This window comes from Teichococcus aestuarii, from assembly GCF_042651065.1.
GTDB classification, from domain to species: Bacteria; Pseudomonadota; Alphaproteobacteria; order Acetobacterales; family Acetobacteraceae; genus Pseudoroseomonas; species Pseudoroseomonas aestuarii.
On record NZ_JBHSCH010000024.1, the window covers coordinates 1 to 52864 of the forward strand.

A 52864-nucleotide genomic window follows, 5' to 3' on the forward strand; every position below is an offset into this window, starting at 1 on the left:
TACTGGTCCCATCAGGCTCTCCGCCGTGCCAGCCTGATCCCGGCTACCCAACCCGCCGGAACCATCGCTCCTACACCACGCGATGGGACACGACCTATCCCCTTCGAGGCGACCCTTCGCGCCGCGGCGCTGCGGCAGCGCGCGGAACGCTTGCAGCATGACTGGCGCGCCCTGGCCGGCGGGCTGCTCTTCGAACTCGCCCAAGGCCCGTGACCCCGGCCGCCCCTCCCCTCCGCGCAGGAGCACCGCTTCGATGGAACTGATCAAGTTTGGCGCCGACGACCTCGACAACCTCGTTGCGCGCGACCCGACCCGCCTCGACCGCCTGCCCTTCGGCGCGGTGCTGCTCGACCGTGTGGGCAAGGTGATCAAGTACAATGCGGGCGAGGTGGCCATCAGCGGCCGCACCGCGGACCAGGTGATGGGCAAGAACTTCTTCAACGACATCGCCCCCTGCACCAAGGGCCACCAGTTCATGGGCCGCTTTCAGCAGGCGGTCGCGCAGGGCAGCGTCAACACGATGTTCGAGTATGCCTTCGACTACAAGATGAAGCCCTCCAAGGTCCGGGTGCACATGAAGTCGGTCTCGATCGACCAGGGCATCTGGGTCTTCATCAAGCGGCTCTGACCCGGCAGCCCGGCGGAACCGCTCCCATGGCCGCGCTGCGCATTGCCACGCTGCTCTGCCCGCCGCTCGTCCCGCTCCCCCCCCCTCCGGAGGAGCAGGTGGCGGTGCTGGCCCCGCGCCCGGGCGAGTTCAGCTGGACCCTGCTGCCCCGGAACGGCCAGCGGCCGCTCTACCTGCCCGCCCGCATGCTGCTGGAGGCCAGCAGCCAGGGGGGCGGGTGCGACATCTGGTCGGAGATTGCGGTGCTGGAGACGGAGGATGCGCGCTTCGTCGCGGTCGTCCGCCACCTGCTGGAAGCACGCGGCCTGACCGCCTTCCGCCATGCCGCGCTGTGCGATGGCCCGGAGGCCGTGCGGGACTTCTTCGAATCCCATGACCCCGTCGCGGTGATGCCGGTCGAGGCCCTGACGGGACCCCTGCCGGAGCGTGCCGTGGCCGAGGAGTTTCTCGCCGCCGCCGGCCGGGAGTCCGGTTTCCAACGCGCGCGCTGGCGCGCCCTGTTGGGCGCCGTCTTCGGCGCTCCCCGCCATGAGCCCCGCCCGTGGGCAGCTTCAGGAGGCCTGCAATGAACATCGTGACCAGCCTGGATACGCTGGAGAACCGCGCCGGCATGCCCGCGCCGGCCTCCGCCCTCTCGGTGCCGGCCATGCCGGAGCCGCGCATGATGGCGCGCGGCGGCGGCAGCATGATCACGCTGCGCAAGTCGGGGGCCCGCCCGGTCAGCTTTTCCGGCCGCCAGCTCGGCGCCCATAACGGCTACCGGCTCGGCACCGCGCTCTGGCACGAGCTGAACCTCTACCAGACCGATGACGGCCGCTTCGTGGCCGATATCCGGGTCTTCACCAAGGCCGAGGGCGCGAAGGACCAGTTCCATGTCTTCGTCGCCGACACGCTCGAGGACGCGATCAGCCACTTCGAGAGCTACGATCCGCGTGCCGACGTGGTGGCGGATTTCGATCTCGACGACCCCGAAATGACGCCCGCCGAACTGATGGTGCAGGCAGCCGCCCTGAAGTACCGCGTGGCCGATGCACAGAGCCAGTACCGGGCCCTGCTGGGCAGCTTCCTCAGCGAGCTGAACGGAGCCTGAGACGCCGCCGTTTCCGCGTCCCGGCCGCGACAGAGGGGCGCGCGGCCCGCGGGCCGGAACAGTCAGAAGGCTGCGTAAGCCTCTCGCCCCTTCCCTCTCTCCCGCGCCTCTCCAGAAAGGAAATGACCCATGACCATCAACAAGAGCCTGGCCTCCAGCAGCCTCGCCGAAGTCATCGACCGCATCCTCGACAAGGGCATCGTAGTCGACGCCTTCCTGCGCGTCGCGCTGGTGGGCATCGAGCTGCTGGCCGTCGAGATCCGTGTCGTCGTCGCTTCGGTCGAAACCTATCTGCGCTATGCTGAGGCGGTCGGCCTGACCACCGACCCGGCTGCCGTCGCCGCGGCCTGATCTCTTTCGGCCCGGGGCCGCCTGTCCCCCCTCCAGGGGTTTCCCAGGAGGTTCCGGGCCTTCTCCTGCAGGATCTGACGCATGACGGACAGCCAGAGCGGTCATTCCCGCCCCCGCAGCGCCGGCGGCGTCCAGACCGTGGCCGCCTTCCGGGCGCGCCGCCTCGCCGAGCGGGCGGCGCTGCGCCAGCGCCCGGCACAGCCTGGCCCGGCCAAGCCCAAGCCCACCGCGGCGCTCCAGGCCGAGCCGGTGGAAGCCCGGCCGCTGCCGGAGGCTCTTCCTCCCGCGGCCGTACCTCCCGATCCAGAGCCGCCCGTGCCGGATATGTCGACAGGCAGCGCCCCGCCTTCCTCGCCCGTTCCGGCTTCCTCCATGGAGATGGAGCCGTCTCCCTCCGTCTTTTCGGTCCTGCTCGACGAGGTGGAGGCCACGAAACTCCCGGCCTCTCCGCCAGAAACAGCGCTTGATATCCACCTCCCCTCCCGAGCTGAGCCTCAGCCTGATGAGCCGGTTCCCCTCCCCTCCCCTGCGCCGGAACTGGCGCCGGAGCCGGAGCCTCCACTGGCACCCGCGCCTGAACCTGCCGCCCCGGCCAAGGCGGAAACCCTCTCGCGCCCCGTGCTGGGTTTGGGGCCGGGGATGCGGATGCGCCTCCAGCAGCTTGGGTACAGCACGATCGACGACCTGGCCCATGCGGAGCCGGCGCATCTGCGCGAGGCGCTGGGCGAGATCAGCCAGTTGATCGACATCGACGCCTGGATCGCCAGCGCCCGCCGCATGCGGGGCTGAGCGGCGGCGGAACCGCAGAAGCGAGAAGCCCTGATCATGCCGCATGTCCTGTCACGTCCGGCCATCTTCCGGGCGCTCGTCTCGCTGGTGGTGGCCGAGCTGGCGAGCCTGTCGCGGCGCCAGATCGCGCCTGACGTGGCGGCCGCCTGGGGACCGGAACTGCCGATCGGTGAGGAGGGGTTGGGGCTGGACAGCCTGGAGCGCGTCGGCATCGCCAGCGCCGTCAGCCGGCTCTTCCAGGTGCATGAGGTGGGGGTGGAGGACATGCTGCTGGCCCTGCCCACCCTTGGCGAATGGGCCGAGCTGGTGGAGCGGGTGATGCAGGAGGGCACCACCGGCCTGACCTTCCTCACCTCCGGCAGCACGGGCGAGCCACGCCCCTGCCCCCATCCCTGGGCCGCGCTGGAGGATGAGACCGGCTTCTGGGCCTCGGAACTGGCGGACCGCCAGAGGATCGTGCAACTGGTCCCGGCCCATCACATCTATGGCTTCCTCTTCACCATCATGCTGCCGGACCGGCTGGGCCTGCCGGTGGTGGATGGCCGCGCCCTCTCGCCCGGACGGCTGCGGCTGGCGCTGGAGCCGGGCAGCCTGCTGGTGGGCTATCCGCTCGGCCTGCGGCGCCTGCTGGCGGAGCTGCCGGCGCTGCCGCCCGGGGTGGCGGTGCTCAGCTCCACCGCGCCCTTGCCTGATGCGGTGCATCGCGCCCTGCTGGCCCAGGGCGCGCAGAGTGTCCGGCAGATCTATGGCAGCTCCGAAACGGCTGGCTTGGCCACGCGCAGCAACCCTGACGCCCCCTTCACCCTGCTGCCGCGCTGGCGTCGTGGCGCCGGCGGCGACGCTGCCTCGGTGATCGAGGTGGCAACCGGCCGCGAATGGCCGCTGCCCGACCGTGCCGAATGGCCGGGCGAGGACAGTTTGCGCCTGCTCGGCCGCAAGGACACCGCCGTGCAGGTGGGCGGCATCAACGTCTTTCCCGAGCGTGTGGCGGAGCGGCTGGCCACCCATCCGGCGGTGGCCGCCTGCGCCGTGCGGCTGGATGCCAGCCTGCCGGAGCCGCGCCTGAAGGCCTTCGTCGTGCCAGCCGGAACTTCTGACGTCAGAACCCTGTCGGACGAGCTGGACCGCTGGTGCCGCGCCACCTTCGAGGCGCCGAGCCGCCCGGTGCATTTCCGATTTGGCACGGCGCTGCCGCGCAGCCCGCTTGGCAAGCTGGCGGACTGGGAGGCGGCGCCGGACTTCTGACGTCAGAAGTCCTGGCGCCCCCTCGGCGCCCCTTCCCTCGGGGAAGGTGCGAGGCCGCTCAGGCCGCCCGCTGGCCTGGCCCGTCGCTCGCCAGGGCCAGGGCCGTGGCCGCCGAGTTGAGCCGGCGGATGCTTTCCTCCACGGCCGAGAGCAGCTCCGGCGCGCGGACCACCAGGGCGGGCGGCAGCGCCGCCGTGCCGGCCATGGCCTGCCGCGCCAGCTTCTCCGCCTCCTCCAGCAGATCGGCGCTGCTGCTCTCGACGCTGCCCAGCCGCTCCAGGGTGATGCGGATGGTGGGTGGCAAGGCGCTGTCCTGCACGGCTTCCAGCAGGCGGCCGGCGGTGGAAGCCGCGGGCGGCGTGGTGAACCGCGCCGTCAGCAAGGTGCTGGCTGCTGCCAGCACAGCCTCCAACTGCTGCCGTGTCCCGTCCAGCGTGTCGCCCAGGCGGGAGGCTGCCGCCATGTGCTGCTCCAGCGCCGCGAGAGTGGCCCGCAGCGGCTCCATCTCGGCCGTATGCGTCTCGCGGTTGCCAGCGATGCTGATCATCGCCTGCAGCCGTACGGCCTGCATCTCGATCGACGCGGTGCCGGCGCTGAAGCGGTCGGTCGTCTCGGTGAGGTAGCGCGCGGCATCGCCCAGCGAAGCCTCGTTGTGCGCCACCCGCTCCACATGCACGGCCAGCCGCTGCACGATCTCATGCAGCCGTTCCGCCGTTCCCGCCTCCGGCGCCTCGCTCTGCGCCAGTCGGCGGGCGGCCTCGGAAAGCGCTGCCTCGCCACGCTCGGCCAGACGTGCCAGGCGCGCGGCCTGCAATTGCGTGCTGCCCGCGCGCTCAGCCATGGCCTTGCTGGTGGCGGCCAGATGCTCGGCGGTCTCGGGCAGGCGGTCCAGCGCGGCGCCGGCCGCTTCCAGGCGGTCTGCCATGTGGTTGAGGCGCGCCGCCCCGGCCGAGAGTTCCGCTCCGGCATGCGGCACCTCGGCCAGCGGGGCCAGAGTCCGCGTCAGGCCCTCCAGCCGTTCCACGTTGCCGGAGAAGGTGGCGGCCACTTCCGTCAGCGCCCGCGCCGCCTCCTGCGTCTGGCCGATGCGGCGCGCGGCGGCACCCATCTCGCCCGCACTCTGGCCCAGCCGCGTTGCCAGCACGGGCAGGGCGCCCAGCGCATCCTCCATGCTCTCCAGCGCCTGTGCGGCCTGCTGGATGCGGTCCACGCCCTGGCCCATCTGCGCCGCGGCGGCGGGCAGGGCGGCAAGCGTGGCGCCGGCGCCTTCCAGCTGCGCGGCGCAATGCTCAATGCGCGAGAGGGCGGCGGCCGGCACCGCGCTCTCCAGCCGCTTGACCACGCTCTCCAGCCGGGCGGGCAGCTCACCGCCGGCGCTGGGAAAGGCAGGGACGGAGGCGGTGCCCTGGGCGCTCTCGGCGCGCTCGGCCATGGTGGCCAGCCGTGCGGTCGCCGCGCCCAGTTCGGCATCCACCCAGGAGACCGTCTGCCGCAGCGAGGCGAGCAGCGACTGCCCGCCCTCGGCCGAGAGGGCGGCGGGCTGCTCCAGCGTGTCCTTCAGCTGCTTCTCCACCGCCCGTGCCAGGCCCGAGAGTTGCGCGCCGGTGGTGACGGCACGGCCCACGGCGGCGGTGGCCTCGGCCATCTGCCGCCGCTGCTCCTCCAGCATCTGCCGCAGGCTGTCGATCACCGCCTGGGCATCGCCGCTCTCCGCCGGGGCGGCGGGGGCGGTCAGCAGGCCGTGCAGCGTCCAGAGGCTGGCGCCCAGAGAGAGCAGCGCCGCCAGCCCGGCACAGGCCATCGCCGCCGGACCGGCCCAGGGGCCGCTGTCGATGGCCAGCAACCCGCTGGCGGGAAGGAACCAGAGGGCAGGGGCGGTGACCAGAAGCACCAGCGCCAGCTTCCATGGCCAGCCCAGCAGGCCGACCAGCTCCGCCATGCCAGGGTCTTCGGGAGAGGAGATCGCTTCTGCGGATGTCATGCCGGCCTCCTGCCGGGGTTGCTGCGGCCATGGCGGCCGCGGGTCGTCACAGCAGCCGCCCGAGCGGCCCGAGATCGAGGTTCAGCTCTTCCGCCCGCAGGCCGAGACGCTGGCAGAGCACCTGCACCGCCGCGCGTGCTGCCGAGAGCGTCAGGCCCAGCCGCTCGGCTTCGTCCTCGCTCAGGCTGCCGGCCTCGAGCCGGTGCAGGGCCTGCGCCTCCATGAGGCGGCGGAGAAATTCCACCAGGGTCAGCACAAGCCGGCCGAGATCCTGCTCCAGCCGTGCGGGGTCCAATTCCAGGCGGATCGGCGGGACGCTCGTGGAGGAAGTTTCCGGGGCGGAGAGGCTCATGGCGTGGGCGGCCCCATCATCATGCGCGAGGCAGCCTCCACCGAGGAGAGCAGGGCCCGCAGGCTGATCTGCACCAAATCCACCCCGGCCACCGAGAGGACCAACTGGCCGTCCAGCACCACCCCCGTCTCCAGCAGCCGGTCCAGCACTTCGACCAGGCTCTGCTGCTGGGGCAGGGCAGGGGGCCTTTCCAGGGTGGCGGAATGGCTCATGCCGGATGCTCCAGCGCCTTGCGCGCAAAGCTGTAGGCCGGCCAGGGACCGGACAGCTCCAGCGTCACGCCGGTGCCGGAGAGGCTGTCGCCCAGCGTTTCCAGCGCCGGGCGCGCCGCCTCGATGGCGGCCGTGTCGGCCAGCATGGTCAGCCGCTCGGGGCGCGGCTCGGGTTGGGGGGCGAGGCCGCACTGGTCGGCCACGGCGTGCATCTGCTCGCGCAGCGCCTCAAGGCGCGCTGCCCGCACTGCCGGCAGCAATTGCTCCAGCCGGCGTGCCAGCAGGAAGGCGGTTCCCGGCCCGGCCCCGCTCCGCTTGCGCGCCAGTTCCGAAAGAGTTGGTTCGGTGCGTTGCAGATAGGCTGCGTGCTGCGCCGCGTCCTCGCGCAGGATCAGGCTCCATTCGGCGCGCTGGCCGAGCAGGCGGAGCGCCTCGGCCAGCACCGACCGCCGCTCCTCCGCCCAGTCCAGCAGCGGGGCGAGGCCGCTGAACAGCGCGCCGAAGGCGAAGGGCAGGCAGGGCGCGGCGGCGGCCACCACGCCGTGATGCGCCTGTGCCCGCTCGGCGATCCAGGTGGGCTCGGCGGTGCGGTTGCCGGGCGCCTCGCGGTCGAACAGCGCGCGCGGCACGGGGCTGGCCAGCACCGCCACCTCGCCCGCCGGCAGCGCGGCCAGCGCCGCGCCGGGCAGAATGGGCGGCACTGCCGGCGCGGCATGGCCGGCCGCCGTCACGGCATAGGCGTACCAGGCCTCGGCGCTCATGCGGCCACCTCGCCGCAGGGCACCAGCCGGCGGCGGGCGCGGGGCAGCAGGGCGGTCAGGTCGGTGTCCTTCCCGGCGTCCAGCAAGGGCGCCAGCAGCCGGTAGGCGCCGCGCATCTCCGCCATGGCGCCGCCATCGCCCGGGGCAAGGGTGCGGTCGGGGTGCAGGTTGGCGGCGCGGTCGCGCCAGCGCAGGCGCAGAACCTCGGCATCCACCCGTTCCGGTAGACCGAGCAGCGCCCAGGCGGCGCGCAGGGCCGGCTCCTCTGCCTCCGCCACCTGCCAGGCGGCGAAGTTCACGGGCGGCATCGGCCCGCGCAACTCGGCGCTGCCGCCCGCGGAGAGATCGGCCGGCAGGGCCTGCAAGGCCTGCTCGATGATCTCCTCCCGCGCGCGGGGCACCAGCAGCACGAAGCTCAGCTCCGTCTCGGCGCCGGCGGGCAGGCGGGCCAGGCGCAGCACGGCGGGGGCCAGGGCCGCCTCCAGGCGCGCTGCGCGCTGCGCGGCCTCGTCCACCATGGCCTGGGCGATGGCGGCGGCCAGCGCGGTGCTGTCGCGCAATTCACCACTGGCCTGCGCGGCCATCAGCCGGGGGCGGTGCGAGGCTAGCCAGTGCTCCACCGGCCAGCGCAGCGTCACCTGCCACTGATGCGTGGCGCCGTCCCGCTCCAGCGCCGCGCCCAGCCCGTCGGCGGCGGCCTCCAGCAGCTCGGGCAGTTCGGCGGCGGGGCAGAGGGCGGCGGCCGGGTTGGCGGGCAGGAAGGGCGCCACGCGGCAGGCCGCCTCCAGCCGCTTCTGCACCACCAGAAGCCCCTGCAGGCGGGCGGCCTCGCCCAGGCCCCGGCGTGGGCCCGCCGGCTCCTGCTGAGCGAAAGCGACGAAGCCTGCCGCCTCGTGCTGCACCAGCCCATGGCCGCCGACCCGGCCGAGTGCCAGGCGGATCGCTGCTGCGCCTTCGGGGGTGCCGATCCCGAGCAGCCGTACCAGACCTTTCATCGTAGAGCCTCCTGACCCGGATTCATGCGGCGCCGGCCTTGGCCTGTTGCCTTGCGCGGATGAGGTGCAGTTCCTCCAGCAGCTCCGCCTCGGCGGCCTCGAAGGCGGCCTCGTCGATCTCGCCCGCCTCCAGCCGGCGCTCCAGCGCGAGCAGCGCCGCCTCGATCCGCTTGGGGTCGAAATTCTGCTCCTCGACCATCTGGGTGATCTGCCGCGCCACCCAGGCGATCCCGCCCAGGGGCCCGGCAACCGGCGCGGCAAGCAGACGGAACAGCATCGCCGTCACGCCCGGCCGAAGAGGTCGGCATGCAGCGTGACGAAGTTGTAGGGTGGCACCGGCCCGACATAGCGGAAGTCGATGCGCGCCGCGTGCTCCGCCGCCAGGGCCGACATGGCGGCATCAAATTCCGCTTCGTGGCTGCGCGGCACCAGGAAGGCGTGGTTGAGGATCATCGTCTCGTCGAGCTGCTTCAGCGCCGTCTCGCGCTCGGCCAGCGGCGCCAGCCGGGCCAGGATGGCGGCGCTGTCAGCTTGGCGGCGGGCGGCCAGGGCGGCTTCCACCTTGCGGCCCAGCTCGATCCGCTCGGCATAGGTCTCGGCGGCGGGGCGGCTGCGCAGCCGGTCGCGCAGGCGGCGCAGCCCGGCATCCTCCTCCAGCAGCTGGGCGAAGGCCACATCCTCCCGCCAGTTCGCCTTGACGCCCAGCTCCACCCGCCCGGCGATGCTGGAGAGCGCGGCGCTCAGGGTGGCGGCATTGCCGTTCAGGCATTGCCGCAGCGTCGCCGCGTCCGGCGCCACGGTGCCGAAGCGCACCGGCAGCATGGCGCGCTGCTGCTGCGCCCGCTCCAGCACCGCCGTGTGGGTCAGCATGCTGCGGCGCGTGGGGGTGATGTGCTCGGCTGGGGAGTCGCTGACCAGCGCGGCCAGCCCGCCCTCCGCCACCCACTCCAGCGCCGCGCCGGACAGGCCGGTACCCAGCGACGCGGCCTCCGGCCGCTCCTCGGCCCGGGCGAGGCCGTAGATGTAGAGGCTGCTCATGCCTCGTCCTCCCGGCCGCGGGGGGCGAGGCGCCCTTCCAGCAAGCCATGGGTGCAGTGCCAGCGCAGGCTGTGCGGGTCGGCGCCCGCGGGCAGGGCGAGGCGCGCCTCGTAGCGGAAGGGGCCGCTGGCATGGATCAGCAGCACCCCGTCGCGGATCGCCAGGGCCACCGCCTCGGGCGCCGTGCCGGGAAGCTCGGCCAGGATGCGCCAGCCGCCCGCCTCGCTCCGGATCTCGCTGCGGGGCTGGCGGGGCGGGGCCTCGCCCGGTGCATAGGCCGTGCAGCCAGCCTCCATGGCGGGGCCGGTCTGGCTGCCATCGGCCATTGCCCGGCCCAGCAGGTCGCGCAGCGCGGCGCGCATGCCTTCCACCGCTGCGGCGCCGGTGGGCGAGGGGGGGTGGCCGAGACCTTGGTGGGCGCGGGCGCGCTCGCTCAGCCGGCGGGAGAGGCCGGGCGTGGCGTGCGGCGACAGGATGCGGTGCGGTGCCATTCTGGCGACCTCCTGACAGGGTGAGGGATCAGCCGCGCGGCGCGGCCAGGCTTTGCTCCAGCCGTTGCAGCCTCTCGCTGAGCTGCAGGTTCTCGGCGCGCAGCCGCTCGGTCTCCTGCGCCAGGGCGCGGCCATTGCCCTGGTAGGCGGGCTCGCCCTCCCACCAGCGGATGCCCATCTCCAGCGCACGATCGACCGAGGCGACGACGAGGCGGACGCGCACCGTCAGCAGCTCCACGCCGACGAGGCTGATGGAGATGTCGCCGGCCACGACAATGCCCTTGTCGAGGATCCGCTCCAGGATGTCGGCCAGGCTGCTGCCGCCGACGGAGTGCTGCAGGGACATTCTGTCTCCTGGGGGTGAAGGGTGCGGCCCGCGCTCAGCTTTCTTCGAGAAGCTGGCCGCGCTGGGTGCGGGCGGTGCGGCGCCAGCGCAGCAGCGTGCCCGCCTCGTCCAGCACCACCTCGTAGCGCGCGATCAGGTCGTGGGTGCGGGGGATGGCGCTGTGCTCCAGCATGTCGATGTTCAGCAGCCAGCCCTCCGCATTCCGGTCGAAGCGGCTGATCGTGTCGGTGGACAGGCCGATCAGCGCCTCGAGCTGCTGCTTGGCGCGGCTGACGAGGGCGGTGGGTTCCATGCGGATCCTCCTCAGTATTCCAGCAGCATGCCGCGCCGCCGGGCGGCGGCGGGGGCGGGGCGGGGCTCGGCGGCGGCGGCCGGGAGGGTGAGCGGCCCGGCCTCCGGCGGTGCGGAGGGGGCCGGCCGAGCCTCCGGCGCCGGCGGCAGCATCTGGCGCGAGAGCGTGGCCATGCGCTGCTCCAGCGCCTGGAAGCCCGCATCGGCGCCGTGGCGCTGCCGCTCTAGCAGGTCGATCTGCCGCAGCAGCCGGGCGCGGCGCTGGGCCAGCATTGCGTATTCCGCCGCTGCCGATTCCAGGCGCTGCGGCCCGGCACCACGGGCGCTGAGCCGTGTGCCTGGCGGGCGCTGGCGGGGGGCTGCGGGGCGCATCAGGTGGCGGCCTCGGGTGTGCGGACCTCGGGTGTACAGGCGTCGGGCGCGCAGAAATGATCGATCAGCCGCGTCAGCATCTGCCGGTGCCGGGCATCGGGGATGCCGTCCGGGCCGGGCTTCAGGCGGCTGGCCAGGATGTCGGCGCAGAGCTGACGGAAGGCCGGGTCGGCCGCGTCCGCCTTCATTCCTTCGCGCGCCACCATGCGGGCGATCATCAGCGAGGCGCGCATGGTGGGGCGCTGGGCGTATTCGCCCGAGCGCCGGAAATCCCGCACCAGGTCGACGATGCGCGCCGCCTCCGCCGCCGGCAGCGCGGCACGGGCGGTGACGATGGCGATCTCCGTCTCGCGGTCGCAATTCTCGAGGTCGAGGGTGACGACGCGGTCGAGCAGCGCGTTCTGGGTGTGGTGTGTGCCCACATGATCAGCCGGGTTGGAGGTCAGCAGCAGCCGGAAATCGGGGTGCACGCGGCGGTAGCTCTCGCCCCGCCCGGCCTTGGGCAGGATCAGCAGCCGCTCCTCCAGCACCGTCAGCAGCACGTTGTTGGCCGCAGGCGGTGCGCGGTTGAACTCGTCGTAGACCAGCGTGGCGCCCTCGGTGCAGGCGATGGTCAGGGCGCGGTCGAGCCAGACGGAGCTGGTCTCGCTCTCCACCTTGGTGACGCTGCTGATGTAGCGGTCCACCACCCGGCGGGTGCGCTGGCCGCTCTCGCGCCCGATCAGCCGCTCCGTGTCGAAGCTGTCGTCGCCGACGAGCAGGATGACAGGGCGGGCCAGACGCTCGGCGAGATGAAGGGCGAGAGTGGTTTTACCGCTGCCGGCCGGGCCGCGGAAATGCACCGAATAGCCGGCGCCCAGATAGGTTTCCGCCCGTTGCGCCAAGGCCGCGAGAGAGCCGGTGCAGACGAAGTCCGGGCGGGGGCGGAGCTGCAGCAGGGCATCTCCGTCGGCGGCGGAATCGAGCTCCGGGCGTTCTGTGGCGCGGGATGCGCGAAGGGCCATGCGGTGCTCAGCCTTCTGCCAGCAATGCGAAATTCGTCGCGACCAGTCTATGCGAAAAAACTCTCTATTCAAGCGAAATATCGTAGAGACATATCAGGCACCCTTCGCTTCAGGCATTTTAAGTGGCTGTTGTGAAAGCCTCTCTTCTGCTCCCACTGCGTGGCAGCGCAGGTCATGCTCTCTGGCTTCCAAGGTGGCGGCAGACGGGCATGTCCGCCCGCCGCCACCTGGGGGCGCTTTTCCTGAACCGGGTACCGATGCTTCAGAACCCTCCCCCTTTGCCCACCGGCACGCCATCCTCGGAGCAAGGGAAGGCCGGGGCCTTGCTGCTCCTGGCAGCGGTTCTGGTACCGCTGGGGCTGGGAGGGCAGGCGCTGGCGTCCTGGCTGGGCTTCTGGCTTGGGGGCGTGGGACTTGGCCTGCTGCTGTTCGGCGGCGCGTTGCTGCTGGACAGCCGGCTGCACCGCCTGTCGCGCTGGATGGCCGAGCCGCTGCCGAATGGCGCTCCGCCTCCGCTGGGTTGGCTCGGCCGGGCTTGGCCCGGTCTGGCCGGGCTGGCGCAAGGAAGCGTGTCGCTGCGACGGCAGCTATCGGAATGCGAAATATTGTTGGAAAAGCAGGTCCTGGCGCAGGAGCAGGAAGAGGCGCAGCGCCTGGAGGCACTGAACGCCATGGCCCAACGCATCGAGCGCGAGGCGGGCCAGCTGATCGCCGAGATGGCCGAGGGTGCCAGTGACCTTGGCCAGCTGACGGATGAGGTGGAACTCTCGACCGGACGGGTGGAGCAGCAGGCGATGGCGGCCAGCACCGAGGCGGACAACTCCGCCCAGGCCGCCGACGCCGCCGCCGGCCGCACCGCGCAACTGGCCGATGCGGTGGGCCACATTGCGCAGCAGATCTCGCGCGCCGCCGAGGCCACGCGCAGCATCGCCGACCGCAGCCGCCACACGCGCGACATGTTCAACGAGCTGGAAGGCATCATTGAGAAGATCGGCGAGGTGTCGCGGCTGATCCACGAGATCGCTGGGCAGACCAACCTGCTGGCGCTGAACGCCACGATCGAGGCGGCGCGGGCGGGCGAGGCGGGCAAGGGCTTCGCCGTCGTCGCCTCCGAGGTGAAGACCCTGGCGGGCCGAACGGCTCACGCCACCACGGAGATTGCCGACCGGCTGGGCCTGATCCAGCGCCAGGCGGAGCAGGTGACCCACTCGATGGACAGCATCGGTGCCAGCATCACCGAGCTGGACGAGGTCGCCGCCACGGTCGCTGGAGCCATGTCCGAGCAGGCCATCGCGGTCAACGAAATCGCCCAGGCTGTCTCCGCCGCCGCCAATTCCGCGCGCCAGGCCCAGGAGCAGGTGGCTGGCGCCTCGCGGGAGATCGACGACAGCCGCATGTCGGTGGGCATGATGCACAGCGCCTCGGGGCAGGTCCTGGCGACGATGGACGGCTTACAGAACCGGCTGGAGAGTGTGGTGGAGGGTGCTGTCTCCGCGATCCGTCACCGCCCCTCCGCGCGCAGCGGGCTGGACCTGCCGGCCACCCTGCATGGCGTGGCGGCGGCGGCCGTGCCGGTGCGGGTGGTCAGCCTGGACCCGCTGGGCGCCTGCCTGCGGATGGAGCGGCCCCTGCCACGGGGCAGCCACGGCACGCTGGAGGTACCCGGCCTGCCACCCGTGCCGGTCCGCGTGGTGGGGCAGGGAGACATCACGCGGCTGGCCCTGCTGCAGGATAAGCAGGCCGGAGCCTGGCAGTCTTCCCTGATTGCTTATCTGGCGAAGCTGGAGAGCGAAGCGGCCTGAGGGTGTGCGGCAGTTCTTGAACGTCCCTTCGCGTCCATAGCAGGCGCCGTGCTCGCGCAGCACCTCGGACGCTGCCTTGAAGGTGCGCGGCACATCGGCATCCACCTTCTCCAGGGTAGGCGCTGCCGCATAGGGCCTCCAGGCAGCGCTAACGTTGGCAAGACAGGCAGCGAAGATCATCGTTGCCTGTGGCCTGCGACGGAAGCCTGAGCCCTGGCATGGGCGGAAAGCGGAAAGATGACGGCGCCAGGGATGTAGCGGTCCGATGTCCCTGGCGCCGTCCCCCTTACCCCATCATGGTTGCCGCCAATGAGGGGAGCTTACTGCCGGCTCTGCCCCCGAGCCTGGGAGGAGCCGGCAGATCTGTGCGCTGATCAGAACCCGCGGAAGAGGGTCTGGATCAGGGCCGACTGGTTCTGCGTGGTGATCGACAGAAGCTGCGTCGCCAGCTGCTGCTGCGTCTGCAGCGCGGTCAGGCGGGCTGCCGCCTCGTCCATGTCGGTGTCGATCAGATTTGAGATCGAGGCGCTGAGATTGTCGTTCAAGGTTGCGAGCAGGTCGCTCTGGGTATCGATGCGCTTGGAGGCAGTGCCGAAGTAAGTGGCGATGGGCTTGGAGAGGTCCAGCGCCGTGTCGATTGCAGCCAGGAGCGTTGTGTAGTCGGTGGCCGCTGTGGCATCGGTGGTGAGGTCCGTGGCCGCCGCATCCTGCAAATCCTTTTTGGTGACAGTGATGGTGTCGCCATCCTCGTTGATCATGACGGTCATGTCGGTCGAGGCTGTGGCCAGCAGGCTCTTGCCCTGGAATTCGGTCTTCGTGACGATATCGGTGACCTGCGTCACCATCTCGAGCACTGCTGCTTCGGCGCTGGCGTAGTTTGCGGTGCCGGTAGAGTCGTTCGCCTGATACTCTATCACGATTGCCTGCATCTTCTGCAGCAGGTCGACCACCGCCTCTGCGCCGGCCGAGGCTGCGGCAACAGTTGAGGAAGCAATGCTGAGACCCTTGGCCACTTCCTTGCCCATGGCCAGGTCGGTCTTGAGCGTGTTGGCGAGCGACCAGATGGCGGCATCGTCCTTGGCGGTGTTGACACGCTTGCCGGTCGCGATCTGGATCTGCACCGTGGAGACCTGCTTGTTCAGCGAGCGCAGGCTCTGCATGGTCATCAGGGCGCTGGAAGAGGAGGAGGAAACGGCGCTGAGCATTGTCGATGTGTCCTTTGGCGGCAAAAAGGGGTCTTTCGCGGCAGCTTTGTCTCAAATCTCGGAATTGAGACTGTGCTGTTGCGAGCATGGCTCTGGACAGTCGTCCTGGCCGATACTCTCCGGATTTTGCCGGGGCGATTTAGAGGATTACTTCGGGTATCAGGCAAATCCTCTTGTGCTCATCGGTTGGCACTAGAAGATCTCTGGAGCCTTCAACTCTTTTCTTCCTGATCTCCAATGTGCCGCCTGAGCTGCAGATCGACAACGAGAATAATCTTTTTCCAGAGCCTCAAGGAAGAAAAATGGGAATATTGGTGAATGGCTCGTTAATTACTTGAGGGGAAGGGAAAGCTTCGGAACAGTTAAATACTTGTGTCATTAGAATTTGCACGTAGCGCCTTATCCTTAACTGGGGAGTTGGGCCTTGACCGGCGCCGCAAGGGATTTTCTGCTTCAAGCCGAGAACCGCTTTCTGACAACCTCCTCTCCCACAGCAAATGAACACGATAATGAGATTTATCGTGCTCGATGCTTTGGATTCCCCTTGGTCTGAGCTGCCTCTCAGCCATGCCGGAGGGTGCTGCGTGGTGCGAAGGCGGCCTTTGCCTCCTGCAAAAGGTTTAGGCCTCGCAGGTTGGCCAAAGAGTGCAAAGCCCGAGAAGCCTTGGGAAAGAATGGCCTTGCTACTTTTCCTCCAGCATCGGCCGGAGGAAGCAATCCGTGGATAACACAAGGCTGAAACGGCGCCTGTTCTGCAGCATCGCCTTGGCCGGCTGCCCCATGATGGCTCAGGGCCGCGTTCCTGCTCCACTGGTAAAGACGGATATCCGGCTGCTGGTCGGATTTCCGCCTGGTGGCGCCACGGACATGGTGGCACGGCTTTATGCTGAGCAATGGCGCGCGCTCGGCCATGCATCGGTGGTGGTGGAGAACAAGCCTGGTGCTGGCGGCCGGTTGGCGGTGGAGGCGCTGTCCATCTCGCCGCCTGATGGCAGCACCTTGCTGCTGACACCGGCCAGCATGTTGACCATCGCGCCGCATACCTACCCGCGCAGCACGCGCTACAATGCCCTGCGTGATCTGGCGCCTGTCTCCCCGCTTTGCGCCTTTCCCTTCGCCCTGGCAGTTCCTGCTGCGCATCCGGCCAGAAGCTTGGATGAACTGCGGCTCTGGGCCTTGGCGCAAGGCGTGGTGCCTTTTGCATCACCGGCCGCCGGATCGATGCCTCACCTATTGGGCCTGAAGCTCGCTTCGGCTTGGGGGGCAAGCCTGGAGCATGTTTCCTATCGAGGTTCGGCGCCGGTGCTACAGGATCTCCAGGCGAGGAACCTGTCCAGTGCCGTCCTGGTGCTGGGGGATGTGCTTTCCGCCCATCTCGCGGGCAGCGTCCGCATCCTGGCCCATACGGCTCCTGATCGTATCGCGCGCCTGCCTGATATCTCCACCTTCGCCGAACTCGGCCTTCCTGCTCTTACAGCACAGGAATGGTTCGGCCTCTTCCTGCCATCCGATTCCTCGCCGGAGATCGTATCGTTCTTCCACAAGGGAGTGGCCAACGCTCAGATGGCCGCCCCGGTTGTCAATGGCCTGACGCGGCTGGATTATCGGCCCTTTCTGCTCTCGCCGGACGCATTCGCCTCGCGGGTTGCCGCCGAGTATAAAGAATGGGGCCGGATTGTGCAGAAGATGGAACTCTCCCTGGAGTAGGAAGGCCGAAAGGCCCTTCTGAAGGGCAGTCAGCAGCCATGTGCCAGCTCCCTCCCTCTGGCGCTGCCCGAAAGATCCGGCTGTGGCGGTCTCAACCGCCTTGATCAGCCAGCTTTAGGCCACTGGCGAGCACCCTGGCATTCTTTACGGAGGGCGTGCCCGATCTCTGGGCTCTGCTTGCGGGAGGATTGTTCATGAGGAATGCGGCAACTTGCCACGAAGCCATCTTCCGCTGTGAAGCAGGCATGTATTTCATCGGATGCACAGGTAACCAACGGCGTATGCACTGGAGTTGCCGCCTTCCCCGATAGTTGGGCCGGGAAAGGCGGCGAAGCGAAGCCCGGATCAGATGGCGCCGAACGGGCGCGGCGCGGCCTGCCGATCGATGACGACCGGGACTGACTTGGCGGCAGGAACCTTGCTGCCCTCCGCATGGTGGCTGAGTGGGATCAGCGGATTGCATTCCGGATAGTAGGCGGCGCAGCAACCTTCAGGAACCGCATAAGGCGTCACGCGGAAACCGCCGAGGCGCCGCATGATCCCATCCTCGATGGCGCATTGGAGGGAGACAAGCTCGCCCTCCTGAAAGCCCTGCCGCCGCATGTCGGCGCGGTTCATGAACAGGATCATGCGTGTGCCTTGCACGCCGCGGAAACGGTCGTGATAGCCATAGATCGTCGTGTTGAACTGGTCGTTGCTGCGCAGGGTGATCAGCTGCAGCACGCCCTCCGGCACGGCGACCTGCGCCTTGGACACGGTTGTCGGCGTCAGGAACTCGGCCTTGCCGGATTTGGTCGCCCATTTCCGGTCCCGGGCGCCGAGCGGGCGAGGGAAGCCGCCGGGCTGGAACAGCCTTTCGTTGAACCGCTCAAAATACTGCGGATAGGTTGCCTCGATCGCATCCCGAACGCGGCCATAGTCGCCAACCCACCCATCCCAGTCGACATGCGGGTTGGAAGGCAAGGCGGCCTTGGCCATCTCCGCCACGATCCGGGGTTCGGACAGCAGATCGGGGCTGGCCGGCTCCCGTTTGCCACGGGAACCATGGATGCACGCCGTGCTGTCTTCTATGGAGACAGCCTGCGGGCCGCTGGCCTGATGATCGACCTCCAGCCGGCCAAGGCACGGCAGCAGGTAACACACCTCGCCTGGAAGGAGATGGCTGCGGTTCAGCTTGGTGGCCACATGTACCGTCAGACGCAGCCCCGTCCAGGCAGATTCCACCCGCTCGGTGTCCGGTACGGCGCGGGCGAAGTTTCCGCCAAGCCCGATGAAGCCCTTGGCCTCGCCGTCAATTACGGCCTGGCAGGCATCCACCGTGCTCCATCCCTCCCAACGCGGCGGCTCGAAATGGTACTGCTCGGCCAGGCGGTCGAGCGGAACCAATTCGGGCTTCTCGCTGATGCCCACGGTGCGCTGGCCCTGCACGTTGGAATGGCCGCGCACCGGCAGGATTCCGGCGCCGCGCCTGCCGATGTTGCCGCGCAGCAAAAGCAGGTTGATCAGCAGACGCACCGTCTCCACGCCATCGCGGTGCTGGGTCAATCCCATGCCGAACTTGGCGATGACGGCCCGGGCATTGCAGTAGACGTTGGCCGCCCCCTCCAGCGCCGTGCGGGAGAGACCCGAGCGTTGCTCGATCAGCGACCATTCCATGGCCCTCACGCTCTCCGCGAAGCTCTCGAAGCCCTGCGTGTGCTCGGCGATGAAAGCGTGATCCACCACCGGCGCCCGGCCGGCGGCGCGCGCCTTGTCGTCGGCGGCGATGACGGCCTTGCACAGCCCCATGATGGCCGCGCCGTCGCCGCCTGCCTTGAGCTGGTGGTATTGGCTGTCCAGTCGCGTATCGCTGCCGGCAAAGGCGTTGCCCGCCATTTCGATCGGGTTCTGCGGGTTGACGAAACGCTCCAGCCCCCGCTCGCGCAGCGGGTTGAAAATGATGATGGGGACGTTCCGCTTGGCCGCCTTCTGCAGCGGATGCAACATGCGCGGGCTGTTGGTGCCGGTGTTCTGGCCAAAGGAGAGGATGCAGTCGGTGTGGTCGAAATCCTCCAGCAGCACCGTCCCGACTGGGACGCCAATGCTCTGCGGCAGGGCCACGCTGGTGGTCTCGTGGCACATGTTGGAACTGTCCGGCAGATGGTTGCTGCCATAGAGCCGGGCGAAGAGCTGGTACATGTAGCTCGTCTCCAGCGAGGCCCGGCCGGAAGCATAGAAGACCACCGTCTCCGGCCGGAGCTGGCGCAGCTCCGCGCCGATGGCGCGAAAGGCTTCCTCCCACGCGACCGCCACATACCGGTCCGTCTCACGGTCGTAGCGTAGGGGCTGGGTCAGCCGTCCGCTGTATTCCAGGTCATGGTCGTTCCAGAGCCGCAGCTCGCTGACCGTATGGCGTGCAAAGAATTCCGGCGTGGCGCGCCGGCTGGTCAGCTCCCAGGTGGTGGCCTTGGCGCCGTTCTCGCAGAACTCGAAGGGATGCGGTGAAGCCGGCTTGGCCCAGGCGCAGCTGACGCAGGCGAAGCCGTCCTTCTTGTTCTGCTGTGGAAGCAATCGCAGTACGTCCTGGGCCGCTCCGTCGCGCCGCACCGCGTTCAGCAGAGATTGCGCCGAGCCCCAGCCGCCCGCCGGCCCCTTATAGGGTTCGATCTTCACGGCTTTCTGCGACATGCCCGGTCTCCCTGCGTTGCAACCTTGCCTGTCCAACGCGCACCCTGCGCAAGGGTTCCGCGAAACCGCTGGTTCTGCCGTGCGTCTTGCTTCTGGGTGCAGCGGGAGAGACAGGCCATGATGATGCAGGAGACGGCAAGCCGGCCCAGCCTGGTATTGCCACGCCTGGCCCGGCAGGGCGATCAGGCGGAGCCGGGTTTCCGTGCTGTGGCGGAGGAAACCGCCGTGGCCCTGACCTACGGCCGTTCCACCCACGCGGTGATGATGGCGAGCCCCATCGCGCTGGAGGATCTGGGGTTGGGCTTCAGCCTGACGGAGGGGTTGATCGGCTCCCCTGCCGAGATGCTGTCGCTTGAGGTCGTGCCACGGCCGGCTGGCATCGAAGTGCAGATGGAGGTGGCCGAGGCCTGTTCGGAGGTTCTCGCGCGCCGCCGCCGGCGCATGGCCGGACCCTTGGGATGTGGGCTCTGCGGCATCGAGAGTCTGGAAGAGGCGGGCCGGAACCTGCCGCCGGTCACCGCCGGCACGACCCTGCCGCACGCCGAGATCAGCGCGGCCATGGAGGCACTCTCCGCCGCGCAGGCCCTGCACCGCGAAACCCGCGCCGTGCATGCGGCAGGGTTCTGGCAGCCCGGGCGCGGGTTGACGCTGCTGCGAGAGGATGTCGGCCGCCACAATGCGTTGGACAAGCTCGCCGGGGCGCTGGCCCGCCAGGGCCAGCCGGCCGGAGCGGGCGCGCTGCTGCTCACCAGCCGCGTTTCGGTCGAGATGGTCCAGAAGGCGGCCATGATCGGCGCGCCGTTGCTTGTGGCGGTCTCCGCGCCCACGGCGCTGGCGGTGCGGGTGGCTGAGAGCTGCGGCATCACCCTCATTGCGCTGGCGCGGGGTACGGCCTGCGAGATCTTCACCCATCCGGACCGCGTGTGCTGACTTGGTCGTGGCTGTCCAGCGCGGGTGCACCTAATGTCGCAGGGTAGCCTCCGCTCCGGACAGCTTTTCATGGCCACTTTCCTCCCCACCCTGGACACGCCCCCGCCGCGTGGCAGCACCGGTGGTTTTCTGCGCCGCCCGCAAGGGGATGGCGTGCTGTTCCTGTTGCAGCCGGCGCGGCCCCCCTTGGCCTTTCAGGCAGCGGCCCTGTTGCTGACCGGGTTGTTCGGCCTGCCGGCACTGGCCGTGGCGTTGAATCCGGCGCGGCACGATGGCGTCTCCATCACGGCCGCGGTGGCTGGTCTGGCGGTCGCCGCCCTGGCGCTGCGGGCTTTGCAGCGGACCCGCCGCAACCGCCACCCCCGGCAGATCCTGCTACGCCCGGAAGGCGTGGAAACCGCCGAGGCCCTGCTGCCCTGGCGGCCCCTGGCGGCGCTGCGTGTCGTCCAGCCAGAGGCGGGGCCTTACGGGGGCGAAGCTGCCGGCATCCATGCATTGGCGGCACGCATCGCGCAGCAACAGCATGCCGCCAATGCTCGCCTGGTGCTCGACATGGCCGATGGGCGGACGGCGCTCCTCGCCTCCGGCCTGGGGCTGGAGACGGCGCGGGCGCTGCGGGAGGCGCTGGCGCAGGACTGGCCGCCCGCGCCGCCGCCTCAGTAGGGCAGCACGCGCTCGATGATCTGCTGCCCCCAACGCGGCCGCTGCAGATCGCTCGACACGCCGCGGCCGCCATAGGCAATCCGCGCCTCGGCGATCTTCTCCGAGGCGATGCGGTTGTTGGGGCGGATATCCTCGGGCCGGATCATGCCGCGCAGCTGCAACTCGCGCAGCTCGTTGTTCACGCGGATCTCCTGCGAGCCGGCGATCTCCAGATTGCCGCTGGGCAGCACCCGCACCACTGTGGCGGCCAGTTGCAGGCGGATCTTCTCGGTGCGGCGGACGCGGCCCGTCCCATTGCTGGTGCTGCCGCCGCCCAGTTCCAGCGCCGGGTCCAGCGCGCCCCCGAAGGCCTTGCCGAGCGCGCCTTGCAGGCCCATCAGGAAGGGCAGGTTGAGGTTCTGCTTGCTCTCCCGCTCCAGCTCCAGCCGGTTGTCGAACTGCGCGCTGTCGTCGATCTCGATCTCGACGGTCAGCAGGTCGCCCACCGTGCGGGCCCGCTGGTCGCGGAAGAAGGTGCGGCTGCCGGGGCGCCAGAGCGAGCCCATCATCGTCGGGCCGGTGCCGGCCAGGCGCGGCCGTGTGGAGACCTCGATGGGATCGTCGCTGCCGGTCAGGGAGGGGATGTCGGCCATCGCGCCGGGGGCGGAGATCGGCGGCGGCTTCTGGATGTGGCCGAAGCTGTCGCAGCCGCCCAGGACCAGCACCGCAGCCAGCGCCAGGCAGCCGCCCGGCAGCAGCCGCGCCCGCCGGGGGAGGAGGGAAGGCCCGCTCATGGCCGGCCCTGCACTTCCGCGGTGCCATCGGCCACCACCATGGCACGGATGGTGCGGCCGCTGATCGGGTTGTGGATGCGGATCTCCTCGCCCACGGCGCCGGCCTCCATGGCGCGGCCTTCCATCTCGAGCGTGACGCCGGCGCTCTTCCAGAAGACGCGCACCATCTGCGTGGCGCGCACCGCCGAGCGGTCGCCGATGTCGCGCTCGGGGATGGGTGCATTGGCGCGGATACGGCGCCGCACCTCCAGCCCGATGATGTCCCGCTCGGCCTCGATGAAGGTGGGCGCGTCGCGGCGCGGCACCACGGCCTCCACATCCTGCGGGCGCAGCACGTCGCCCGGCTGCAGGGCGCGCGTGGCGTGCCACACCTCCCGCCCCCAGGCGGGCGGCGAGAGCAGCAGCGCGGCCGCCAGCAGCGGCGGCGCGGCGGGGGCGAGGCGCATGCTCTCCTCCCTCACCGCACGTTATTGACGGTCTGCAGCATCTGGTCGGTCGCCTCGATCACCTTCGAGTTCATCTCGTAGGCGCGCTGGGCGGCGATCAGCTGGGTGATCTCCTGCACGACATTGACGTTGGAAGCTTCCAGATATCCCTGACGGATTTTCGCATAACCGGGATCGGAAGGCAGGCCGCCGTTGGGCTGGCCGGAGGCTTCCGTCTCCAGGAACTTGTTGCCGCCGATCGCCTCCAGCCCGGCCTCGTTGGGGAACAGGTAGAGGTTCAGCCGCCCCGCATTCTGCTGCTGCCCGTTGGCCTGGGTGACGAGGACCTCGCCCGCCTGGTTCACCGTCACGTCCCGCGCATCGACGGGGATGTTGATATTGGGCTCGATCGGGTAGCCCTCGCTGCTCACCAGCTGGCCTTCCTGGGAGAGCTTGAAGCTGCCGTCGCGGGTGTAGGCGGTGGTGCCGTCCGGCAGCGTCACGCCGAAATAGCCGCGGCCTTCCAGCGCCAGGTCGTAGCGGTTGCCGGTGTCGGTCAGCGAGCCTTGCAGCGTGATGCGGTTGACCGCCGAGCTGCGCACGCCGAGGCCCACCTGCGTGCCCACCGGCAGCAGCGTGCCCGCTTCCGAGGAGGCGGAGCCGACCCGCTCCGAGGACTGGTAGATCAGGTCCTGGAACTCCGCCTTGCGGCGGGTGAAGGCAGTGGTCGAGACATTCGCGATGTTGTTGGCGATGACCTCGACATTGGTCTGCTGGGCCTGCATGCCCGTGGCGGCGATGCTCATGGCGCGCATGGTGCGTATCCCTTCAAGAACCGTTCAGGCCAAGACCCGTTCAGGCATGTCGTTGCAGATCAGTTCGGGCGCCCGAGCGCCTCGATCATCCGGCGCACCCGCGAATCATCCTCGCTGACGATGCGCTGCATGGCCTCGTAGCTGCGCTGGATCATCGTCAGGTTGGCCAGTTCCAGCACCGGCTGCACCGTGGAGGCCTCCAGCGCGCCCTGCGCCAAGCGGATGCCCGGCGTGCCGGGCGGCACGGGCTGCACATCGGCGGCCGGCAGCTCCAGCAGGCCATCGCCCGCCTTGCGGATGCCCCGCATGTCTCCGGCACGGAACAGGCCGATGCGGCCCGCCTGGTCCACCCGCCCATCCACCGTGGCGAGCAGCGTGCCGTCGGCGCGGATCTCGAGGCTGCTCACCCGGTCGGGCAGCAGGATGCGCCCGCCGCCCTCGTCCAGGATGGGGCGGCCGGCGCTGTCCATCAGCGTGTTGTCGGCGCCCACCTTCATGCGGCCGTCGCGCGTGTAGCCGCGCCCGCCGCCGGGGCGCTCGACCGCCAGATAGGCCTCGCCGTCGATCGCCACGTCGAGCGGGTTGCCGGTGGCCGAGATGGAGCCCTGCTTGACGTCGATATAGGTGGCGCGGTCCTGCACGAAGGCGATTTCGCGCCCCGGCACGGCCAGGCGGCTGACATGGGTCTGGAACAGCGTCCGGTCGCCGCGAAAGGCCGCGGTGTTGGCATTGGCCAAATTGTTCGCCGTGACGTCGAGCTGCTGCCGCAGCGCGATCTGTCCCGAAAGGCTGACGGCACTGGGACTGTCCATCTCAGTTGCTCCCTGTCTCTGGCAACAGGCTTTCGATCTGGCGGCTGCGCGAGATGGCAGAGCGGGCGGCGGCCACGCCACGCATCGGCCCGCCCGTGTCGCCGCTCAGCTGCAGCAGGGTGGCGGAGCTGCTCTCGGGCGCCAGCAGCTCCGGCGCCACGCTCGGGCGCTGCCGCGCCAGGGCGGAGGCGCTGGCCAGCCGCGCCGTGGCCTCGGCCCGCTTGGCGGCATCGAGGCCCGGGTCGCGCAGCAACTCGGCATAGGCATTGGCCGCCTCGACCCAGGCCTGGGCCTGGAACAGCCATTCCGCGCGCGCCAGCCGGTCTGGCAACGCGCGCAGCGACTGCAATTCCTGCGCTGCCTCCAGCGGCTTGCCCATGCGGCCCAGCGCGGCGGCGGCGGCGCGATGCGTATCCGCCGTCTCCGGCAGGCCGCGCAGCAGCGCCATGGCGCGCTGCGGATCGCCCTGCGTCGCCATCGCCTCGGCGCGGGCAATCAGCAGCGCGGCCCCTGGCTGCCGTGCGGTGGAAGGGGTCAGCTGACGGCTGGTGTCCAGCGCCGCATCATACAGCCCCTCATCGAGCATCAGCCGCAACGCACCTTGGCGGATATCGTCGCCGCGCTCGCCGGGCGTGGCATAGCCCTCATACTGCCAGTACAGCGACAGCCGGTCGCCGGGCGGTGGCAGGGTCATGCCTTTGGCATCGACCAGCAGCAGCCGCAGTGCCTGCGCCGCCAGCCGGGCGCCGCGGCTCTCCGTGCTGGAGCGCTGGTTGGCATGGCTGGCGCTTTCCGCCACGGCCAGCGCCTGGGCCAGCTCGCCGCGCTCCAGCAGCCGCTGGGCGTAGAGCATGGCGGCCTCCTCGCCGAGCGGCTCGTAGCGATAGACGCGCGAGAAATCCATCAGCTGCGCTTCCGCCCGCCGCCCCTCCGCGGCAGGCCGTGAAAGATTCAGCGCCGCCAGCCGCATGCGGGCCTGAAGCGCCGGGAGGCTGCGCCCGCCGCGTGCCGCGCGCTCCAGGTGCAGCGTCTCGTCCGCGCGGTTGCCCTCCAGCCGTGCCAGCTTGGCCATCAGCAGGCTGCGCTGGGCCTGCTGGTCGGCGCGAAGGTCGGGGGTTGTACGGACGGCGGCCAGCAGGGTCCGCAGCGTCTCGCTGTCCTCCTCCACCGCATCGGCCATCGTGGCCACGAAGGTCAGGCGCAGATCCGGCGGAATATCGCGCAGTGCTGCCCGGGCCTGTGGCGCCAGCTTGGCCAGCGCCGCGGCGTCGTTGCCGATCGCCGCTACCAGGGCACGCCAGAGCGGCAGGTCAGGACGGGTGCAGTCCGGCGCCTCCGCCAGCAGGGGGGAGGTGGGGCTGATCGGCTCGCGCTCCAGCAGCCGCGCCACGTCCCGCACGCGCTCCAGCCGCTCCCGCAGCGCCGCCGTTGGCTGCTCCAGCAGGGGCGAGGAGAGCACGGACAACGCCTCCCGCGTCAGTTCATGGAACGCGTAGAGTTCCGCCAGGGCCGCCATCTCGGCCGCCCCCTGGTCCGACAGGGCCAGCGCGGCGCGCCGTGCCGTCAGCTGATTGGCGAAGCTGTCCTCGTCCGACCAGCTGCGCAGGCTGAAGGAAGGCTCCAGGCAGACCGGGCGCGGCGGCTCTTCCGCCGGGGCCGCGAAGCTCGGGTTGGGCATGGACACGGCCCCGCCGGGGCGCGGCGCAGCAGGGGCCGCCGCCGGGGTGGATACCCTGTTCAGCAGGGCCAGGCGGCTCAACATGCTCTCCCGCAATGCGCCGAGATCATCGGCGGGTGGCGGTGCAGGCGGCGCGGGCGGGGCGGCGGCCGCCGGAGCCGTGGCGGCGGAACCCTGGAGCATGGCCTTCGCTTGATCGGGGCTCATCAGCCCCAGCCGCACCGCATCGTCCAGCAGGCGCTGGCGGGCCGCGGCGATCTGCGCCGCCTCCCGCGCCGCCTGGGCCTCGCGCGGCGAGGCAGGGTTTTGGGGCGGTGTTGCAGGGGCGGCAGCCTTAGCGGGGGCAGCGGCCGTGGCGGGCCGCAGGTCGACGAACAGCATGCCGTCCGTGACGCCACTCTCGGCCACGCAGTCGCAGGTGACGCGCAGCAGCAGCACCGTCTCCTCGCTGTCCTGGCGGAACTCGGCGCCGCTCACTTCCCGCAGGCGCCGCAGAGCGGCCAGGTCCAGCTGGTGCCGGCCGCGCAGCCGCACCTCGTAGTCCTGCCCGACCCGCCGTAGGCTGTAGGGCGGAATGCGGCCCAGATGCAGCACCACGCGACCCCGATCGGGATGCTGGCCACTGCGGACGCGCACCACGGCACCGTCATCCGGCGCCGTGAGCGCGGCCGGCGCAGGCGCCGCCTGTTGCGCCAGGGCAGGGGAGGCCAGCAGCGGTGGCAGCACCAGGCTGGCCAGCAGCAGGGAACGGCGCATGCGCGCTTACTCCCCGCCGCCCTCGCCGGACCCGTCGGTCTTCACCCGGCCCGCCTCGCGCAGCTGCTCCTCCATCTGGTCGAAGCTGGGCTGCATCTTCGAGGGCACGGCCTGCCGGCCGACTTCGACGCAGATCTGGGGCGACAGATTCTCCAGGTAGCTGGAGATCACCACGCGGGCGACATCCAGCATCCGCTTCTCCTCCTCGAAAATAGCTTTCAGGCGCGAAGCCATGGGGCCGATCAGCCCGTAGGAGAGGAACACGCCGAGGAAGGTGCCCACCAGCGCCGCGCCGATCATCCGGCCCAGCACTTCCGGGCTTTCGCTGATGGCGCCCATGGCCTTGATGACGCCGAGCACCGCCGCGACGATGCCAAGCGCCGGGAAGGCGTCGGCCATGCCCTGGATGGCCTTGGCGGGCTTCAGGTTCTCGTTGTGCCGCTTCTCGATGGTGCTTTCCATCATTTCGCCGACGCGGTGCGGGTCCTTGTTATTGAGAGTGATGGTCCGCATCGTGTCGCAGATCAGGCCGCGCAATGCCGGGTCCTGTGTGAGGCGGGCATAGCGGCTGAAGATCGGCGAGGCCTCGGGCTTCTCGATATGCTTCTCGAGCTTGGCCGCGCCTTCCTTCTGGTGCGTGCGCAGCAACAAATAGAGCAGGCAGAGCACATCGCTGAAATCCTTCCGGTTCCAGCGTGAGCCCTTGAAGACAAGCCCGAAGGATTTGAGCGTCTTGGCGACGAGGGCGCCGTCACCGCCGATCAGCAGCGTCATGAAGCCGCTGCCGCCGATGATCATCATCTCGGGCCCGACAGCCCCGAGAATCACGCCCATCTTGCCGCCGGCAATCAGGTACCCGCCGAAGACGGCAACGAAAACTCCGAGGATTCCGGCGATCTGGATCATCGACTGGGGCGGCCCCGCATGTTGCGACGGTCGGGCCAGGATCTGCCCGCGCCAAGGCTCTTATCATTTCGCGCCTTTCTGTGCTATGAGCATTTTTCGCAAACCGTGAGGTCCGCCATGCCCCTTCCCGCCGCTCTCGGCACCGCGCTGGATCAGGCCGGTCTGAATGCCACGGCGCGCGCCCGCACCGAGAAGATCGGCCGCTACACCGTCGATGCCCAGGTAACTGGCGCATTGCGAAACGCCGCCAAGGCAACGGGCATGGGCTTCGAGGTGCTCGCCGCCAAGGCCGCCATGGAAAGCGGCTTCCGGGCCGAGGCGCAGGCCTCCACCTCCTCGGCGCGCGGCCTGTTCCAGTTCATCGAGCAGACCTGGCTCGGCGTGGTGCAGGCGCACGGCGCCGAGCACGGCCTGGCCAACGAGGCCGCCGCCATCACCCGCACCGGCGGGCGCTACATGGTCTCCGATCCGGCGCTGCGCAGCCGCATCCTGGCGCTGCGCGATGACCCCGACATCTCCGCCCGCATGGGGGCGGAGCATCTGAAGGACATCTCCGACGCCCTCTCCCCCGTCCTTGGCCGCAAGCCGGATGCGACGGAGCTTTATCTCGGGCACTTCCTCGGCGTGCGCGGCGCCACGGAAATGCTGCGGGCCGCCAGCAACGACCCTGGCACGGCCGCCAGCAGCATCCTGCCCGATGCCGCGCGTGCCAACCCGGCCATCTTCCGCGGCGCCGATGGCGCGCCGCTCTCCGTCCGGCAGGTGATGGACCGGCTGCGCGAGCGAGTCGGGCAGACCTATGCGCAGCTCGGCATGAACGCCCCGGCCGGGCCGGTGACGCTGGATCCCACGGCGCTGGCCAGGCTGGCCAAGCCAGGCACAGCCCAGCCCAGCGAGGAGCCGCGCTGGTGGGGCAGCGGCGCGCCGGCGCGGGTGGCGCATACGCAGGAGCAGGCGATGGTCTCCACCCTCGTGGATGTCTTTACCCGGATGAACCGGATTGGCGCGATGCGGGGTGGCGAGGATGGCCGCAACCTGCCCGCCGAGGTGGTGGAGGCGCTGCGGGGCCAGCAGCCCGCGCCGGCCGCGGCAGCCGGCGCACAGAAGGCCTACACGGCCAGCCAGAGCATCTGAGGAATCCAATTCCGCCGGGGTGGAAAGCCGCGCCGGCGGATGCCTCAGGCGCTCAGGCTTGCCAGGGGTGGCTCCTGCCGCGACAGACGGCGATCATTCTCCCGCCGTACCTCGGCGCCATGCCGATGGCCGGTTGTATAACAGTGCCACAGCGCGATCTGCATGAAGGCCCGCAATTCCGCTGGCAGGTCCGACGGTGCAGGCATTTCCAGGGTCTGCCAACGGGCAGAATCCTGCGGGTCTTTCGAAGACAGGCCGTCGCGCCGGCCTTGTGCGGCCGCATGAGCCAGCAGGGCCTGCACGGCGCCCTCCCACAGGGCCCCATTCGTTGCGGCGGAACTTTGTCCAGCCATCGTCGTTCTCCAAGCCGAACTTTTTTCGAATTTTCGCATTATGCGCGATATGCGAAATTCATCAAGCGGGCCAAACATCTTTCCTTTCGTCGCCGCAACCCTTACGACGTTTTGCGAAAAATTGTGGAAGTTGCGGGAGAGTTGCCAAGCTTCTGATCCTCCGCGGAGACACCGCCATGAGCCTGTCCTTCCGACCGCGCTTCTCGCCTCTGCCGGCTCTCGCCGTCCTGGGTGCCGCAGGCATTGGCGCGAGCTTCGGCGGCATGCCGGAACTCTCGCGTCCGTCCGGGTCCGTACCCCTGATGTCCTTGGCCATGATGGCGAGCGTGGCGGGGTGGATGTGGTGGCGCAATCGCGGCCTGAATGGCCGCTTCTCGGCCCTGGGGCTGGAGGTGCGGCCGCTGGCGGTGCGCCCGGCGCAGCCCGAGGGGCTGCTGCGCTTCTCGCTGGCCTCCCCGCGGGGCTGGCAGGCGCGGCAGGGCACATGGTGCCTGGAACTGACGCGGGGCCGCGCCGCGGAAGCCGGCTGGTCGCTGGCGCTGCGCCCGGCGCGCTTCACCGCCCGGCATTGGCCGCTGGCGCATGCCGCAACGCTGGACGGGTTGCTGAACCTCGCGCGCCGGCTTGCCACCCGGCCAGGCCTCCTCCTGCCGGAAGGGGCGCAGGAAGTGACCACATGGCTGGAAGGCGACCTCGAATTCGTGCTGCCGGTGGCGCAGCAGCGGATCATGGCGTTGGCAGAGGGCGGATACGCGCTGCGCAACGCGGCTGCCTGGCGCGCCATCTCGCCGCAGACCGCGGACACCATGCTGGCCCAGGGCAGTCCCGTTCCCACAAGTGGCCGCTGAGCCTGCACGCCCGCCTGCCATGGCAGGCGGGCGCCTGAAGGATCAGGGTGTCTGGGGTGTGCGGAAGGCTTCCCGGCGGCCGGCGATTTCCTGCGTCACCGCCAGCGCCGCCGGCGGCTCCATCTGCGCCATGATCGGCCCCGCCTGACGCTCCGGGATCTTGAGCAGGATGATGGCGGCGCGTGGCGGCTCCAGCCGCTCCAGCACCTTTGCCGCCTGTTGCGGGCGCATGTTCACATAAAGTGCCACCAGCGCATCGATATCGGCCTCCGCCGCGGTGCTCTCCCGCACGACGAGTTGCTCGATCTCCGTCCGCAGCCGGATCAGCTCGGCGATCTGCGCGCGGGCCATCGCATCGGCGGCCTGCAGCCGCGCCTCGCGCGCCTCCAGGGATCGCTCGCGCCGGTCGATCTCCGCCTGGCGGCGCATCACCTCGGCCAGCAGGCGCGCCTCACCGGGCCGCTCCTCGCCGAGCGGATTGGCGCGCACCGGCGCAGCCAGCACGGAGGAGACGTTCGGTGTGGCGATGACGCCCTCGCGCAGCGTCACCGGTTGTTCCGGCACAGGGCGCGGCGCTTCCGGCGAGCGAGAGAAGGCCGTGCTGAAGCCCGGCATCACCGGCCAGGCTGGTCCTTCCATCAGGTTGGAAATACGGCCGGGCAGCAGCGCCGCCAGGCCCAGCGCCATCATCGGCAGACCCAGGCGTGGCCCCAGCAGGCGGCGCCGGGACGGGGCGAGGTCAGGCGGGTAGGAGGTCATGATGCGATGTCCTGGCGATCAGTCGAGCTTCACGCGGATGGTGCGCTGGGCCGGCACGGCGGCGGCCGCCGCCGGCCCCGAAAGGTCGGCGAAGAGCAGCTCGGCGGCCAGCAACCGCTCCAGCGGCGGTTCGGCCGGCGGGCTGGATGGCAGAGGGACCTGCAGGGAGGCCGACAACGGAGCCGGCAGCGGGGCTGACAAGGCCGCCGCCAGGGAGGCCGGGGGTGAGGCCGGGGGGAAGGCAGACACGTCCACGATCGGCGGCTCGGCCGACGCGGGAAAGGCCGGCGCCGGCCGGGCGGAGAGGCGGTCGGCCAGGCCGAGCGGCTCCACCAGCTCGCGCGGCGGCGCGGCGGCACGCGCGGCATTCAGCTTGCGGTTCTGCCGCAGCGCCTGGTCGAGCCGCAGCGCCACCTCCTCGGCATTGCGCGAGGCGGCCGAGAGCTCCTGCGATAGGCGCCGGCAGGCGGTGATCTTGCTATCCACCTCGGCGATGCCGTCGCGCACCTTCTGCACGATGCCGCCCGCCGAGGCGTCGAGCCGGCGGGAGGCCTCGTCGAGTTGGGCGATCACCTCGCCCGCGCCCTCCAGGGCGCTGCGCAGGCGCCCCATCCTCCGGTAGAGCAGCGCGATCCATCCCGCCTGCGCGGCCAGCACCGTCAGCGCAGAGGCGTCGAGGATCTGTGTCAGCGTCATGGGGGTTTCTCCTCACCCGTCCTGGCTGATCGGCGTATCGCCGGGCCAGCCCTTCTCGATCACGCACTCCTCCACGCGCAGCACCACCCGATCGTCCTTCGAGGCGATCACCGCGCGGCAGACCATCAGCCCCTCGCAATGCACGTCAATCGGATCCTCCTGCCGGCGGTCCAGCATGAAGACCGAGCCGGGCTGCCAGGAGGCGACCTCGGAGAACGGCACCGTCCGTTCCTCGATCACGGCAGTCAGGTCGACCGTGGCGCGGGGCAGCTCCTCGGCCAGGTGGCTGCGCCAGATCGTGTCACCGCCCTGCTTCTTGCCGAGCACCTCCTGGCTCAGCAGGTCGCGCACCGGCTCCAGCGAGGCGAAGGGCAGCAGGAAGTCAATGTAGCCGCCGCGGCCTTCCATGGTGATCTCGGCGCGGAAGGTCAGCGCCGGCGCGGTGGGCTTGGTGATCAGCGCGTAGGTCGGCGTGATCTCGAAGCGCTCCAGCCGGAAGCTGGCGGGCGAGACGGCCTCGAAGGCCTTGCTCAGGTCGTTGGTGACGACCGAGACGAACTTCTCGACGAAGGTGCGCTCGATGGCCGTGTAGGGCCGCCCCTCGATCGGCTGCAGCGCGTTGCGCCGGCCGCCGAGCAGGATGTCGACCAGCGAGCCGATCAGCCGCGAATCGAGCGCGGCGAGGCAGTAGCCGTCCCATTCCTCGATGCGGATGATGCCGATCAGCGCCGGCAGGGTGATGGTGTCGAGGAAGGCGCCGACGCGCACGGGGCGCGAGCGGTCGATGACGACATCGGCGTTGTCGGCGGTGAACTTGCGGCTGGAGCTGGTCATCAGCCGCGCCAGCCGGTCCACCACGATGTCGAGCATCGGCAGCTTCTCGTAGCGCACCGCGCCGCCGACCAGCGCCTCCAGCCCGCGCCGGGGCGCTTCCGGCTCGGCCGGGCCCTCGGGGCCGCCGAACAGGTCGTCGATGTCGCCCTGGCCCATGGCGACGCCGGCGGCGCCCCAGTCGGCCATCGGGTCGATGGCGGGATCTTCGCCGCCCTCGGGCGGTGTCTCGGCGCCGCTCATCGCTCAGGCCACCACGAAGCCGGTGATCAGCACGTCGCGCACCTTGCCCGGGCCCAGCACCAGCTCGAGCCGCCGATGCAGGTCGCCGCGCAGGCGGTCCATGGCCAGGGCGCCCTCCATCTCGCCATCGCGCAGGGTGCGCAGGTATAGGATGAGGCTGTCGTAGATGCGGGGGCTCAGCAGGTCGGCCTGCACCAGCGCCGGGTCTCCCATCACCTCCACCGCCAGCTTCAGGCGGAGCTGGCGCGGCCGCCCCGCATTGGGCAGCGAAAGAGTCATCTCCGGGAACTCGACGAAGCTCGGCTTGCCGGGCGAGGCCGGCGTGCTGGCCATCTCCGTCTCCTCGGCGGGCGTGCGGCCCAGCAGAGCCTGCACCTTCTCGGGCAGGCCGGGCACCAGGAACCAAGCGCCCGCCGCCCCGCCGCCGAGCAGGACCGGCAGCAGCAGCAGTATCAGGAGCAGCCGCTTGCGGCCCTTTTTGGCGGGCGCCGTTTCCTGATTTTTCGCGGATTTGTCCGCGGGTGTCGAAGGCATGGTCGGCGGATCTCCCGGCGATGGCGATTTTTCGCGCGACAAGCGGAGTGGTGGCAGATATAAACCGACGTGTTCTCGCATGCCATGCTAAAAACGCTGGTGGCAGCATGGCGGGGAGAGGAGGCAGGGTCCTGGCGGCGTGATGGAGCCGAAGCCTTCGGCGCCGACGCATCTGCAGCGAGCATGGGGCGATAGAAGGTCGATGCAGCAAGTAAAGACCCTTGGACCTGGTCTGGATCTGGGGGGGCTGGGCACGAGCCTGGGCCGGCTTGGTCCTGCGAAAATCGGCGCCTTGCTGGCAGTGGCCTTGGCGGCTGTGCTGGCTGTCGTGCTGGTGGCCCGCTCTGCCGGGGCGCCGAACGGCCTGCTCTATGCGGGGCTCGAGGCGGCCGAGGCGGGACGGATCGCGGCACGGCTGGAGGAGCTGAAGGTTCCCGTCGAGGTGCGGCCCGACGGCTCCATCTTCGTGCCGTCCGACCAGGTGCCGCGGCTGCGCATGCAGCTGGCGGCCGACGGCCTGCCGCGCCAGGGCGGCGCCGGCTACGAACTGCTCGACCAGGCCAGCCCGATGCAGATGACCTCCTTCATGCAGCGCATCCAACGGCTGCGCGCGCTGGAGGGAGAGCTGGCCCGAACCATCGTCACCATGCAGGGCGTGCGCGCCGCGCGGGTGCACATCGTGCTGCCGGAGCGGGAGAGCTTTTCGCGCGATGCGCCGCCGCCCACCGCTTCCGTCACCGTCACCACCAACGGCAACCAGCGGCTGGGCGCAGCGCAGGCCGCGGCCATCCGGCTGCTGGTGGCCGGCGCCGTGCCGCGGCTGCGGCAGGAGGATGTCTCGGTGGTCGATCCCACCGGCGTGGTGCTGGCGGCCGATGGCGGCATGGGCGCCATCGCGGGGCGGATCGGCGAGATCCGCGCCGGGCATGAGATGGCCCTGCGGAAGGCGGTGCTGGACCTGCTGGAGCCGCTCGTCGGCCGGGGCAGGGTGCGCGCCGTGGCCTCCGTCGAGATCGAGGGCGCCCGGGTCGTCGCGCGCCAGGAGACCTTCGACCCGTTGGGCCAGGTGGAGCGCGGCCGCCAGAGCCAGAACGAGCAGGAGAGCAGCGAGGACGGCCGCGGCCAAGCGCCGGTGACGGTCGGCCAGAACCTGCCGAACCAGCAGGTGAACCAGGCCGCCAACCGCAGCGCCTCCACCAGCCAGCGGACCAACGAGACGGTCAATTTCGAGATTTCCTCCAAGGTGGAGGAGACGGTGCGCGAGCCGGGCGCGGTGCGCCGCGTCAGTGTCGCCGTCGTGGTCGATGGCATCATGGATGCCGAGGGCAACGCGCAGCCGCGCCCGAAGGAGGAGCTGGAGCGGCTGGCCGCGCTGGTGCGCTCGGCCGTCGGCTACGACCAGCAGCGTGGCGACCTGGTCACGGTCGATACGCTGCGCTTCCTGCCGGATGAGGGGCTTGGCACCCTGGCTGCGGCCGACGCCGGCGGCATCACCCTGAACGGAGCGCAGCTGGCGCTGCTCGGCGGCGGTGTGCTGCTGGCGGGTGGCGCGGGCCTGCTGCTGTATCGCCGGCGGCGCCGGCGGATCGCGGCGGCTGCGGCGGCTGCGGCGGCAGCCGCGGCAGCGGCGGCGGAGGCGGCGGCGGTCGAGACGATGGACGATGCCATCGCCACGGTCGGCCAGGACATCCAGATCCGCCTCTCCTCGCTGAATGCGCTGAACGAGATCATCGACCAGCGGCCGGATGAGGCGCTGGCGGTGGTGCGGAGCTGGATCGAGGAGGGCACGCCGGCATGATCGTGCGCCCCTTCCAGCCGCCCCCGCTGCGGGTGCTGATCGCCGACGAGGATGGCAGCACCGCCGCGCGCCTGGCGGCCGAGGAGCGCATCCGCCTCCAGGCGCTCGAGCTTGGCCGGCAGCGCGGCTTTGAGGAGGGCATGGCGCGGGGCCGCAGCGAGGGCGAGGCGGCCAGCCGCGCCCTGGCGGAGCAGGCCATGCAGGCCGCCCTGGCCACGCGCGGCCAGCAGGGTGCCGTCGCCGCATCCGAGGCGCTGCAGGCTCTGCTGAAGCGCCGGGCAGAGGACCGCCGGCAACTGGATGCCGAGCTGCGCGCCGCGCTCGTGGCGGCGCTGGAGGCAGTCTTTCCCGTGCTGCTGGCGCATGCCGCGGGCGGCGAGGTCGCCGCCCTGCTGGCGCAGGCGCTGACCGAGCGCGGCACCGACACCATCACCCTGCAGGCCCACCCCGATACGCTGTCGGCCGCGGAGCAGGACGGCTTTCCTGCCGGGCCGCTGCCAGACCGCATCCGCCTGCTGCCCGACCCGACGATGCCCCCGGGCCAAGCCGAGGCCAGATGGACCAATGGGGGCCTCCTCTACGATCCGGCGGCGCTGATGGCGCGGGTGCTGGCCATTCTGGGCGACACGCCGGCGGATGACACGCCACAGGAGAAGCAGCAGTGAGCGAGAGCGCCCCCAACGAGAACCCGTTCCTCGCCGAGCGCAAGCCCCGCATCATGGACATTCCGGTGAATGTGCAGGTGGTGCTCGGCAACAAGCGCCTGCCGATGGCCGCGCTGTTCAACCTCAGCCGCGGCTCGGTCATCGAGTTCGACAAGAAGGTCGGTGAGCCGATCGACCTGATGGCCAATGAGCGGCTGATCGCCCGCGGCGAGATCCAGATCACCGATGATGGCCGGCTGTCGATCTCCATCACCGAGATCGTCTCCTCGTCCAGCTGACCCCGACCTTTCCCGAGAGCGCGCAGAATGCCGCTTCCTCTCTCCCGGCTGGCGCCGACACTCTGGTGGGGCGGGCTGTGCCTCATGCTGCTCCTGATGCTGGCCTCGCCGGCGCTGGGGCAGAGCGTCTCGCTCAACCTTGGCCCCTCAGGCGGGCAGATGGCCGCCAGCGGCGGCCAGAGCCTGACCACCAACGTGGTGGCGCTGATCGTCGCCACCACGCTGCTGGCCATGGCGCCGGGGCTTCTGGTGGTCGCCACCTCCTTCACCCGCATCGTCGTCGTGCTCTCCATGCTGCGCACGGCGCTCGGCCTGCAGCAGTCGCCGCCGAATACCGTCATCGTCAGTCTGGCGATGTTTCTCTCCGCCTTCGTCATGGCGCCCGTGCTGGAGCGCGCTTGGAACGACGCGGCGCGGCCGCTGATCGAGGGCGCCATCACCGAGGAGCAGGCGGCCGAGCGGGCCATCTTGCCCTTCCGGGGCTTTATGGAGGCCAATGTGCGGGAGCGCGACCTGGCGCTGTTCATCGACATCGCCAAATGGACGCCGCCGCAGGGGGAGGCCGCCACGCTCAGCCGCGCCGAGCGGGCCGCGGTGCCGCTGCACATCCTGGCCGCCGCCTTCGTCATCTCGGAGCTGAACAAGGCCTTCCAGATCGGCTTCCTGCTGTTCCTGCCCTTCCTGGCGATCGACATCGCCATCAGCTCGGTGCTGATGGGCATGGGCATGATGATGCTGCCGCCCGTGGTGGTCAGCCTGCCTTTCAAGCTGATCTTCTTCGTGCTGGTGGATGGCTGGACGCTGGTGGCGGGCGCCCTGGCACGGAGCTTCACCACATGAGCGGCGCTGTGCCGCGCCGCCTCCGGCGCCGCCGCGCCCTGGCCTCCGCGCTGCGCCGCGCCGCGGCGCAGGAGGGCGAGGCGGCACCGGGGGTGGCAGCCCTGGCAGCGCGGGTACAGGCCATTGCCGACAGCCAGGGCGTGATCCTGCCGCCTGAAGCCGATCTGCCGGAGCGCCTGGCCCGGCTGGAACGCGGCGCGAGCCTGCCGCCCGAGCTGGCACCGGTTCTGGCCGCCCTGCTGCTGCCCCTCTTCCGCCTGCGCCCCGACCCGCGGAGCACCGACCGATGAAAGCCCCCGAAGCACGCCGCGCCGTGCGCCCTGTCGAGACCAAGTCCGACCCGCTTGCCGATGTGGCGGTCCTGTTCATGGCCCTCGACGAGAACCGGATACAGACCCTGTTCGACAGGCTGGAGGAGCATGAGATCCGCCGCGTCAGCCGGGCCATGGCCAATCTCGGCAAGGTGGATATCGACCAGGTGGAGCGGGTCATCACCCGCTTCCGCCACGAGGTGGGGCGCACCGGCACCGTGATCGGCACCGCGGAGACGACGGAGCGCCTGCTGCGCCGCATGCTGCCCAATGACAAGGTCAGCGAGATCATGGACGAGATCCGTGGTCCCGAGGGCAAGACCATGTGGGAGAAGCTGGCCAACATCTCGCCCGAGGTGCTGGCCACCTACCTGCGCACCGAGCTGGCGCAGACCTCGGCGGTGATCCTGGCCAAGCTGCCCGCCCAGCACGCGGCACGCGTGCTGACCCTGCTGCCCAAGACCTCGGTGGACGAGATCGTGCTGCGCATGGTGCGGATGGACAGCATCCAGAAGGGCGTGCTGCAGGACATCGAGCAGACGCTGCAGAAGGAGTTCATCACCAATCTCAGCCGCAGCTACGAGCGCGACAGCTCGCAGATCGTGGCCGAGATCATGAACCGCGCCGACAAGGGGCTGGTCGAGCACCTGATGCGCCAGATCGAGGCGCGCGAGCCGATCGCGGCCAGCCGCATCAAGCGCATCATGTTCACCTTCGACGACCTGATCCGCGTCGACCGCAGCACCTTCGCCACGCTGGTGGCCGAGTGCCCGGCCGACAAGCTGCAGATCGCCCTCACCGCCGCCAGCCCCGAGCTGCGCGAGCTGTTCCTGGGCAGCATGTCCGAGCGCGCCGCCACCATGATGCGCGACGAGATCGAGAACATGCCCGCCCAGCGCCGCAAGACCGTGGAGGATGCCCAGGGCGATCTCATCACCATCGCCAAGCGGCTGGCCGATGAAGGGCGGATCTTCATCCTGGACGAGGACGAGGTGGGCGAGAACTGAGGCGGGAGGGAGGGCAAGGGACCGCATGACATCGCGCGAGGACAGGCTGGGGCCAGTGCTGCCCGTCTCCGCCCTTGCCGAGCGCGAGGCTGGCGCCGGCTACGCCGCGGCGGCGCGGGCGCTCAGCGCCGTTCCGCCGCTTGGCCGCGCCCTGGCGGAGGCCGATCCGCCAGGGCATCCGCGCCTGCGGGCCGAGGCCTTCCTGGAGGCTGGGGCGGCACCGCTCCTGCCCGGCGGCACCGCGGGGCTGACCCTGCCATTGGCCCTGGCGCTGCTGCGGCCGGAGCCCGGACGATGGCTGGGAGCGGAATGCCTGGAAGCGCTCGCCGCCGCATTGGGGCTGACGGCCGCGGAGACGCGCGCGCTGCTGGACGCCCCCCCGCAGCCGCCCGCCCTGCTGGGTGAGGCGGCACTGTGGAGTGGCCGCAATGTGCCGCTGCTCAGCCCTGCAGGCGGGCTGCTCTGGATGGCGGTGTTCTGGCGGCCCGACCGTTTGGGACGGACCCTGCGGCCGGACCGGAATGCCCTGGCCGTGCGCTTCGCGCTCCCTGCCACGGGCAAGGTCGAATGGCGTGCCAGGCTGGAGGAGGACCGGCTGGACGCCGTGATGGAAACCGAATACCCGCTTTCGCGAAATTTCCTGGCGGATTTGCAGGACGCCTTCCTGGCTGTGCTGGATGCGCTGCGTCTGCAAGGCAGCCTGACGGTGCGGCACACGGATCAGGAGCGCGGGACTTGAAATGCGAAAAACGATCAATGTAAAGATGATCTCCGCCAAGGAACAGGCCACCCCGCCGCATGAGCGCCGATGACCACCTGAAACGCCCGATCATCATCAAGCGGCACCATGGCGACCATGATGAGGAGCATGGCGGCCAGTGGAAGATCGCCTACGCCGACTTCGTCACGGCGATGATGGCCTTCTTCCTGGTGATGTGGCTGCTCTCCAGCACCTCTGAATCGCAGCGCGAGGGCATCGCGCAGTTCTTCAGCGCCTCCAGCATCCTCGACCTGCCCTCCGGCAATGGCGCGCTGGATGGTGGCCGCTCGGTCCTCGTGGCGGGCGATGACCGCCAGGATTCCCTGACTCGCACCGAAGATGGCGGAATGCCCCAGCAGAATGAGGCGAGCGAGGCGGTTATCAGCGCCAGCCAGGATACCGAAAGCGTACCGATGCGCGACCCGATCGAGCGCCAGCGCTTCGAGGCGATGAAGGCCGAGCTGGAGCGCCAGATGCAGAGCGAGGCGATGCGCGAGCTGGCCCAGAACATCCAGCTGGAGCTGACGCCCGAGGGATTGCGGCTGCAGATCTTCGACCGTGACGGCGCACCGATGTTCCTGCCCGGCGCCACGGAGCCGACCCCGCGCCTGTCACGCATCTTGGAGGTGGTGGGCGGCGTGCTGGCCACCGTGCCGAACGAGGTGGTGGTGGCCGGCCATACCGATGCGCAGGCATTCTCGCGCGGGCAGTACGGCAATTGGGAGCTGTCCACCGACCGCGCCAACAGCGCGCGGCGTGCGCTGGAGCGCACGGGCGTCACGCCGGACCGCATGTTCCGCGTCGAGGGCAAGGCTGCGGTCGAGCCGCTGGTGCGGGAAGCGCCGAACGATCCGAGGAACCGCCGCATCGCCGTGACGGTGCTGCGCTCTGATGTGGTGGCCGAGGCCCGCGCGGCCGCGGCGCGCCGCAACACTCCCGAGCCATGGCGGTGAAACCGCGCGGCTCCTCCGGCCTGCCGGCAGAAGCCGGCGCCGGTCCCGACCCTATCCGGCCGGCTCGTGCCGGCCATTCCCCGTGCCACGCTGCTTTGTGAGGGACCGCCGATGACGGCCATCAATGCCCTGCGTACCAGCACCTCGGGCCTGAACGCACAGGCCACCAAGCTTGCCGGTATCTCCAACAACATCGCCAACAGCTCGACCGTCGGCTACAAGCGGGTCGATACGCAGTTCGAGAGCCTGGTGCTGGAAGGCTCCAGCAACGGCTCCTATGCCATGGCCGGAACCGCCGCCAAGAACCGCGTCGAGATCAGCAAGGTCGGTCAGGTGCAATCCACCGGCGTGGACACCGACATCGCGGTGAACGGCAACGGCTTCCTGGTGGTGAACGAGGAGGCGGGCAGTGGCGGCAAGTACCTGGCCACCCGCGCCGGCTCCTTCCGCCCCGATGCGCTGGGCAACCTGGTGAACTCGGCCGGCTACTATCTGCAGGGCGTCAAGCTCGGTGCCGATGGCGAGCCGCTCGGCACGCTGGGCGACAACAATGTCGACAGCCTCTCGACCGTCAACGTCAACAACATCAGCGTGGCCTCGGCGCCCACCACCGAGATGCGGGTGTGGATGAACCTGCCGAAGGACGAGACGGGCTTCTCCAACCCGCCGCCAGCCGCCAACGCCTTCGTCAGCAGCATCGACTATTACGACGCGACGGGCGGCACGCAGACCCTGACCTACCGCTACACTCCTGTCCTTCCCGAGCAGGATGGCGCTTCCGATACCAGCACGTGGACGCTGGAGATCTTCGACAGCGCCTCGGGCGATCTGGCCTCGACCGACATCTATGACACCACAAAGCGGATCGCCGCGGTCGGCCTGCAGTTCTGGAGCAATGGCGACAATGCCGGTACCCTGGCCGCGGTGTGGGACCAGACGGCGCAGGCCGCGGGCACCGCGCAGGTCGCTGCGGGCTTCACCGTTCCGGTCGGCTCCTCCCCGCTGCTGACCGGCGTTCCCAACCCTGCCACCTATGGCGCGACGGCAGCCACTCCCGCGACGGATTACGGCACGCCCGACAATCTCGCCGCCGCCAATGTGCTTGGCACCTACGACTCCGAGAAGGGAGTCCTCACCGTCAGGGTGGGCGTGCAGGGCGGCTTCGCGGGCACCGATCTGCCGATCACCATCGGCACCTTCAGCAGCTTCGAGGGCATGACGCAGCTCACGGGCAGCTACCTGCCCACCAAGATCGAGAAGAACGGCTCGGCCTTTGGTCTCCTGGAGCGTGTGTCCGTGGCCGACAATGGCGAGGTCATCGCCACCTTCTCCAACGGCAAGTCGCGCCCGATCTACGCGCTGAAGCTGGCCGTCTTCCCGAATGCGAACGGGCTGAACCCGGTGCGCGGCGATGCTTTCGAGATGTCGCTCGATGCCGGTGCGGTGCGCCTGCTCGATCCCGGCACGGGGGCGTCCGGCACCACCTCCGGCGGGGCGCTGGAATCCTCCAATGTCGATATCGGCACGGAGCTGACCAACCTGATCGAGACGCAGCGCGCCTACAGCTCCAACGCCTCGGTGGTGCGCACGGCCGACCAGATGATGGAAGAGGCGGCCAACCTGAAGCGGTAACGCCGCCGATGGGGCGGGCGGGCCCGGCCCGGGCCCTTCCGCACCTCTGGCCGCCGGGCCCGCCACGCATCAACTGGAGGCCGAAGCATGTCCATCCAAGCCGCCCTGTCCAACGCGCTCTCCTCGCTGGCCGCCGAGCAGCGCCAGTCCTCGATCCTGGCGAACAACATCGCCAACGCCAACACCTCCGGCTATGTGCGGCGCGAGATGCCGCGCAGCGAGCGGCTGGTGGCCGGTGTCGGCGCCGGCGTGACGGCGGGCACCACCCAGCGCATGGGCGATGCCGCTCTCGCCGCCGCCTCACGCGTCGCGGATGGCCTTGAAGGCTACGCCAAGCGGATGAAGGAGGCGCTCGAGACCTACAACAGCACGGTCGGCCAGCCTTCCGACGACCGCTCGCTCTCCTCCAAGCTCGGCGCTTTCGAGGAGGCGCTGACCACCCTCTCCTCCGCGCCGGACAATGCGGTGGCCCAGAGCCAGGTGCTGGCCGCCGCGCAGGACTTGGTGGAGGCGTTCCACACCATGGACAGCGCCATCGCCGAGGCCCGGGTCCGGGCGGATCTGTCCGTGGCGCGGGATGTCGAGGCGGTGAACACCGCGCTCGACGACCTCGCCGAGGTGGACCGGCAGATGGCGGTGGCCAGCGCGCGTGGCGTCTCCACCGCCGAGGCCGAGGACCGGCGCGACACCCTGCTGGCCGAGATCTCGAGCCGCCTGCCGGTGCGCATCTACGACAACGGCCCCGGCCATCTGTTGCTGATGACCGATGGCGGCACGACGATCTATGACAGCACCGTCGTCCACCGCCTGACCTTCACCCACACCCCGACCATCCCGGCGGAATCGCGCCACCCCGCAAGCCTCTCCGCGGTCGAGGTGGACGGGCAGGCGCTGCGCATGTCCGACAGCGGCAGCATCGCCGCCTCGTTGCAGATACGCGACGTCACCCTGCCGCGCTTCACCGACATGATCGACCAGGTGGCGGGGCGGCTGATGCAGTCCTTTCAGGAGGCCGACACCACGCTCACCGGCCAGCAGGCGGGTTTGTTCGTCGAGCAAGGGGCGGCCACCTGGGACCCGGCGGCCTCTTTCCTCGGCCTCTCCCGCAAGATCGCGATCAACCCGGCGGCCGATCCGGAGCAGGGCGGCGCGCTGTGGAAGCTGCGGGTGGGCATGCAGGCGGCGACGGATGATCGCGCGGCCGATAACAGCTTCATTCTGCGCGCGCTGGACGAGATGGAGCAGTCCCGCGCCTATGACAGCAATTCGGGCCTGCCCGCCTCCATGAGCTTGTCGCAGGCCGCATCGCAGAGCGTCGGCCTGATGCAGAGCGAGCGCGCCATCTGGTCGGACCGGGCCGATGCGCGCGGCCGGCTGGCGCTGCAGGCGCGCGAGGATCTGGCCAACAAAACCGCTGTGAACATCGATGAGGAGCTGCAGCGCCTTCTGGTGGTGCAGCAGACCTATGCGGCCTCGGTGCAGGTCATCCAGACCGCCGCCCGCATGCTCGAACAGCTTGAACAGATCCGCTGAGGCTGAGGGAAGACGCCATCATGTATGACCGTGTCGCGCCTGCCGGCATCTCCGTCGGGCGCCAGGCCAGCCTCCGCAACCTGCAGGCCGAGCTGGCGAAGCTGACGGCCGAGATGTCCTCCGGCCGCAAGGCCGACCCCGCACGGGAGCTCGGGGTGGGCGCCTCGCTGCTCTACAAGCTGTATGACGACATCCAGCAGGGAGAGTCGATCCAGAACGCCACCAGCCTCGCGGGCGAGCGGCTGAAGGCCGCGCAGGCCGCGCTCACCTCGGTGGGCGACCTGATGGACCAGATGAGCCCCGAGATCCTCAAGGTCGATGCGCTGAAGGGCAATGGCTACACCATCATCGCCAGCAATGCGCGCGAGATGCTGGGCAGCATGACTGATTTGCTGAATACCTATTGGGATGGGCAGAACCTGTTCGGCGGCACGGACAGCGCCCAGCCGCCTCTGGCGGAAGCCTCCGACCTGCTGGATTGGGCGGAGGCCAGGAAGGACCTCGCCGTTGCCTCCGGGCCGCTGAGCGCAGCGGGTGCCGCCAGCCTGATCACCACCTTCGACACCATGTTCGCCAATGTGCAGCGGGCGGCGGATGGAAGCTCCTTCTACGGGCTGGTCTACCAGTCCACCAGCCGCACGGATTTGGGCGGCAGCACCGACCCGGAATCCGACGAGCCGTCCCGCATCCGCATTGGTGCGGGCGAAACCCTCACCTACAATGTACGGGCCGACAATCCGGCCTTCCGGGATGCGTTCAAGGCCCTGTCGCTGCTCTCGCTGCTGGACGCGCCTTCCTCCGAGATGACGGAGGAGGCCAGGACGGCGCTGCTGGACGAGGCGGGCGACCTGATGCGTGGCGTGCGTACGCAACTGACCGTGCTCGCCGGCGTGCTGGGCAGCAAGCAGGAGCGGCTCAGCAACGTCGCCGAGATCCAGGAGCGCGCAATCGCTGCCGCGACCGCGCAGATCAACGATCTGGAAGGCGTCGACTATTACACCGTCTCTGACCGGATCGGCACGCTGCAGATCCAGCTGCAGGCGACCTACTCGATCACCGCCAAGCTCGCGGAGCTGAGCTTCGTGAACTATCTCTAAGACGCCTGTCGCGTCCTCTGACGGAGAACCGGACATGCAGCCTTCTGGCCTTTCCCTGGCCGTCCCCTTCGTTCCGCTGGCGCTGGAGGAGGAGGATGTCGCCACCTATGCCGGCATCGCCGAGGGCCTTGGCTGCTCGGTGGAACGCTGCGCCGAGGGCTTCATGCTGGCCACGCCCACGGGGCGGGAGGCGGCGGTCCGGTTGTGGCAGGCCATCATGATGCTGCGCACGGTCCAGGACGGCCGCGCCAGGCAACATGCCCTCTACCGGCTGAAGGCGGAGGAGGCGCTGGGCAACCTGCGCGCCCTGCTCGGCCTCGACCCCGCTGGCCTGCCGCTGGAGGCGCTGGTCGCCGCCGGCCTGCGCTACCCGAACTGAAGGAACGGGCCCATGTCGCCGCTATGGCGCCTCGCGCTTCTGCTGCTGCCGTTGGGGCTGGCCCTGGCGGCGCCGGCGCAGGCGCAGGTGCGGCTGAAGGATGTCGTCACTATCGAAGGGGTACGTGGCAACCAGCTGCTGGGCTACGGGCTGGTCATCGGGCTGCAGGGCACGGGCGACCAGCTGCGCAACACCCCCTTCACCCAGCAGAGCCTCGCGGCGATGCTGGAGCGCATGGGCATCAACGTGGCCGATGCCCGGGTGCAGACCCGCAATGCCGCCGCGGTCATCGTCACCGCCACCCTGCCGCCCTTCGCGCGGCAAGGCACGCCGATCGACGTGCAGGTCTCCTCGCTTGGCGATTCCAAGAGTCTCAATGGCGGCACGCTGGTCGTCACGCCGCTGATGGGCGCGGATGGCGAGGTCTATGCCGTGGCGCAGGGCCCGGTGGTGGTGGGCGGCTTCCAGGCCGCCGGGCAGGCGCAGAGCATCAGTAGCGGCGTCACCACCCAGGGACGTGTGCCAGGCGGCGGGCTGGTGGAGCGGGAGGTGCCGGTGGAATTGCGCAACCTCGAAAGCGTCCGCCTGGCGCTGCGCGCGCCGGACTTCACCACCGCCGTGCGCATTGAGGAGGCGCTGAACAGCCGCTTCGGCGCCGGGAGTGCCGCGGCGCTCGACCTCGGCACGGTGGAGCTGCGCGTGCCGCCCGGCTACCGGGACCGGCTGCCACTGCTCGTCGCGCAGATGGAGGCACTGCAGATCCGGCCCGAGACGCCGGCCCGTGTGGTGGTGGACGAGCGCACCGGCACCATCGTGGTGGGCGCGCAGGTGCGGATCGACCCGGTGGCCATCACCCATGGCAATTTGGTCATCCGCGTGACGGAAAGCTCTGTCGTCAGCCAGCCCGGCCCCTTCTCCAATGGGGAGACGGTGGTGGTGCCGCGCACGCAGGTGGAGGTGGACGACCAGCGGGGCCGCCGGCTGGCTACCCTGCCCCGTGCCACGACCCTCAAGGATCTGGTGGATGGCCTGAACGCGCTGGGGCTGGCGCCGAGGGATCTGATCTCCGTCCTGATGGCCCTCAAGGCCAGCGGCGCCCTGCATGCCGAGTTGCAGTTCATCTGAAGCCTGCCCGCGTCAAGGCGGGCAGCAGCGCCTTGACGCAGGCCGCGCCTAGCAATGGCCTGCAGGACTTTTCCAGGCGGGGTGGGCCAGCTCTCCCAGATGCGCATCAAGACCGGCCGCGCGCAGGGCCGCCACGCTGGCCCAGCCGCCCGGCCGGTCGATGGCCACGGCATGCAACGCCAGCCCGGCATGGCTCTCATCCTCCGGCCAGCCGCCTTCCCAGACCTCGACATGCCAGCGCGCCAGCGCCTCGGACGGAAAGGTGGCCACGGCGTCGCGGCCGGCCGCGTTCAGCTTCGACCAATATGAGAGGTGCGGCGTGCGCCCGACATAGAGGCCCAGCACTTCGTGCACCACCACGAAGCCCCTGCCGAAACCCGTATCCATGTTTGCCCATGTCCTTGCCCGCGCCGGCACCGCGCTTCCTGCGGCAGATCAGGGCGCCCTGGCGGCATTAGAAGCACAGGCGGGGGGTTGTGAAACAGCGGCAGTGTCTCAAATTTTAGATATCACTCGCTCCGTCCGCCGAAGCCATTCCGGCTCCAGCCATCGCTGAACAGGCTGCCGGAAGCCGCCAGCGTCGATGCCTGGACGGGCTGAGCTCCTTGCGGCACGGCCGAGGCCGTGGCGGCGGACAAAGCCTCGCGGGTCCGCCCGGCAGGGGCTGTCTCCTGCCTCTCCGTCAGATGCGTGGCCCCCCGCTCAGGCATGCCGAGAGGGTCGAAGGCGCGGACATCGAAGGTCCCGACATGCAGCCCACTTGTATCGAGCGCCGGCACCTGGCGCGGCTGCGCCATGGCGGGTGCCGTCATGGCCAGTGTCGCTGCCAGAAAAATCGCCTGCCCTGCGGCCCTCATATCGATCCAACTCCTGTGCTGCGCATCTCGGATGCCGGCCCTTGTCGTGCATTCCGGCTCTGGAACGCGCCGCTCGTCATCTCGTTGAGAAAGTTCACGACGGCTTGTCGCTTTTGGCTCTTCCGGAGAAAGGCTCAGCAGTTTGTTAACCGCGGTGCCGCAATATGCCGCCAACGACAATCGGTGAGAGCGGACCAGACGAACTGCACCCTGCCTTGGCAGGCGGCTTCCTCTGGAAAATGGAGGTTCCCATGGCATTCGGACTGACCCTTTTGCTGAATGCCGCGAACCAGGCTCTGGACCAGCTCTGGCTGCACCGGATCAGCCGCGATGTCGGGCTGCTGCTCGCCGATTATCCCGATCCGGGATTGGACTCGCCGCTCGAGGGCCCGGCATCACCCGAGATCCGGCAATTGCGTGAGCATCTGCTGCGGATCGGCGCGCAGATGCGGGCCATCGGCCTCTCCGGCGTCGCTCGCGCCATCCTGGAGGCGCCCCTGCCGGAAGGCCGCCGCCTGGTGCTGCTCGCCCTGGCGGGAAGCGCTCCCTGGCAGGCCGTGCCGGATGGCAGCGGGGAAAACTGGCGCCCGGCCGGCGATGGGGCCACCTACCGGCTGGCCTGCCGCGCCGGCGGGAATGCGGCGCATGCCCCCCATGCCATGCGGGAGCGGGAGCAGATCCTGTGGCTGCTGCCCACCGCCGGCACGGTGGTCCAGCCTGAGCCGCTGTGCCGCCGGCAGGGCGGCACCGGTTGCCTCTCGCTCGACGTGGCGCTGTGGGAGGTGCTGATGGCGCTGGAAGCGGAGGGCGAGGCCGCCCTGGTCAGCGCCATCCATGCGTTGCAACCCGGCGGTGCCCTGGCCGCCCCGGCCGCGCTGGCCCGGCCGGCCCGCAAGCAGGCCTCCGCCGCGGCCTGAGCTAACCGGCCGGGCCGCGCCGTCCTCAGCAGGAGATGCGCCGCACGGCCTGCGCGGCCCGCGCTCGGACGGCCGCCCAATCCGGTGCCGCCATGCCGGCCGGCGTGCGCAGCAGCGGCGCCACGCCCGCCCGCGCCAGCAGGTCCCGCAGGTCCGAGAGCGGCACGGCGGCGGTGGAGCCGCGGCCCCCCGCATAGACCACCCCCACCACATTGCCAGCAGCATCCACCACGGGCCCACCCGAGCTGCCGCCGCCCGTCGCCACGTCGATCTCCAGCCGCCAGCGCAGCCGGTCCGCCCGGTCGGTGCCGAAATACCGCACCCCATCCTCCCAGCGCGCCTCGACCTCCTGGCCCTGCCGGTCGGTCATGACGAAGCTGACGGCGCGGCCACCTTCGGGGTCGTGCACCGTGAGGGCGGCGCGGCGGATGCGGCCCGGCGTCGCCTCCAATTGCCCCGGCCGCAGCGTGAGGGCGGGGTAGCCCAGCGCCATCACCGGCATGTCGCGCGGCAGGCGCTGCGCCGTCGAGAGCGGCAGGAAAGCCTCGTTGGAGGGCGGCCCCGAGAGCAGGCTGAGATCGGTGGTGCTTTCCTCCGCCAGCACCCGCCAGGGGCCGGCCAGCCCGGCCACGCGCACCGGCCGGCCCTCGGCACGGCAGCGCAGCACCACATGGGCGTTGGTGACCAGCAGCCCCGGCCCCACCAGGAAGGCAGAGCCTGTCACGGCTTCGCCCGAGGGCTCGGGGGTCGGAAAGGCGGGGCTCGCGGCGCTGCCATTGCCCGCCAGCCCGGAGGCCATCGCCACCCCCAGCGCCGCCAGGATTCCCAGCGCCACCGGCTTCCAGCTTTTCATCGCCATCTCGACCGTATGCGAAAAACGGATATACACTAGAGGACTGCGTCAGGCGGGCCAAGGGTTTGCGGAAATGCGCGGTGCGATGAATGGAATTCCCCTGTTGCTGCGCCTGGCGCGGCAGGAGGCGGATGGCCGGCGCGTCGCCCTGGCGGAAGCCGAGCGGGCGCGGGAGGCAGTGGCGCGGCAACGCGCAGCGCTCGATGCGCAGCGCGCGGCCGAGGACCAGATGGCGCAGGGCGACCCCCTGGCGATGGCGAGCTGGGCCGCCTGGAACAGCGCTGCCCGCCGGCAGGAAGCGCGGCTGGACCGCAGCATGGCGGAGCGGCTGGCGGCCGAGGAAGCCATCCGCGATGCGCTGCGCGAGGATTTTGCCACCATCAAGCGGCTGGAGATCACGCTGGAGCAGAAGCAGCGGGCCGCCCTTCGCATGGCGGCCCGCAAGGCGGAGCAGCGGCTGGAGGATACGGAGCTGCAGCGGCGCCGCTGAAAGGCGGTGCCGGCGGCGCCTCAGCCCTGGCCGTTCAGCCGCTCCAGGTCGGGCTTCTCGCGGAAGCGCGCCCAGCTGCTCAGGATCTCGCGCAGCTGCTCCTCCTGGCTGGTGCGCTCCCGCCGCAGCACCTGCATGCGCTTGCGCAGCTCCAGGATCAGGTGGCCGCGCGGCAGGTCGGCGCCCGTCTCGAAGCGCTCGAGGAAGACGCGCCCCAGCTCCGGGTCGTCGCGCTCGATGCAGTAGGCAGCATAGGCCAGCACCGAGCCACGGCCGAACTCGATCATCTTGCGGCCGAAGGTGCGCATCTCCAGCAGGCGCGGGTGCTGCTCGACGATGCGCATCACCTCGGCGGGCGTGGGCTTGGCGTTGCGCGTGCCGGCCGGCTTCAGCTCGCGCTTCCACAGCAGCACGGCGGCGGCGGCAATCAGCGGCTTGTCGCCGAAGCTGTCAAAGGCGGCGCCGAGCTGCGGGCCCTTCTTGGCGTGGATGTCGTAGGTGGCGTAGGCCTCCTCCGGTAGGCCGCGCATCACCGGCACCTCGATCGCCTCGCCCGCTTGCAGCACGGCGGAGAGCCGGTGCTGGCCGTTCAGCAGCCGGCCGCTGCGGCTGAAGCAGATGGGCTGCGCGTTCATCATCCAGTTGCCTGCGCGGATGTCGCGGGCAATGGCATCGACATGCGCCGCGACGATCTTGCGGTTGCGCGTGTTGTGGGCGAGGTACTCCTCCGCCATCTGCGGCGAGATGGTCTCGATCGCCAGTGGATAGACGTTCTCCTCCTGCGACAGGCGCTCGACCGCGGCGCGCAGGCTGCGCGCCGTCTCCTCCGTGTCGTTGCCATGGCCGGGGTCGTTCAGCCCCTCATAGCCATCGAGGCGCGGGAAGTCCTCGCCCTTGGTCGGGTTGGCGGTGCGGTCGATCCAGGTGTAGCTGCGCGCGTGCTGGCCGCTGAAGGTGGCGTTCAGCGCCTTGATGCAGAGGGCGTAGAGCATCACCGGCTTCAGGCGGGTGGCCGGGTCGCCGCGCGTCATGTCGATCAGGTCGCGGATGCGCGCGCCGGGCTCCATCGGCGAGTACTTCTCGGGCCAGGCGATCGCGTCGAGGAAGCGCCGCGTCGCCGCCTTGTCGACACGGAAGCCCATGAACAGCAGCGGCGTGCGCACCGCCTCGGAGAGGATGGTGGCCTCGCTCTCCAGCGACATCTTCACCGCCTGCTCGAGATCGGGGTTGCCGCGCAGCACGCGGTCCATGCGCGACCAGGAGGCGGTACCGGCACCGCGCAGCATCTTGTTGTCATCATAGCGGATCAGCTTGACGAGGGCCGATTGCAGGGCGTGGGCGTGCGGCACGCCGCGCGCTTCCAGAACGCCGGCGAAGGAGCGGCGGCGCTGCTGGTCGATGGTGTGCAGCACATCGTCCGGGATGTTCTGCGCCAGCACGGTCAGGAAGGGCACGCCCGCCTTGATGCAGGCGCGCAGCCGCTGCACCCCGTCCAGCAGCACCCCTGTGCGGGAGAGGATGATGGGCATGCCGTTGAGGATCCAGCGCCCCTCGCGCATGGCTTCGGCATAGGCATGGATGGCGGCGGGGTTCTCGCTCGCGCTGGGCCGCCGACGGTGCAGCAACTCCGTGGCGCCTTCCGGCGTGATGAGCTCGATGGAGAAGGCTGCGTTGTCGGGGCTCTGGCCCTGGACCTGCACGATCCGCCCGCCCTGCGCCGCTGCCTTCGCCAGCTTTCGCGCTGTTCCGCCTGCCCGTGCCATCCTGCCTCTTCTCCCTCGCCTCGCCTCATCCACCGGAGTCGGCTTGCCGCTTGGCTCCGTATCCGCTGCCGCGTTTAGACTTTTTTCGCTATTTAATCCATACGCAAAAATATGCGGGCCACCCTTTCCCGTCTCATCACTTCGCATGATGATGCTGCCTTTGCCGACGGTTTCCGGTAGGGTTCCTGAAGCTATTATACAGAAACGACTTACCATTTTCTCGAATGTCGAAATGGTGGCAGTCATTGGGGCATGCTAGAAATGCTGCGCATGCCCTGTCCTGCCATGGCTTGGCGTCGGCAGATCGGGTCCGCGAAAACGGAGGGAAGTATATCGCGAAGCGATATTCCCCTCTGGATGATCTTATGTCTTCCCAGGAAGGAGAATCCCTCCCGATGACCGGATCCGCCCCCTTCTTCGTCAACCATACCATCCGGCTCAGTCGCTCCGAGGTGCTGGAAGCCTTGCGCGGCGCGGCGCTGGCCCGTGCTCGCGAGACCCTGCGGCTGGTGGAACCCGCGCCCCGAGGCGTGGAAATGGAAACCCGCCTGCTCTCCGGTGCCATGGTCGAGATCGATGGCGCCGCCGTGGTGATCGAGGCACGTCTGCCAGAGGACCTGGTGGCGCTGCTACGCACGGCCGGCGCTGCCACGCCGCTGCCCAGCAAGCTGGAGGGCCTGGCCGAGACGCTGGTGCCGGCCTGACGGCCGGCAGAACTTTCCGCCGCAGCATGGCCCGGGCCTGACCCGAACAAGCGCGGTCCATATCGGTTGAGCCTGGGCAGCAGAGGATGATGCCAGCCAGGGCCATTCGGAGAGGGCCGTCCTGGGCGCCCCGCCTTTGTCGGGGCGTCCGGGCGGCAGGCCCGGCGATGTCGTGCGAGAGCGTCCACAGCTTTGCGAAATACTACGAACGATAGAGCCACGCCACGCTCTGTGTGGCTCCGTCGTGTTTTCTTGCGCCGCCGCGATTACGCCCCTTGCCTTGGCGGCGGTGTCCGAAGTTCTCTGATCACGGAATCGGGAGTTGGGGCTATGGTGACGCGCGTTCGTCCTGGGCAGAACGGAACCTGGCAGGTGACGGTCGGCCAGGGCAGCGCTGCCTTCCGGCGTGATGCCCTGGCCGACCGCGCGGCTGCCGAAGATTGGGCAGCGCAGGCTACCCAGGCGGCGCGGCTGTCCATGGTCCGCATCGGCAGCAAACGCTTCCTGGGCACTGCCGCGGAAGCCCTACGGCGTTGGGCGATTGACCAGGGCACCCTGCCCCGCAGTGAGGGCGGCACCCAGATCGCGCCCCTGCTGCGCCTGGGCCCCTTACTGGAAGACCCGGCCTGCACTTGGCCGCTGAGCGTCCTGAACGTGGCGGAACTGGCGGCGCTGCGCGCGCGCCGGTTGGCGGCATTGGGCGAGACGGCGCCCATGCTGGCCGAGCAGGCTGCGCTGTCCGCGGCGCTGGAGGCCTTCCGGGAATTCTACCTGCCGGCGCTGGATGATCCCTTCGCCGAAGTGGGGCCGGATGGTCTCTGCATTCTGGACGAAGCCAGCTGCGCCCAGGCCGTCGCCTGGGCCTCGCAGATGGACGAGACTCTGGGACTGGTGGTGGGGCTGATGCTGACCACCGCCGCGCCGGCCGCCGAGCTGCTCGCCTGCTGCCAGGCGCAGGCCGACCATCTGAGCGGCCGGCTGCGGCTGCCCAATGGCATGGTGCTGACACCCCCGCGCGGCCTGATGCCACCGCCCTGCGGCACGGCGGAGGCCCCCCTGCTGCCAGGGCTGCAAGGCCTGGAGAATCTGGCCGATGCGGTCCGGGAGATCGGCCGGCGGCTGGACCGTCCTGGCTTGGCCCTCGATGCGTTACGACTGACCGCCCTCGCCAGTGCGCTCTGCCAAGGTCAGCACCTGGACGAGGTGCTCAGCCTGGCCGGGGCGCGGCCGCCGGTGCTGAGCTGAAGAATTCGCTGGGCTGGGGGATTCATCGCCATCCGTTGCGAAAAACATTTGAAGCAGTGATGCGAAAATCGTAGAAGCGGTCAGCATGGTACGGCGAGGCCGTGCCGGGCCTCCTAGAACGGGACTGGACATGAGCTTCTTCGGCAAGCCCAGCGGCGGAGAGCCGCGCATCACCTATGAGCGGATCGACCTTTCCTCGGCCGGTACCCCCCTGTCCGAAGGCAGTATCGCATCCGGCAGTGCCCGCGGCGTGCCGGAGCGCCTGGAGCCGAAGATGGACCGATCCAAACCAACCCCCCCCATCGGCTCGCCCGCCGGCGTGATGCTGGTGGCCGCCGATAGCGAGGTGGAGGGTCGCCTGCGGAGCCGTGGCGTCGTCCGCGTCGAAGGCGTGCTGCGCGGCAACCTGCATGCGCCGGTGCTGCTGATCGAAGCGGGCGGTCTGATGGAGGGCAGCGTCACGGCCGAGCGGGTACGCGTCTGCGGCGCTCTGCGTGGCACGGTGACGGCGCGGGAGATCGAGATCGTCCGCACCGCCATGATCGACGCTGAGTTGAGTTACGAGGAAATCAGCATCGAGCGCGGCGCCCGGGTCAGCGGTGTGCACAAGCAGCGCGACCCCGAGCCTGCGCCGCCGGCTCCTGCCTCTGTGGCGGCCCAGCCGCCATCTCAGCAGCCCCTCCAGCAGGCAGAGGCATCGCCTGAGACCGCCCCGCCCAAGGCCGGCGGCACGGTGGTCCTCGCCACGGCCGCCGCCAGCACGGCGGCGTTGGTCGCCGAGGCGGAGGCTGCGCTGCATTCCCTGGCGCAGGCCACCCAGGCCGCGGCCGAGGCGGTCGCGGACCTGGCGGATGAGGGCGTGACCGATCTGGTGAAGCTGGAGGCCGAACTCCGCGCCACGCCACAGACCATGCTGGTTGGCAAGCCTGCTCCCTGAGGCGATGGCCGCCGCGCCCTTGTGGCGCCGGCGGCCATCCTGCCTTCAGCGATACAGCGGGGTTAGGCCTGGATAGGGAATTTCGGCCAGCCCTTTCTCGCGCAGCACGCGGTTGGCCGCGCGCGTCACTTCCTTCGGTCCCGCCTGGAAACCATCCAGCACGTAATAGCCGTTGCGCAGCGGCCGCACCCGGTTGCCCAGCAGGCAGCAGGCATACTGCATCGGGGTCATCTCATC

The 52864-nt window shown here is 69.9% G+C and carries 61 protein-coding genes (1 of these 61 cut by a window edge); 31 read left to right on the forward strand and 30 right to left on the reverse strand.

Going from position 1 to position 52864, the window contains the following annotated elements; genetic code table 11:
- The 7 genes from ACFOY6_RS11265 to pcl all read left to right on the forward strand — a co-directional run.
- Positions 1 to 213, forward strand: a 213-nt coding sequence (locus ACFOY6_RS11265) for a hypothetical protein (protein ID WP_379650758.1), incomplete at its 5' end; no start/stop codon positions are given.
- 40 nt (positions 214 to 253) lie between these two features.
- The gene (pyp, locus tag ACFOY6_RS11270) at positions 254 to 628 is read left to right on the forward strand and encodes a photoactive yellow protein (RefSeq protein ID WP_379640500.1); all 375 of its coding nucleotides are present in this window, start codon (positions 254 to 256) and stop codon (positions 626 to 628) included.
- Between the two features lie 26 nt (positions 629 to 654).
- Positions 655 to 1197, forward strand: coding sequence for a hypothetical protein (locus tag ACFOY6_RS11275; RefSeq protein ID WP_379650760.1), 543 nt, complete (start codon positions 655 to 657; stop codon positions 1195 to 1197).
- Complete coding sequence (locus ACFOY6_RS11280) at positions 1194 to 1718, forward strand: hypothetical protein (RefSeq protein WP_379640497.1); 525 nt, start codon at positions 1194 to 1196, stop codon at positions 1716 to 1718. The genes ACFOY6_RS11275 and ACFOY6_RS11280 overlap by 4 nt, the downstream gene beginning before the upstream one ends.
- Before the next feature lie 129 nt (positions 1719 to 1847).
- Positions 1848 to 2069 (forward strand): gas vesicle structural protein GvpA, encoded by a 222-nt coding sequence (gene gvpA / locus ACFOY6_RS11285; protein WP_379650762.1) that lies wholly within the window; start codon positions 1848 to 1850, stop codon positions 2067 to 2069.
- 639 nt (positions 2070 to 2708) lie between these two features.
- Entirely contained in the window at positions 2709 to 2858 is a 150-nt protein-coding gene (locus ACFOY6_RS11290; RefSeq protein WP_379650764.1) for a hypothetical protein, read from the forward strand.
- Positions 2859 to 2894: 36 nt separating this feature from the next.
- The gene (pcl, locus tag ACFOY6_RS11295; RefSeq protein WP_379640494.1) at positions 2895 to 4103 is read left to right on the forward strand and encodes a 4-coumarate--CoA ligase; all 1209 of its coding nucleotides are present in this window, start codon (positions 2895 to 2897) and stop codon (positions 4101 to 4103) included.
- Between the two features lie 58 nt (positions 4104 to 4161).
- Here the strand turns inward: pcl and ACFOY6_RS11300 are convergent, their stop codons facing one another.
- The 12 genes from ACFOY6_RS11300 to gvpN all read right to left on the reverse strand — a co-directional run bounded on the left by ACFOY6_RS11300 (position 4162) and on the right by gvpN (position 11946).
- Entirely contained in the window at positions 4162 to 6084 is a 1923-nt protein-coding gene (locus ACFOY6_RS11300; protein WP_379650766.1) for a hypothetical protein, read from the reverse strand.
- A gap of 46 nt (positions 6085 to 6130) precedes the next feature.
- Positions 6131 to 6436, reverse strand: coding sequence for a gas vesicle protein K (locus tag ACFOY6_RS11305; RefSeq protein WP_379640491.1), 306 nt, complete (start codon positions 6434 to 6436; stop codon positions 6131 to 6133).
- Positions 6433 to 6648 carry a gas vesicle protein gene (locus ACFOY6_RS11310; protein ID WP_379650768.1) on the reverse strand — a complete coding sequence of 72 codons (216 nt, stop codon included), beginning with the start codon at positions 6646 to 6648 and terminating at the stop codon, positions 6433 to 6435. Before ACFOY6_RS11310 ends, ACFOY6_RS11305 begins: the two co-directional genes overlap by 4 nt.
- Positions 6645 to 7409, reverse strand: coding sequence for a GvpL/GvpF family gas vesicle protein (locus ACFOY6_RS11315; RefSeq protein WP_379650770.1), 765 nt, complete (start codon positions 7407 to 7409; stop codon positions 6645 to 6647). Before ACFOY6_RS11315 ends, ACFOY6_RS11310 begins: the two co-directional genes overlap by 4 nt.
- Positions 7406 to 8404, reverse strand: coding sequence for a GvpL/GvpF family gas vesicle protein (locus tag ACFOY6_RS11320; RefSeq protein ID WP_379650772.1), 999 nt, complete (start codon positions 8402 to 8404; stop codon positions 7406 to 7408). The genes ACFOY6_RS11315 and ACFOY6_RS11320 overlap by 4 nt, the downstream gene beginning before the upstream one ends.
- Positions 8405 to 8426: 22 nt before the next feature.
- Entirely contained in the window at positions 8427 to 8681 is a 255-nt protein-coding gene (locus ACFOY6_RS11325; protein WP_379640487.1) for a gas vesicle protein GvpG, read from the reverse strand.
- 5 nt (positions 8682 to 8686) lie between these two features.
- The gene (locus ACFOY6_RS11330) at positions 8687 to 9442 is read right to left on the reverse strand and encodes a GvpL/GvpF family gas vesicle protein (protein WP_379640486.1); all 756 of its coding nucleotides are present in this window, start codon (positions 9440 to 9442) and stop codon (positions 8687 to 8689) included.
- Positions 9439 to 9933: an Hsp20/alpha crystallin family protein gene (locus ACFOY6_RS11335; protein WP_379650774.1), complete on the reverse strand. Its 495-nt coding sequence runs from the start codon at positions 9931 to 9933 to the stop codon at positions 9439 to 9441. Before ACFOY6_RS11335 ends, ACFOY6_RS11330 begins: the two co-directional genes overlap by 4 nt.
- A 28-nt stretch (positions 9934 to 9961) precedes the next feature.
- Positions 9962 to 10279, reverse strand: coding sequence for a gas vesicle protein (locus tag ACFOY6_RS11340; protein ID WP_379640485.1), 318 nt, complete (start codon positions 10277 to 10279; stop codon positions 9962 to 9964).
- Between the two features lie 34 nt (positions 10280 to 10313).
- Positions 10314 to 10571, reverse strand: coding sequence for a gas vesicle protein GvpO (gene gvpO / locus ACFOY6_RS11345; RefSeq protein ID WP_379640484.1), 258 nt, complete (start codon positions 10569 to 10571; stop codon positions 10314 to 10316).
- 11 nt (positions 10572 to 10582) lie between these two features.
- Positions 10583 to 10843 (reverse strand): hypothetical protein, encoded by a 261-nt coding sequence (locus ACFOY6_RS11350; RefSeq protein ID WP_379640483.1) that lies wholly within the window; start codon positions 10841 to 10843, stop codon positions 10583 to 10585.
- A gap of 98 nt (positions 10844 to 10941) precedes the next feature.
- Complete coding sequence (gene gvpN / locus ACFOY6_RS11355; protein WP_379640482.1) at positions 10942 to 11946, reverse strand: gas vesicle protein GvpN; 1005 nt, start codon at positions 11944 to 11946, stop codon at positions 10942 to 10944.
- Positions 11947 to 12269: 323 nt separating this feature from the next.
- Here gvpN and ACFOY6_RS11360 point away from each other — a divergent pair, with 323 nt between their 5' ends.
- Positions 12270 to 13748, forward strand: coding sequence for a methyl-accepting chemotaxis protein (locus tag ACFOY6_RS11360; RefSeq protein WP_379650776.1), 1479 nt, complete (start codon positions 12270 to 12272; stop codon positions 13746 to 13748).
- A gap of 374 nt (positions 13749 to 14122) precedes the next feature.
- Here ACFOY6_RS11360 and ACFOY6_RS11365 read toward each other — a convergent pair whose 3' ends face one another.
- Positions 14123 to 14953 (reverse strand): flagellin, encoded by an 831-nt coding sequence (locus ACFOY6_RS11365; protein ID WP_379640479.1) that lies wholly within the window; start codon positions 14951 to 14953, stop codon positions 14123 to 14125.
- 720 nt (positions 14954 to 15673) lie between these two features.
- On the opposite strand from ACFOY6_RS11365, the gene ACFOY6_RS11370 reads away from it, so the two are divergent.
- A complete protein-coding gene (locus ACFOY6_RS11370) occupies positions 15674 to 16660 on the forward strand; it encodes a tripartite tricarboxylate transporter substrate-binding protein (RefSeq protein ID WP_379650778.1) in 987 nt (328 codons plus the stop codon).
- Between the two features lie 345 nt (positions 16661 to 17005).
- Here the strand turns inward: ACFOY6_RS11370 and ACFOY6_RS11375 are convergent, their stop codons facing one another.
- A complete protein-coding gene (locus ACFOY6_RS11375; protein ID WP_379650780.1) occupies positions 17006 to 19327 on the reverse strand; it encodes an FdhF/YdeP family oxidoreductase in 2322 nt (773 codons plus the stop codon).
- A gap of 117 nt (positions 19328 to 19444) precedes the next feature.
- Between ACFOY6_RS11375 and fdhD the strand changes: the two genes are divergently transcribed.
- Together fdhD and ACFOY6_RS11385 are read left to right on the forward strand one after the other, a co-directional pair.
- Positions 19445 to 20257, forward strand: a complete 813-nt coding sequence (fdhD, locus tag ACFOY6_RS11380) for a formate dehydrogenase accessory sulfurtransferase FdhD (RefSeq protein ID WP_379640477.1) — start codon at positions 19445 to 19447, stop codon at positions 20255 to 20257.
- Between the two features lie 69 nt (positions 20258 to 20326).
- Positions 20327 to 20920 (forward strand): hypothetical protein, encoded by a 594-nt coding sequence (locus ACFOY6_RS11385; RefSeq protein ID WP_379650782.1) that lies wholly within the window; start codon positions 20327 to 20329, stop codon positions 20918 to 20920.
- Here the strand turns inward: ACFOY6_RS11385 and ACFOY6_RS11390 are convergent.
- Genes ACFOY6_RS11390 through motA form a run of 6 tightly spaced genes read right to left on the reverse strand, consistent with a single transcriptional unit; the run spans position 20914 to position 27085 of the window.
- Positions 20914 to 21693: a flagellar basal body L-ring protein FlgH gene (locus tag ACFOY6_RS11390; RefSeq protein WP_379650784.1), complete on the reverse strand. Its 780-nt coding sequence runs from the start codon at positions 21691 to 21693 to the stop codon at positions 20914 to 20916. The genes ACFOY6_RS11385 and ACFOY6_RS11390 overlap by 7 nt on opposite strands.
- Positions 21690 to 22139 carry a flagellar basal body P-ring formation chaperone FlgA gene (gene flgA / locus ACFOY6_RS11395; protein WP_379640473.1) on the reverse strand — a complete coding sequence of 150 codons (450 nt, stop codon included), beginning with the start codon at positions 22137 to 22139 and terminating at the stop codon, positions 21690 to 21692. Before flgA ends, ACFOY6_RS11390 begins: the two co-directional genes overlap by 4 nt.
- 11 nt (positions 22140 to 22150) lie before the next feature.
- On the reverse strand, positions 22151 to 22933 hold the full coding sequence (gene flgG / locus ACFOY6_RS11400) for a flagellar basal-body rod protein FlgG (protein ID WP_379640472.1): 783 nt from the start codon (positions 22931 to 22933) through the stop codon (positions 22151 to 22153).
- Positions 22934 to 22992: 59 nt separating this feature from the next.
- On the reverse strand, positions 22993 to 23745 hold the full coding sequence (locus ACFOY6_RS11405) for a flagellar hook basal-body protein (RefSeq protein ID WP_379640471.1): 753 nt from the start codon (positions 23743 to 23745) through the stop codon (positions 22993 to 22995).
- Position 23746: 1 nt separating this feature from the next.
- The gene (locus tag ACFOY6_RS11410; RefSeq protein ID WP_379650786.1) at positions 23747 to 26179 is read right to left on the reverse strand and encodes a hypothetical protein; all 2433 of its coding nucleotides are present in this window, start codon (positions 26177 to 26179) and stop codon (positions 23747 to 23749) included.
- Positions 26180 to 26185: 6 nt separating this feature from the next.
- On the reverse strand, positions 26186 to 27085 hold the full coding sequence (gene motA, locus ACFOY6_RS11415) for a flagellar motor stator protein MotA (RefSeq protein ID WP_379640468.1): 900 nt from the start codon (positions 27083 to 27085) through the stop codon (positions 26186 to 26188).
- A 117-nt stretch (positions 27086 to 27202) separates the two neighbouring features.
- Here motA and ACFOY6_RS11420 point away from each other — a divergent pair, with 117 nt between their 5' ends.
- Complete coding sequence (locus tag ACFOY6_RS11420) at positions 27203 to 28219, forward strand: hypothetical protein (RefSeq protein ID WP_379650788.1); 1017 nt, start codon at positions 27203 to 27205, stop codon at positions 28217 to 28219.
- A gap of 44 nt (positions 28220 to 28263) precedes the next feature.
- Here the strand turns inward: ACFOY6_RS11420 and ACFOY6_RS11425 are convergent, their stop codons facing one another.
- Positions 28264 to 28521: a hypothetical protein gene (locus ACFOY6_RS11425; RefSeq protein WP_379640593.1), complete on the reverse strand. Its 258-nt coding sequence runs from the start codon at positions 28519 to 28521 to the stop codon at positions 28264 to 28266.
- A gap of 365 nt (positions 28522 to 28886) precedes the next feature.
- On the opposite strand from ACFOY6_RS11425, the gene ACFOY6_RS11430 reads away from it, so the two are divergent.
- Positions 28887 to 29420 (forward strand): hypothetical protein, encoded by a 534-nt coding sequence (locus tag ACFOY6_RS11430; protein WP_379650790.1) that lies wholly within the window; start codon positions 28887 to 28889, stop codon positions 29418 to 29420.
- Positions 29421 to 29462: 42 nt separating this feature from the next.
- Here ACFOY6_RS11430 and ACFOY6_RS11435 read toward each other — a convergent pair whose 3' ends face one another.
- From ACFOY6_RS11435 to ACFOY6_RS11450, 4 genes are read right to left on the reverse strand one after another with little or no spacing between them, the layout of a single operon-like run.
- The gene (locus tag ACFOY6_RS11435) at positions 29463 to 30179 is read right to left on the reverse strand and encodes a MotE family protein (protein ID WP_379650792.1); all 717 of its coding nucleotides are present in this window, start codon (positions 30177 to 30179) and stop codon (positions 29463 to 29465) included.
- A gap of 18 nt (positions 30180 to 30197) precedes the next feature.
- Positions 30198 to 30875 (reverse strand): hypothetical protein, encoded by a 678-nt coding sequence (locus tag ACFOY6_RS11440; RefSeq protein ID WP_379650794.1) that lies wholly within the window; start codon positions 30873 to 30875, stop codon positions 30198 to 30200.
- 12 nt (positions 30876 to 30887) lie between these two features.
- A complete protein-coding gene (locus ACFOY6_RS11445; protein WP_379650796.1) occupies positions 30888 to 31949 on the reverse strand; it encodes a FliM/FliN family flagellar motor switch protein in 1062 nt (353 codons plus the stop codon).
- A gap of 3 nt (positions 31950 to 31952) precedes the next feature.
- The gene (locus ACFOY6_RS11450; protein ID WP_379640460.1) at positions 31953 to 32483 is read right to left on the reverse strand and encodes a flagellar basal body-associated FliL family protein; all 531 of its coding nucleotides are present in this window, start codon (positions 32481 to 32483) and stop codon (positions 31953 to 31955) included.
- Positions 32484 to 32685: 202 nt separating this feature from the next.
- Here ACFOY6_RS11450 and fliF point away from each other — a divergent pair, with 202 nt between their 5' ends.
- From fliF to ACFOY6_RS11515, 13 genes are all read left to right on the forward strand, one after another.
- Positions 32686 to 34281, forward strand: coding sequence for a flagellar basal-body MS-ring/collar protein FliF (fliF, locus tag ACFOY6_RS11455; RefSeq protein ID WP_379650798.1), 1596 nt, complete (start codon positions 32686 to 32688; stop codon positions 34279 to 34281).
- Positions 34278 to 34946: a FliH/SctL family protein gene (locus ACFOY6_RS11460; RefSeq protein WP_379640571.1), complete on the forward strand. Its 669-nt coding sequence runs from the start codon at positions 34278 to 34280 to the stop codon at positions 34944 to 34946. Before fliF ends, ACFOY6_RS11460 begins: the two co-directional genes overlap by 4 nt.
- Positions 34943 to 35224 (forward strand): FliM/FliN family flagellar motor switch protein, encoded by a 282-nt coding sequence (locus ACFOY6_RS11465; RefSeq protein ID WP_379640457.1) that lies wholly within the window; start codon positions 34943 to 34945, stop codon positions 35222 to 35224. The genes ACFOY6_RS11460 and ACFOY6_RS11465 overlap by 4 nt, the downstream gene beginning before the upstream one ends.
- A gap of 27 nt (positions 35225 to 35251) precedes the next feature.
- On the forward strand, positions 35252 to 36064 hold the full coding sequence (gene fliP / locus ACFOY6_RS11470) for a flagellar type III secretion system pore protein FliP (protein ID WP_379650800.1): 813 nt from the start codon (positions 35252 to 35254) through the stop codon (positions 36062 to 36064).
- On the forward strand, positions 36061 to 36354 hold the full coding sequence (locus ACFOY6_RS11475) for a hypothetical protein (RefSeq protein WP_379650802.1): 294 nt from the start codon (positions 36061 to 36063) through the stop codon (positions 36352 to 36354). Before fliP ends, ACFOY6_RS11475 begins: the two co-directional genes overlap by 4 nt.
- Positions 36351 to 37382: a flagellar motor switch protein FliG gene (locus ACFOY6_RS11480; RefSeq protein WP_379640453.1), complete on the forward strand. Its 1032-nt coding sequence runs from the start codon at positions 36351 to 36353 to the stop codon at positions 37380 to 37382. Before ACFOY6_RS11475 ends, ACFOY6_RS11480 begins: the two co-directional genes overlap by 4 nt.
- A 25-nt stretch (positions 37383 to 37407) precedes the next feature.
- Complete coding sequence (locus ACFOY6_RS11485; protein ID WP_379650805.1) at positions 37408 to 38121, forward strand: hypothetical protein; 714 nt, start codon at positions 37408 to 37410, stop codon at positions 38119 to 38121.
- 59 nt (positions 38122 to 38180) lie between these two features.
- Positions 38181 to 39095 carry a flagellar motor protein MotB gene (locus ACFOY6_RS11490; protein WP_379650807.1) on the forward strand — a complete coding sequence of 305 codons (915 nt, stop codon included), beginning with the start codon at positions 38181 to 38183 and terminating at the stop codon, positions 39093 to 39095.
- A gap of 111 nt (positions 39096 to 39206) precedes the next feature.
- Positions 39207 to 40727 carry a flagellar hook protein FlgE gene (locus ACFOY6_RS11495; RefSeq protein WP_379650809.1) on the forward strand — a complete coding sequence of 507 codons (1521 nt, stop codon included), beginning with the start codon at positions 39207 to 39209 and terminating at the stop codon, positions 40725 to 40727.
- An 87-nt stretch (positions 40728 to 40814) separates the two neighbouring features.
- Positions 40815 to 42260, forward strand: coding sequence for a flagellar hook-associated protein FlgK (flgK, locus tag ACFOY6_RS11500; RefSeq protein WP_379650811.1), 1446 nt, complete (start codon positions 40815 to 40817; stop codon positions 42258 to 42260).
- A gap of 20 nt (positions 42261 to 42280) precedes the next feature.
- Complete coding sequence (locus tag ACFOY6_RS11505) at positions 42281 to 43357, forward strand: flagellin N-terminal helical domain-containing protein (protein WP_379650813.1); 1077 nt, start codon at positions 42281 to 42283, stop codon at positions 43355 to 43357.
- Positions 43358 to 43391: 34 nt separating this feature from the next.
- Positions 43392 to 43736, forward strand: a complete 345-nt coding sequence (locus ACFOY6_RS11510) for a polysaccharide deacetylase (protein ID WP_379650818.1) — start codon at positions 43392 to 43394, stop codon at positions 43734 to 43736.
- Between the two features lie 12 nt (positions 43737 to 43748).
- Positions 43749 to 44861 (forward strand): flagellar basal body P-ring protein FlgI, encoded by a 1113-nt coding sequence (locus ACFOY6_RS11515; protein WP_379650820.1) that lies wholly within the window; start codon positions 43749 to 43751, stop codon positions 44859 to 44861.
- Between the two features lie 48 nt (positions 44862 to 44909).
- Here ACFOY6_RS11515 and ACFOY6_RS11520 read toward each other — a convergent pair whose 3' ends face one another.
- Both ACFOY6_RS11520 and ACFOY6_RS11525 read right to left on the reverse strand, forming a co-directional pair.
- Positions 44910 to 45248 (reverse strand): hypothetical protein, encoded by a 339-nt coding sequence (locus ACFOY6_RS11520; protein WP_379640561.1) that lies wholly within the window; start codon positions 45246 to 45248, stop codon positions 44910 to 44912.
- Positions 45249 to 45370: 122 nt separating this feature from the next.
- Complete coding sequence (locus ACFOY6_RS11525; RefSeq protein ID WP_379650822.1) at positions 45371 to 45673, reverse strand: hypothetical protein; 303 nt, start codon at positions 45671 to 45673, stop codon at positions 45371 to 45373.
- 296 nt (positions 45674 to 45969) lie between these two features.
- Here ACFOY6_RS11525 and ACFOY6_RS11530 point away from each other — a divergent pair, with 296 nt between their 5' ends.
- The gene (locus ACFOY6_RS11530; protein ID WP_379650824.1) at positions 45970 to 46635 is read left to right on the forward strand and encodes a hypothetical protein; all 666 of its coding nucleotides are present in this window, start codon (positions 45970 to 45972) and stop codon (positions 46633 to 46635) included.
- Positions 46636 to 46660: 25 nt separating this feature from the next.
- Here the strand turns inward: ACFOY6_RS11530 and ACFOY6_RS11535 are convergent, their stop codons facing one another.
- Positions 46661 to 47494, reverse strand: coding sequence for a S1 family peptidase (locus ACFOY6_RS11535; RefSeq protein ID WP_379650826.1), 834 nt, complete (start codon positions 47492 to 47494; stop codon positions 46661 to 46663).
- Between the two features lie 79 nt (positions 47495 to 47573).
- Here ACFOY6_RS11535 and ACFOY6_RS11540 point away from each other — a divergent pair, with 79 nt between their 5' ends.
- Positions 47574 to 47978: a hypothetical protein gene (locus ACFOY6_RS11540; protein ID WP_379640558.1), complete on the forward strand. Its 405-nt coding sequence runs from the start codon at positions 47574 to 47576 to the stop codon at positions 47976 to 47978.
- 20 nt (positions 47979 to 47998) lie between these two features.
- Here ACFOY6_RS11540 and ACFOY6_RS11545 read toward each other — a convergent pair whose 3' ends face one another.
- Complete coding sequence (locus ACFOY6_RS11545; RefSeq protein WP_379640557.1) at positions 47999 to 49741, reverse strand: hypothetical protein; 1743 nt, start codon at positions 49739 to 49741, stop codon at positions 47999 to 48001.
- 395 nt (positions 49742 to 50136) lie between these two features.
- Between ACFOY6_RS11545 and ACFOY6_RS11550 the strand changes: the two genes are divergently transcribed.
- From ACFOY6_RS11550 to ACFOY6_RS11560, 3 genes are all read left to right on the forward strand, one after another.
- Positions 50137 to 50445, forward strand: a complete 309-nt coding sequence (locus ACFOY6_RS11550) for a methionyl-tRNA synthetase (RefSeq protein ID WP_379650828.1) — start codon at positions 50137 to 50139, stop codon at positions 50443 to 50445.
- A gap of 330 nt (positions 50446 to 50775) precedes the next feature.
- Complete coding sequence (locus tag ACFOY6_RS11555) at positions 50776 to 51690, forward strand: hypothetical protein (RefSeq protein ID WP_379650830.1); 915 nt, start codon at positions 50776 to 50778, stop codon at positions 51688 to 51690.
- Between the two features lie 130 nt (positions 51691 to 51820).
- Positions 51821 to 52627 carry a bactofilin family protein gene (locus ACFOY6_RS11560; RefSeq protein WP_379650832.1) on the forward strand — a complete coding sequence of 269 codons (807 nt, stop codon included), beginning with the start codon at positions 51821 to 51823 and terminating at the stop codon, positions 52625 to 52627.
- 45 nt (positions 52628 to 52672) lie between these two features.
- On the opposite strand, the gene ACFOY6_RS11565 is transcribed toward ACFOY6_RS11560, so the two are convergent.
- Positions 52673 to 52864 carry the end of a hypothetical protein gene (locus ACFOY6_RS11565; RefSeq protein ID WP_379640553.1) on the reverse strand. 252 nt of this gene lie beyond the right edge of the window, so the window shows 192 of its 444 coding nt (coding positions 253–444); its start codon lies beyond the right edge, outside the window — the gene reads right to left on this strand; its stop codon occupies positions 52673 to 52675.

Bases quoted from the DNA above. Each gene is read 5' to 3' on its own strand.
- pyp (WP_379640500.1), top strand. From the start codon at position 254: ATGGAACTGATCAAGTTTGGCGCCGACGACCTCGACAACCTCGTTGCG.
- ACFOY6_RS11275 (WP_379650760.1), top strand. From the start codon at position 655: ATGGCCGCGCTGCGCATTGCCACGCTGCTCTGCCCGCCGCTCGTCCCG.
- ACFOY6_RS11280 (WP_379640497.1), top strand. From the start codon at position 1,194: ATGAACATCGTGACCAGCCTGGATACGCTGGAGAACCGCGCCGGCATG.
- gvpA (WP_379650762.1), top strand. From the start codon at position 1,848: ATGACCATCAACAAGAGCCTGGCCTCCAGCAGCCTCGCCGAAGTCATC.
- ACFOY6_RS11290 (WP_379650764.1), top strand. From the start codon at position 2,709: ATGCGGATGCGCCTCCAGCAGCTTGGGTACAGCACGATCGACGACCTG.
- pcl (WP_379640494.1), top strand. From the start codon at position 2,895: ATGCCGCATGTCCTGTCACGTCCGGCCATCTTCCGGGCGCTCGTCTCG.
- ACFOY6_RS11300 (WP_379650766.1), bottom strand. From the start codon at position 6,084: ATGACATCCGCAGAAGCGATCTCCTCTCCCGAAGACCCTGGCATGGCG.
- ACFOY6_RS11305 (WP_379640491.1), bottom strand. From the start codon at position 6,436: ATGAGCCTCTCCGCCCCGGAAACTTCCTCCACGAGCGTCCCGCCGATC.
- ACFOY6_RS11310 (WP_379650768.1), bottom strand. From the start codon at position 6,648: ATGAGCCATTCCGCCACCCTGGAAAGGCCCCCTGCCCTGCCCCAGCAG.
- ACFOY6_RS11315 (WP_379650770.1), bottom strand. From the start codon at position 7,409: ATGAGCGCCGAGGCCTGGTACGCCTATGCCGTGACGGCGGCCGGCCAT.
- ACFOY6_RS11320 (WP_379650772.1), bottom strand. From the start codon at position 8,404: ATGAAAGGTCTGGTACGGCTGCTCGGGATCGGCACCCCCGAAGGCGCA.
- ACFOY6_RS11325 (WP_379640487.1), bottom strand. From the start codon at position 8,681: ATGCTGTTCCGTCTGCTTGCCGCGCCGGTTGCCGGGCCCCTGGGCGGG.
- ACFOY6_RS11330 (WP_379640486.1), bottom strand. From the start codon at position 9,442: ATGAGCAGCCTCTACATCTACGGCCTCGCCCGGGCCGAGGAGCGGCCG.
- ACFOY6_RS11335 (WP_379650774.1), bottom strand. From the start codon at position 9,933: ATGGCACCGCACCGCATCCTGTCGCCGCACGCCACGCCCGGCCTCTCC.
- ACFOY6_RS11340 (WP_379640485.1), bottom strand. From the start codon at position 10,279: ATGTCCCTGCAGCACTCCGTCGGCGGCAGCAGCCTGGCCGACATCCTG.
- gvpO (WP_379640484.1), bottom strand. From the start codon at position 10,571: ATGGAACCCACCGCCCTCGTCAGCCGCGCCAAGCAGCAGCTCGAGGCG.
- ACFOY6_RS11350 (WP_379640483.1), bottom strand. From the start codon at position 10,843: ATGCTGGCCCAGCGCCGCGCCCGGCTGCTGCGGCAGATCGACCTGCTA.
- gvpN (WP_379640482.1), bottom strand. From the start codon at position 11,946: ATGGCCCTTCGCGCATCCCGCGCCACAGAACGCCCGGAGCTCGATTCC.
- ACFOY6_RS11365 (WP_379640479.1), bottom strand. From the start codon at position 14,953: ATGCTCAGCGCCGTTTCCTCCTCCTCTTCCAGCGCCCTGATGACCATG.
- ACFOY6_RS11375 (WP_379650780.1), bottom strand. From the start codon at position 19,327: ATGTCGCAGAAAGCCGTGAAGATCGAACCCTATAAGGGGCCGGCGGGC.
- fdhD (WP_379640477.1), top strand. From the start codon at position 19,445: ATGATGATGCAGGAGACGGCAAGCCGGCCCAGCCTGGTATTGCCACGC.
- ACFOY6_RS11385 (WP_379650782.1), top strand. From the start codon at position 20,327: ATGGCCACTTTCCTCCCCACCCTGGACACGCCCCCGCCGCGTGGCAGC.
- ACFOY6_RS11390 (WP_379650784.1), bottom strand. From the start codon at position 21,693: ATGAGCGGGCCTTCCCTCCTCCCCCGGCGGGCGCGGCTGCTGCCGGGC.
- flgA (WP_379640473.1), bottom strand. From the start codon at position 22,139: ATGCGCCTCGCCCCCGCCGCGCCGCCGCTGCTGGCGGCCGCGCTGCTG.
- flgG (WP_379640472.1), bottom strand. From the start codon at position 22,933: ATGCGCGCCATGAGCATCGCCGCCACGGGCATGCAGGCCCAGCAGACC.
- ACFOY6_RS11405 (WP_379640471.1), bottom strand. From the start codon at position 23,745: ATGGACAGTCCCAGTGCCGTCAGCCTTTCGGGACAGATCGCGCTGCGG.
- ACFOY6_RS11410 (WP_379650786.1), bottom strand. From the start codon at position 26,179: ATGCGCCGTTCCCTGCTGCTGGCCAGCCTGGTGCTGCCACCGCTGCTG.
- motA (WP_379640468.1), bottom strand. From the start codon at position 27,085: ATGATCCAGATCGCCGGAATCCTCGGAGTTTTCGTTGCCGTCTTCGGC.
- ACFOY6_RS11420 (WP_379650788.1), top strand. From the start codon at position 27,203: ATGCCCCTTCCCGCCGCTCTCGGCACCGCGCTGGATCAGGCCGGTCTG.
- ACFOY6_RS11430 (WP_379650790.1), top strand. From the start codon at position 28,887: ATGATGGCGAGCGTGGCGGGGTGGATGTGGTGGCGCAATCGCGGCCTG.
- ACFOY6_RS11435 (WP_379650792.1), bottom strand. From the start codon at position 30,179: ATGACCTCCTACCCGCCTGACCTCGCCCCGTCCCGGCGCCGCCTGCTG.
- ACFOY6_RS11440 (WP_379650794.1), bottom strand. From the start codon at position 30,875: ATGACGCTGACACAGATCCTCGACGCCTCTGCGCTGACGGTGCTGGCC.
- ACFOY6_RS11445 (WP_379650796.1), bottom strand. From the start codon at position 31,949: ATGAGCGGCGCCGAGACACCGCCCGAGGGCGGCGAAGATCCCGCCATC.
- ACFOY6_RS11450 (WP_379640460.1), bottom strand. From the start codon at position 32,483: ATGCCTTCGACACCCGCGGACAAATCCGCGAAAAATCAGGAAACGGCG.
- fliF (WP_379650798.1), top strand. From the start codon at position 32,686: ATGCAGCAAGTAAAGACCCTTGGACCTGGTCTGGATCTGGGGGGGCTG.
- ACFOY6_RS11460 (WP_379640571.1), top strand. From the start codon at position 34,278: ATGATCGTGCGCCCCTTCCAGCCGCCCCCGCTGCGGGTGCTGATCGCC.
- fliP (WP_379650800.1), top strand. From the start codon at position 35,252: ATGCCGCTTCCTCTCTCCCGGCTGGCGCCGACACTCTGGTGGGGCGGG.
- ACFOY6_RS11475 (WP_379650802.1), top strand. From the start codon at position 36,061: ATGAGCGGCGCTGTGCCGCGCCGCCTCCGGCGCCGCCGCGCCCTGGCC.
- ACFOY6_RS11480 (WP_379640453.1), top strand. From the start codon at position 36,351: ATGAAAGCCCCCGAAGCACGCCGCGCCGTGCGCCCTGTCGAGACCAAG.
- ACFOY6_RS11485 (WP_379650805.1), top strand. From the start codon at position 37,408: ATGACATCGCGCGAGGACAGGCTGGGGCCAGTGCTGCCCGTCTCCGCC.
- ACFOY6_RS11490 (WP_379650807.1), top strand. From the start codon at position 38,181: ATGAGCGCCGATGACCACCTGAAACGCCCGATCATCATCAAGCGGCAC.
- ACFOY6_RS11495 (WP_379650809.1), top strand. From the start codon at position 39,207: ATGACGGCCATCAATGCCCTGCGTACCAGCACCTCGGGCCTGAACGCA.
- flgK (WP_379650811.1), top strand. From the start codon at position 40,815: ATGTCCATCCAAGCCGCCCTGTCCAACGCGCTCTCCTCGCTGGCCGCC.
- ACFOY6_RS11505 (WP_379650813.1), top strand. From the start codon at position 42,281: ATGTATGACCGTGTCGCGCCTGCCGGCATCTCCGTCGGGCGCCAGGCC.
- ACFOY6_RS11510 (WP_379650818.1), top strand. From the start codon at position 43,392: ATGCAGCCTTCTGGCCTTTCCCTGGCCGTCCCCTTCGTTCCGCTGGCG.
- ACFOY6_RS11515 (WP_379650820.1), top strand. From the start codon at position 43,749: ATGTCGCCGCTATGGCGCCTCGCGCTTCTGCTGCTGCCGTTGGGGCTG.
- ACFOY6_RS11520 (WP_379640561.1), bottom strand. From the start codon at position 45,248: ATGGATACGGGTTTCGGCAGGGGCTTCGTGGTGGTGCACGAAGTGCTG.
- ACFOY6_RS11525 (WP_379650822.1), bottom strand. From the start codon at position 45,673: ATGACGGCACCCGCCATGGCGCAGCCGCGCCAGGTGCCGGCGCTCGAT.
- ACFOY6_RS11530 (WP_379650824.1), top strand. From the start codon at position 45,970: ATGGCATTCGGACTGACCCTTTTGCTGAATGCCGCGAACCAGGCTCTG.
- ACFOY6_RS11535 (WP_379650826.1), bottom strand. From the start codon at position 47,494: ATGGCGATGAAAAGCTGGAAGCCGGTGGCGCTGGGAATCCTGGCGGCG.
- ACFOY6_RS11540 (WP_379640558.1), top strand. From the start codon at position 47,574: ATGAATGGAATTCCCCTGTTGCTGCGCCTGGCGCGGCAGGAGGCGGAT.
- ACFOY6_RS11545 (WP_379640557.1), bottom strand. From the start codon at position 49,741: ATGGCACGGGCAGGCGGAACAGCGCGAAAGCTGGCGAAGGCAGCGGCG.
- ACFOY6_RS11550 (WP_379650828.1), top strand. From the start codon at position 50,137: ATGACCGGATCCGCCCCCTTCTTCGTCAACCATACCATCCGGCTCAGT.
- ACFOY6_RS11555 (WP_379650830.1), top strand. From the start codon at position 50,776: ATGGTGACGCGCGTTCGTCCTGGGCAGAACGGAACCTGGCAGGTGACG.
- ACFOY6_RS11560 (WP_379650832.1), top strand. From the start codon at position 51,821: ATGAGCTTCTTCGGCAAGCCCAGCGGCGGAGAGCCGCGCATCACCTAT.